We start from the raw sequence: 56,170 nt of genomic DNA on the forward strand, positions 1-56,170 counted from the left end.
AACTGGTGAACGGCTCGTTTGAGCTGTTCACGACCCGCACCGCGGAGGCGACCAACGACCTTGTCCGGCGGCTGACCTTCGTCACGGTGATGCTGGGTGTGATTGGGGCGGTGGCGGGCGTGTTCGGCATGAACTTCGAGACCCCCTACACCCAGACCGGCGTCATCGGCTTCTGGGTTGTCATCGGCGCCTTGGGGGCTTTCATCGGCATCGCGGCCGGTCTGGCCCGTCGCAGAGGATGGATCTGAAGGGGCACCTGAAAGTATCGCTCACGCCCCGGCCGGTGCTGCAGGTTCGAAGCGTCTCGCATGACACGCCTGAGAAGTGAGGCCGAGGGTAGCAATCCTCATGGAACCAAACGGTCCGAAGGGGCTACGAAGGTCCGAGATGCGGGCCGTACCGCCACACGCTGTCAGTGCCCGCGCGATCCGGGCTGGCATCGGGTTGGCTCATATGCTGCATAAACAGCAGACGAAGTCTGTCGGCAGGCAGCAGCTGTCGCTCGCGGAGCAGTTTCACCTGCTCGCCGCATGAGGGAATCACAGTGCGTCTGCGGCTTTCTCGCCCGTAGGCCGGATTTGCGGCAGAACCGACAAGGTTCATATGGTCGTCTGGCCTGCGCCGTCGCGTATCTTCGGTGTCACCCACGGGCGTATCGACGAATCCAATTCTCGGAACCGCGCAATGGCATCGGCTTGGCTGAGGGTGATATCGATATCATCCCAGCCGTTCAGAAGCTTCGTCCTCCAGACAGGATCGATGGCGAATGGAATCGAGATTTCTTTCGCGGAGATCGTCTGCGCCTCAAGATCCACGGTCAGTTCCGCATGAGTCTCCTGGAGAAGCCCGATCAGAGCCTCACCGTCTCTCTCGCCCACTTTGGCAGGAAGAAGGCCGTTGTTGACGGCATTGGACGCGAAGATGTCGCCGAAACTCGGCGCGATCACGCAACGGATTCCATAATCCACAAGGGCGTAGACAGCAGCCTCGCGTGAGGAACCCGCCCCGAAATTGCGTCTTGCCACGATGATCTGCGCATTGCGATGGGGCGTCTGGTTGAGGGGGAAGTCGGCGATCTCCGTACCGTTGCCCGAGAAGCGCATGTCGTGAAGCAGGTAGCCGCCATAGCCTTCGGCTCGTGAGCGCTTCATGAAGCGGGCCGGGATCAGCTGGTCGGTGTCGATATTGGCGTAGGGCAGGGGACACGCCGGGGCGGTGAGGCGCTGAAAGGGCTGCATCAGGATCGCTCCTCGATCAGGGGACGGACATCGGCGAGGGATCCGGTCACGGCGGCTGCCGCAACCATGGCCGGCGACATGAGATGGGTCCGTGCGCCGGGTCCCTGACGGCCCTTGAAGTTGCGGTTGGTTGTCGACGCGCAGCGCTCGCCGGACTGCACGATGTCGCCGTTCATCCCCACGCACATGGAGCAGCCTGACTCGACCCATTCAAGCCCGGCTTCCTTGAAGATCCGGTCGAGGCCTTCCGCTTCCGCCTGCTGCTTCACCAGGGATGAGCCGGGCGAGACGAGGCCTGGCACCATTGCCTTGCGGCCGGAGAGCACCTGGGCGGCCGCCCGCAGATCCTCGATGCGGCTGTTCGTGCACGAGCCGATGAAGACGCGATCGATGGGAACTTCGGTCAGTTTCTGTCCCGGCCTGAGATCCATATAGGCCAATGCGTCCCGAATCTGGGCAGCCTTGCCCGGATCCGAGATCGCCTCGGGATCCGGCACTGCCATCGTGATCGGCAGCGCATCCTCGGGGCTGACGCCCCAGGTCACGACCGGGGCGATCTCGGAACCATTGAGGGCGATCTCACGGTCGAACTCCGCATCCTCGTCGCTCTTCAGACGCAGCCAATCCTCCGCTGCACGCTCGAAGTCGTCGCCCGCAGGCGCAAAGGGACGGCCACGCAGGTAAGCGATCGTCGTCCTGTCGGGAGCGACCATGCCGCAGCGCGCACCGGCTTCGATCGAGAGATTGCACAGTGTGAGACGCCCCTCCATCGACAGCGCACGGATGGCGGAGCCCGCATATTCGACCGCATGTCCCTGCGCGCCGTCGGCACCAATGCGCGCAATGATCGAGAGGGCAATGTCCTTGGCGCCGATTCCGGGCGCCAGCGTTCCATCGACTGCGATGCGCATGCGCTTTGGCTTTCGCTGCCAGAGCGTCTGCGTCATCAGCACATGAGCGACCTCCGAGGCGCCGATGCCGAAACCCCATGCGCCGAAGGCGCCATGCGTGGAGGTGTGGCTGTCGCCGCAGACGATGAGCAGGCCCGGAAGCGTCAGGCCCTGCTCGGGACCCACGACGTGGACGATGCCTTGGCGCGGATCGTTGAGTCCGAACAGCAACACGCCGTTCTCCAACGTGTTGCGCTCCAGCTGATCGATCATGTTCTGGATGGTGGGATCGATGCTGCGTCCGGAACGGCGCGTCGGCACATAGTGATCGGCGACGCCGAAGGTGAGTTCCGGGTGCGCAACCCTGGCGCCGCGCTCCTTCAGCTTATTGAAGGCATGGAACGAACCCTCGTGCACGAAGTGGCGATCGACCCAGAGCAGGGTCTGTCCGTCCTCCCGCGTCACGATCGCGTGGCTATCCCATAGCTTGTCGAACAGGGTCCGCGGACCGGAGGGGCTTCCCGCCATATCGCTCTCCCGAATGCGCTCTCATGGTCATGTCAGAGCATCGCCAGTATTTCCAAAGCGGCGGCTTGACGCAAGGGAAATGTCTTATAAGGTAGACAGGTATCTGTCCTTTTCAGCAGTCAACACTGTTGCAGATTGGAGCGGACGGCCTTGGTGGACGCAGTCGAACCCCTCAAAGCGCGGCGCATCTATCTTCTTCTGCGCGAGCGCATTCTGAACGGAGGGCTGGAGCCTGGCTCCCGCCTGCCGGGAGAGCTTTCGATTGCAGCCGAGTACGGGGTGTCGCGCGTGACTGTGCGGCGTGCGCTCGATACCCTGGCCATCGACGGCCTCATCGACCGCCGCCCCGGTTCGGGAACCTTCGTTCAAGAGAACAGTTCGGTGCAACCGATCGTGGCGGATCTCTCGAACGTGCTGTCCCATCTGGTCGAGATGGGTCGCCGGACCAGCGTGCGACTTTTGTCCTTTGCCTATGTGAACCCGTCGGAGGGCGTTGCCGCGGCGCTCGGGCTTGGGCCGGGGGAGCGGGCGCAGCGCTCGATCCGCGTCCGTCTCATCGATGGGGCCCCCTTCTCCTATCTCGTCACCCATGTGCCGGAGCGCATCGGCGTCACCTATTCCGAGGCCGATCTCGCCTCGATGCCGCTCCTCGGGCTCCTGGAGCGATCGGGCATCGTGGTCGAGGAGGCGAGCCAGAGCATCGGCGCGACCTTGGCCGGACCGGACGTGGCCGAGGCTCTGGCGCTGGAGATCGGTTCGCCCCTTCTCTCGCTCACCCGTGTCGTGTGGGATCCGTCGGGCCAGGGTGTGGAGCACCTCCATGCCCTCTACAGACCGGATCGCTACTCCTTCCATATGGACCTTGTGCGGACCGGCGCCGTTGGCGCCCGCCGATGGAATCCGGTGGCAAGGCCTTCCACCGCAAAGCCCGAGCCGAAAAAGCGCAAAGCTGAGGGGCCGAAGAGCCTCAAGCCAAAGCCCCGCCCGGTGCGGGTGTCCAACCAGAGGAGAACATCGACATGAAGAACATCACGCGCCCGACGCGCCGTTCGATCCTGCGCGCAGGGGCCGCCTCGGCGGCTGTGCTTGCCATGCCGGCCTACCTGCGCGCGCAATCGCAATCCGTAAAGATCGGCATTCTGCAGCCTGTCACCGGCGCGCTCGCCCAGGATGGTGAGTTCGGCCGCATGGGCGCCGAAATGGCCATCAAGGAGATCAACGATTCCGGCGGCCTCAAGGGTCTCGGCGGGGCCAGGATCGAGATGGTGTTCGGCGATGCCCGCTCGAACCCCGAGGCGGGCACCCAGGAGGTCGAGAAGATGCAGGCGGATGGCGTTGCCGCCATCGTCGGTGGATTCGCAAGCCCCATCTGCCTGGCGGCCACCCAGGCCGCGGCGCGCTACGATCTGCCTTACATCGTCGATGTGGGCGTCAGCGACCCGATCGTGCAGCGTGGCCTCAAGAACACGTTCCGCTTCGCCCCCGGCTTCGGCATCGTCACCGGATTCGCGCTCGACAATCTGGTGAAGCTGAACGACAGTGCCGGCAAGCCCGCCAAGACGGTCGTGCTCGTGCATGAAGACGGCCTGTTCGGCTCGGGTCTCGCCAAGCTCATGCAGGCGGAACTGCCGAAGCGCGGCTTCGAGATCCTCGAGACCATCGCGCATCCGACACCCGCGCGCGACATGTCGAATGTTGCCCTGCGCATCCGCTCGCTCAATCCGGATCTCGTGATCCCCTCGAGCTATTTCGGTGAGTTTGTGCTGCTCGCACGTACGATGCAACAGCAGCGCATCCGGCCCAAGGGGGTCTATGCCGTCCTGAACGGCGCGGCCTCCAACTACCGTTTCGTGAAGGAATTCCCCGAAGCTGCCAACGGGATCATGGATTGCAATCACTGGTACGATCCGCGCAATCCGAAGGCTCTGGAGCTCAAGAAGCAGGTGGAGGCGCAGGGCAAGGTCTTCGCATACAACGTGCCGCTGAACTATTCCTGCGTGATGCTCCTGGCCGATGCAATCAACCGGGTGGGCTCGGCCGACCGCGCGAAGATTATCGAGGCGCTGAACACCTCGACTTTCAAGGACCACATCATGCCCTATGGCGAGACGAAGTTCGTCAACGGACAGAACATGGGCGCGGCGCCGGTCAATACGCAGGTTCAGGGCAAAGACATCAAAGTGATCTTCCCCGACACCTTCGCGGATGCAAAGCCGCATTTCCCGGTGACCGGCTGATCCTGAGCAATGGCCCTGGGGTGCATATTCGCCCCCAGGCCTCTGAGGAGTGATTTCGACGATGTATTCACCCGCCATCATAGCGGAGGCCGTCGTAAACGGGCTGATGACGGGTGCCGTCTATGCGCTCATCGCGCTTGGCCTTACCCTCGTTTACGGTGTTCTTCACATCATCAATTTCGCCCATGGCGCGCTTCTCACCGCGGCCATGTTCGCCGTCTGGATTGCGTATGACGCCTTCGGCCTCGATCCCTATCTCGCAATCCTGCCGCTGACGCCACTTTTCTTCGGGTTGGGCTATGCTGTTCAGCGTCTCGTCATCGGGCCGGCAAGCCATGGCAACGACAGCAACATCCTGCTTGTGACCCTCGGGCTTTCGATCACGATCGAGAACGCCTTGCTGGCCGGATTTCGCTCGGACACACGCACGCTCAACACCGATTACGGCTTTCAGGTCGTGGAATTCGGGCCGCTTCTACTCTCCAAGCCCCGTCTGATCGGTTTCGGAGCGGCGCTATTGGTCACCGTGCTCCTGTGGCTTCTGCTCGCGCGCACCGATACCGGCAAGGCGATCCGGGCCGTTGCCAAGGAAAAGTTCGGTGCGAGCCTCGTTGGCATCGATGTCGCCCATGTCTATGCCGTGACATTCGGGCTCGGCTGCGCCTGCCTCGCCGTGGCGGCCTGCCTGCTCATGCCCACCTTCTACGTCAATCCGCGCATCGGGCAAGCTTTCGTGCTGGTCGCTTTCACGATCGTCGTCTTGGGCGGCATGGGATCGATCCCAGGCGCTCTCCTCGGCGGATTGTTCATCGGGGTCGTCGAGAGCCTCTGCGGGCTTTTCCTCGGCGATTCTCTCGGGCAGATCGGCATTTTCCTCATCTTCATCCTGGTGCTGCTCGTACGGCCAACGGGAATGTTCGGAGCGAAGGCATGACATTCCGTGACATCGCCCCAATCGTCGTCCTGATCGCACTCCTGGCGTTCGTGCCCGCCTTCATCACGGCGAACACGGTTCTTAACTTCCTTGTATTCACCCTCATCATCGCCCTCGCCGCGCAGGGATGGAACATCCTTGGCGGATTCGGCGGGCAGTTCTCATTCGGCCATGCCGCCTTCTTCGGAACCGGCGCCTATGCGGCTGCGCTGCTCCAGGTTAGCCTCGGCATCAATCCCTGGATCGCCTTCGCCATCGGAACGGTGGCGGGCGCGGCCGTCGGCTGGGTGATCGGGTATCTGAGCTTCCGGTCGGGCCTTCGCGGCTCCTATTTCGCCCTGGTGACGCTCGCTTTCGCCGAGGTGCTGCGCATTCTCGCCAATGCGGCGACCTTCACGGGCGGAGCTGCGGGCGTTCTGATCAAGCTGGATGTGCGGCCTGGCAACTTCCAGTTCGAGAGCCGGGGCACCTTCTTCTGGATTGCGCTGGCTCTCGTCGGCTCAGTGCTCCTCCTGACCCGCTGGATCGAGCGCTCGCGCTTCGGCGCACAACTCGTGGCCGTGCGCGAGAACGAGGCGGCGGCCAAGGCGCTCGGCGTCGATACGCTGCGGGTGAAGCTCGGGGCGATCACTGTATCCGGGGCCGTGACGGCGGCGGCCGGCGGCCTCTATGCCCAGTATTTCCTCTATGTGGATGCCAATATCGCCTACGGCACTTGGATTTCGGTGGAGGCGATCCTCGCCCCCATCGTCGGCGGCCTTGGAACCGTGTTCGGGCCTCTGGTCGGCGCGGTGGCCCTGCACGGGCTGAGCGAGATCACCAAGCTCGCGGCCGGCAGCGTTCCGGGCATCGATCTCATGGTGTTCGGCGGACTTCTGGTTGCGGCCGTCGCGTTCGCTCCCGCGGGCATCCTCGGCCTCCTGCGCCGCTCTGCCCGATCGAGAGGAGCCGCTCGCCATGCTTGAGGTGCAGAATGCGACCAAGCGGTTCGGCGGCCTCGTGGCCGTCAACCGAGCGTCCCTCAAGGCGGAGGCAGGCTCCATCACCGGCCTGATCGGCCCGAACGGCGCCGGAAAGACGACCCTCTTCACCCTGATCTCCGGCTTCGAGAAGCTGAGCGAGGGGCGCGTGCTGTTCGAGGGGCAGGATATCAGCCGTGACGAGCCGCATGTGCGGGCCCGCCGCGGCATCGCCCGGACATTCCAGATCGTTCAGCCTTTCGCGGGCCTTTCCGTCCTCGAGAATATCGCCGTGGGCGCGCACTTGCGCCATGCAAAGCGCAGCGATGCGTTGGCCCGTGCCGAAAGGGTAGGCCAGCGTGTCGGTCTCGGTCCCGAACTCGATAAACCAGCCTCGAGCCTGACGGTGGCGGGCCGCAAGCGGCTCGAACTCGCCCGCGCCCTCGCAACGGAGCCGAAGCTGCTGCTGCTCGACGAAGTGCTGGCCGGGCTGAATCCTTCCGAGATCCGCGACATCATCCCCGTCATCCGGACGATCCGTGACGAGGGCGTCACGATCCTCATGATCGAGCACGTCATGCAGGCCGTGATGAACCTCTGCGAGCAGGTCTATGTGCTGGCGCAGGGCCGCATCATCGCCGAAGGACCTCCTGCCGATGTCTGCGACGACCCGAAGGTCATCGAAGCCTATCTCGGGGCCGGCGCGGCCGAGCGGCTGAAGCGGGAGAACGTCCATGCTTGAGGTCAGGGCTTTGAGAGCGGGCTATGGCGGCACGGAGGTGCTGCGGGGCCTCGACCTGTCCGTCGGCGCCGGCGAGATCGTCGCGGTGCTGGGCTCCAATGGCGTGGGCAAGACGACGCTGAACAAGGTTCTCTCCGGTGTCCTGCGCGCGAACGATGGCGAGATCCGCTTCGACGGAAAGCTCCTCACCAGCGCATCCTCGGCAAGCATCGTAGAGGCGGGCCTCATCCAGGTGCCGGAAGGCCGCAAGATCTTCCCGAACATGTCGGTGCGCGAGAATCTCGAGCTCGGCAGCTATCGGCGTGGACGCAAGCGCCGGTCCAGCAATCTGGAACGCGTCTTCGACACTTTCCCGCGCCTGCGGGAGCGCAGCGGCCAGGCGGCCGGCACCTTGTCCGGCGGCGAGCAGCAGATGCTGGCCATTGGGCGCGGGATGATGGCGGAACCGCGCCTGCTCATCCTCGATGAGCCCTCGCTCGGCCTGTCGCCGCTCCTCGTGGAGGAGATGTTCGCCCTGATCCGCCGCCTCAATGAGGAGGGCCTGCCGATCCTCCTCGTCGAGCAGAACGTGGTGCAATCGCTCGAATGCGCCTCGCGCGCCTACATCCTGGAGAACGGAACCATCGCCCTGTCGGGATCGGCCGAGCAGGTCCGCAACGATCCTGAGCTCAAGCGCGCCTATCTCGGCATGTGACGGAGAAGACCTCATGACGATCGTCACGCAGAATGTCATTCCCGCATCCGTCCTTCTGCAGGACGGGCAGCCCGAATGGCTCCGGCAATGGGGCGGCTTCGCGGCCCGGATCGAGTTCTCGGACCTGCCGGAGCCCGTGGTCGCGCGCACCAAGCTCGTGATCCTCGATTGCATCGGCGCCATCGCGGCCGGAATGCAGGAGCCCGAGATGCGGGACCTCGTCACGCGGCTCGGCGAGCGCGAGAGGACAGAGGGGCAGGTTCCGGTGATCGGAGCCGGGCGCCGCATGAGCGCGCTGCTCGCAAGCCTGCTCAACGGCACTGCGGGCACGATGCTGGAGCTGGACGAGGGCAATCAATATGCCCGCGGACATCCCGGAATCCACGTGGTCCCGGCGGCCTTGGCGGCGAGCGAGCGCCTTGCCCGTTCCGGCCCGGACCTGATCCTGGCGATCGCCCTCGGCTATGAAATCGGGTCCCGCGTCGGCATCGCGTCGAAACTGCGGGTGACCATGCATCCCCACGGCACCTGGGGGACGATCGGCGCTGCGCTGGCTGCAGCCCGGCTCGAAGGGGCCACGCCGGAGCAGATCATCGAGACCATCAATCTGGCCTCGAGCCTCGGCCTTTCCACGAGCCGGCGCACGATGCTAGAAGGCGGAACCGTGCGCAACACCTATGCGGGTTTCTCGAACCAGCTCGGTCTCGTGGCCTGGGAGTTGCAAGCTTCCGGCTTCATCGGGGAGACCGACGGCGTCGGGACCGTCTATGGCACCGTAATCGCTGAGAACTTCCAGCCGGACGAGATGGTACGGGAGCTGGGCGAGCGCTGGGAGATCGTCCGCAACTACTTCAAGCGGCATGCGGCCTGCCGCTACACGCACGGCGCCCTTGACGCGCTCGGTGAAATCACACGCCAGCTGGGTGGATCGATCGATCCGGCCTCCATCGAGGCGATCGAGGTGGATACCTATGTCTGGGCGGCGCAACTCGACTCGGCCGAACCCAAGAACATGCTCGCGGCAAAATTCTCCCTGCCGTTCGCGCTCGCCACCTACATCGTCAATGACGGCGCCAGCGTGCCGGCCTTCCGCGAAGCGGCCCAGGCGAATGCCGTCGCCCGCGATCTCGCACGCCGCGTCTCGGTGCGTGAGGATGCAGCGCTGACGGCGATGCTTCCGGGTCTTCGCCCGGCCCGGGTGCGGGTACGCCTGCGGGATGGCCGGGAATTGGCGGCCGAGGTGCTCACCAACAAGGGTGACACCGAAGATCCGTACTCGACCGAGGATGTGTGCGCCAAGTTCCGTGAGCTGGCGGAGCCCGTCTGGGGCGGCCCGCATGCGGAGTGCATCATGGCCGCGGTCGACGCCATCGATGGCGCATCCGACATCCGCGGGCTTTTGGACCTTCTTGCCCGCTCTCCCCAACACGGTTTTTCACAATGAGTTTCAGAGAACGGCTACTTCAGAACAAGATCGTCGTCGCCCCCGGCGTCTACGATCCGCTGACCGCATCGATCGCAACGGAGGCGGGTTTCGAGGCGCTCTACCTGTCCGGCGCGGCGATCGCCTATACCCGCCTCGGGCGCCCCGATATCGGCCTGGTGTCCATGAGCGAGGTCGCCGAGACCATTGCGCTGGTGCGTGACCGGGTGTCGACGCCGCTCGTGGTGGACGCGGATAACGGCTACGGCAATGCGCTCAACGTCCAGCGCACAGTGCGGATCTTCGAGCGGGCCGGCGCGTCGGCAATCCAGCTCGAGGATCAGAGCTTCCCCAAGCGCTGCGGCCATTTGCAGGACAAGTCGATTATTCCTGCCGATGAAATGGCCGGCAAGATCAAGGCAGCCGCGGATGCCCGCGCTTCCGAGGAGACCATCATTGTCGCCCGTACCGATGCGGTCGCCGTCGAGGGCTTCGAGCCGGCGATCGAGAGGGCTCGGCTTTATGCAGAGGCGGGGGCCGACGTGCTGTTCGTGGAGGCTCCCAAGTCTCGCGAGCAACTCGCCGCGGTCACATCCGCCCTCGGCTCGTTGCGCCCGCTCCTCGCCAATATGGTCGAGGGCGGCGAGACGCCTCTGTCATCGGCGCATGACCTCGCCACACTCGGCTTCCGGCTCGTGATCTTCCCGGGCGGCATCGTGCGTGCCCTGGCGCGAGCCGCGCAGGATTATTACCGCTCGCTTCACACCCACGGCACCAACGAACCTTTCCGCGATCGCATGTTCGACTTTACGGCGCTGAACCGTCTCATCGGCACCCCTGAAATGCTGGCGCTCGGCGAGCGCTATAAATCCTTCGACTGGGAGAATGGCCAATGAGTGCTGTCGATCCCGTCACCCTGGCCGTCCTGAAAGGCCGCCTCGAGCAGATCGCGGACGAGATGGACGCAACCCTCTATCGCTCCGCATTCAACCCGATCATTGCGGAAGCCCGCGACGCCTGCCATGGGCTTTACCATCCCGTCACCGGAGCGACCCTCGTGCAGGGGACGAACGGGCTGCCCATCTTCGTCGGTGCAATGGCGTTTGCCGTGAAGGCCGTGATCGACAAGGTCGAGCGGGAAGGGGGGCTGGAGCCCGGCGATACCTTCCTGTTCAACGATCCCTACGACGGCGGTACGCACCTGAATGATTTCCGCCTCGTGCGGCCGATCTTCCGGGGCGGCAAGCTCTATTGCTGGCTCGCTTCCGTTGGTCATTGGCTCGATATCGGCGGCAATGTGCCAGGTGGCTTCAACGCGCAGGCCACCGAAAGCTTCCAGGAGGGCGTGCGCTTTCCGCCCGTCAAGTTCGTCCGGGCAGGGGTGATGAACGAGGACATCCTGGCGATCCTCTCGGCAAATGCCCGCGTGCCGGTGTCGAATTTCGGCGATCTCAACGGACAGCTCAATGCTCTCGATCTCGGCGAGCGGCGCCTGACGGACCTTCTCGACGAATATGGCGATAAGACGATCGCTACGGCTTTCGACGCCTTTTCGGATCGCGCGGAGGCGATGATGCGCGCCGCCGTCAGTGCGTTGCCGGACGGCACCTATTCGTTCGAGGATTACCTCGACAACGACGGCATCACCGATGAACGGCTCACGATCGCCCTGGACCTGACCGTCTCCGGCGATTCCATGGTTCTGGACTTCTCACGCTCCTCCGCGCCCTGCGCCGGACCGCTCAACATCGCCTATTCCACGGCGGTCGCTTGTTGCTATGTGGCCCTCAAGCACGTCTTCACCGACGTTCCGGCCAATGCCGGCTGCCTGCGGCCGATCACCTTCGTCATTCCAAGCACGACGCTCCTCGGCGTCAAAGCGCCGAAGCCCGTTGGGGGATATACGGAGACGATCCTGCGCGTCATCGGCGTCGTCTTCGGCGCTCTGGCCCAAGCCGATCCGAGCCGGGCGACGGCCGGGCCGTTCGGCACGATCAATGCTCTGTCGCTGGCGGGGCACCGCGCCGACGGATCGCGCTGGGTGATGTTCTCGTTCTTCGGTGGAGGCCTCGGCGGCAATCCGGAGAGTGATGGCCTGAACCATGCCAACAATCCGATTTCGACGGCCACGATTCCGCCGGCGGAAATCTTGGAGGCCGCCTATCCGGTGATGTTCACCCAATGGGCGCTGCGGCCGGATTCCGCGGGAGCGGGAACCCATCGCGGCGGTGTCGGCGCGATTTACGAGATCGAGTCCTTGACGGACGCGGATGTATTCCTCCTCGGCGAGCGCGGAAGGTTCGCGCCGTTCGGCGTGGCTGGTGGGCTGCCCGCGTCCCTGAACCAGTTCTTCTGGCAGACGGATGAGGGCGAGCAATCGCCGCTGATGGCATCCAAGGTGGCGAACGTGAAGGTCCGCGCGGGACAGCGCGTGCGCCTGGAATCGCCCGGCGGAGGCGGGTGGGGTCATCCTCTGAAGCGTGACCCGCAGCGCGTCGCCCGTGACGTGCGGCTTGGCTATGTCAGTGCCGAGACGGCGGCGCGGGATTACGGCGTCGTGGTGACGGAGAATGGCGAAGTGAACGAGAGCGCGACCGCCGCTCTGAGAAAGGGAGCGGCCGCATGAACGCCGTCGTGGGAAAGATCGTCGGCGTGGACGTGGGCGGGACATTCACGGACCTGTTCTATTACGATGAGGATGCAGCCCGGTTCCGTACGGCAAAGGTTCCGTCGAACCGCGGCGACGAAGCCATCGGGTTCCTCGAAGGCCTGAAGTCTTTCGGACCTCTCGCAGAGCTCGGCTCCATCGTGCACGGCACGACGGTGGGCACCAATGCCCTGCTGGAGCGCAAGGGGGCTCGGATCGGCCTCATCACCACACGCGGCTTCCGGGACGTGCTCGAGATGCGCCGCCGCGACCGCCGGAACACTTGGGGGCTCTGGGGGGATTTCGTTCCGGTCGTCGACCGCGACCTGCGCCTCGAAGTGGGCGAGCGCACCATGGCGGACGGAACCATCCGGGAGGAGACCCATTCAGACGAGGTCAAGGAGATCGCCCGGACATTGCTGGCGCGCGGCGCTGAGGCCCTCGCCATCGTCTTCATCAACGCTTATGCCAATCCCTCGAACGAGCTGAAGGCCCTTGCCGCGGCCCGAGAGGTCTGGCCGAACGAGAACATCGAGTGCTCGGCTCAGATCCTGCCTGAAATCCGCGAGTTCGAGCGCACTTCGACGACGGCGCTCAACGCCTATCTTCAGCCGGTGGTCGGCAGCTATCTCGGCAAGCTGAATCAGGCCCTGGCAAAGGAGAATTTCTCGGGCAAGTTCCACATCGTTCAGTCGAACGGCGGTGTCATGTCCACCGCGACGGCCCGGCGCCTGCCTGTGCGCACGGCCCTGTCCGGCCCGGCGGCGGGCGTGATTGCAGCCGCCGCCATCGCGAAAGCCGCGGGCTTTCCGGACGTGATCACGGGGGATCTCGGCGGAACCTCCTTCGACGTATCGATCGTGGTCGACGGCGAGACGGCGCTCGCGGCGCAGACCACGATCGATTTCGGCCTCGTCATCCGGACGCCCATGATCGAGATCACCACGATCGGAGCGGGCGGAGGCTCGATCGCCCATGTGGATGCGGGCGGGCTGCTCCAGGTCGGGCCCGAGAGCGCGGGATCGCGCCCTGGGCCGGTGGCCTATGGGCAGGGCAACACGCGCCCGACGCTCACCGATGCCAACGTAGTGCTGGGGCGCATCAACGCCGAGCGCCCCATCGGTGGAAAGCTTTCTCGTCTGGATGTCGAGGCCGCGAAGGCCGCCATCGCCAAGCACGTGGCGGAGCCGCTCGGGCTCGATCCCATGCAGGCGGCAGAGGCCATCGTGCGGGTCGCCAACGGTAAGATGGCCGGCGCCATCCGCCTCGTGTCCATCGAGCGCGGACATGACCCCGGTCGCTTTGCCGCCGTGCCGTTCGGTGGCGGGGGAGCCCTGCATGTGGGAGCGCTGATCAAGGATGTGGGTCTGAAGGCTGCGCTCGTGCCGCGCTATCCGGGCGTGACCTCGGCGCTCGGCTGTGTCATCGCGGATATCCGGCACGATCAGGTGCAGACCGTGAACCTGCTTCTCGACCAGCTCGACGCCGAGGCTCTCGATCAGCGCATGGTCGAGGAGGCGGAAGCCTCCCGCGCGGTTGTAGAAGAGGCCGGCCTTTCGGTCGAGCGGATCGACATCCTGTTCGAGCTCGACATGCATTATGTAGGCCAGACCCACACGGTCAGCGTTCCGCTGCCCGTCTCGCTCCAGAACGGAACGACGGGAACGACTGCGTCCATCGTCCGGGAGGCGTTCGAGCACGCCTACCAGGCCTCGTTCAGCCGCCTCCTGCCGGGGGTGCCGGCCAAGATCGTCAACCTGCGCACAGCCGCCGTGGGACGCAGGCCTCATTTCGACCTCTCGGCGCTCGCGCCCGAGTCTTCGGCGAGCCTGGAGACGGCAAGGCTCGGCAGCCGGCCGGTCTGGTTCGACGGCGGCTGGCACGACACCGCCATCTATGCGCGCCTCGACCTGCCGGCCGGCGCGGTCGTGCATGGGCCGGCCATTCTCGAGCAGCCTGACGCGACCACCGTGATCGATCCGGATCTCGACGCGCGGGTGGACGATTTCGGCAACATCATCGTGGAGCGTGCCGTATGAGCAAAGCCGCCATCCCGGTGGAGCGCACGGCGCTCCTCATCGTCGATCTTCAGAACGACTTCCTCCATCCGGAGGGCGCCTACGGGCGGGCGGAGCAGAGAGCACCGGAAATCGCAGCGCTTCCGGAACGAGTGAAGCCACTGGCCGACCTGTTGCGCGCCAAGGGCGGCTATGTCGTCTCGACGCAGTTCACCCTGGTGCCGGCGAAAGGCGGTGAGCCGCTGATCTCGCCTCATCTCAAGCAGCTTCGGCCTTTCCTCACGAAGGGGGACTTCCAACCCGGCTCCTGGGGGCATCAGCTCGTGGATGCCCTGCAGCCAGCCGATCTGAGCGTCGAGAAGATCGCCTATTCGGCCTTCTACATGACCCGACTCGAATGGGTGCTGCGCAAGTGCGGCATTGAGCGGCTTCTCGTCTGCGGCATCGTCACCAACGGCGGCGTCGCATCGACCGTGCGTGATGCGCATGTGCGCGACTTCGACACCGTTGTGCTCGAAGATGCCTGCGCGGCTTTCTCGCCTACCGTGCATGCCACGGCCATCGATGCCTTGCGGCCAGTCTGCCGTGTCGCTTCCCTTTCCGAGGTCGTGAGAGAGATCGAAGGCGCATGAGCATTCTTTCAGCGCAGGGGATTGCCTTCGACTTGACGGTTCCGGTCGTCATCATCGGGGCCGGCGCGGCGGGCCTCGTCGCAGCCCTGTCGGCCCGTGAGGCCGGACAGGATGTTCTGGTTCTCGAACGGGATGCCGTGCCGTGCGGCTCGACGGCTCTCTCGGCCGGATTGATCCCCGCTCCCGGCACCCGGTGGCAGAGAGCGGCCGGCATCGTCGACAGCCCGGAGTTGTTCGCTCGCGATATCGCCGCCAAGGCGAGCGGCGAGCCGGATCCCCTGCTCCTGGAGACGGTGACCGAGGCGATCGGGCCGACACTCGAATGGCTTGCGGATCATCACGACCTGCCATTTTCCGTCATCGAGAATTTTCGCTATCCGGGACACTCCGTGTGCCGGATGCACGGCCTGCCGACCCGGTCCGGTACGGAATTGGTCGATCGTCTGCGCGAGGCGGCGGACCGGGCGGGCGTCGATCTTCTCTGCGATGCCCGTGTCACGTCGTTGTTCGCAGAGCTGGACGGCCGTGTTGCAGGAGTCGAGGTTGAGCGCCCTGACGGCACGAAGGAGAGGATCGGGTGCGTGATGCTCATCCTCGCCTGCAATGGTTATGGCGGCAACAAGGATCTCGTGCAGCGCCACATTCCGGAACTCGGCAACGCGCTTTACTTCGGCCACGAGGGCAATCAGGGTGATGCCCTGCTCTGGGGGCAGGTGCTGCGGGGCGCCACGCGGCACCTGTCGGGTCACCAGGGGCATGGGTCGGTCGCGCATCCCCATGGCATTCTCATCACATGGGCGACGATCACGGAAGGCGGGTTTCAGGTGAATCTGCGCGGCGAGCGCTTCTCCGACGAAAGCCACGGTTATTCGGAGCAGGCGGCTGTCGTGCTGCGGCAACCGGAGGGACTTGCCTGGACAATTTTCGATGCGCGCATCGCCGGCATTGCCCGCCAGTTCGAGGATTTCCGTCAAGCAGAAGCGCTCGGCGCCATTCTGACAGCGGAAACCGTCGAGGATCTCGCGAGGCAGACGAACCTCCCTGTTGATAGCCTCAAGGTCACTTTCGAGGATGTTGATGGGCTGAAGCTGGCTGACGGGTTGGACCACTTCGGACGCAACTTCGCCGGCGCGCCACCTCTGCAGTCCCCGTTTCATGCCGTGAGAGTCACCGGAGCGCTGTTCCACACCCAAGGGGGGCTTGTGGTCGATGGCAACGCCCGCGTCATGCGCGAGGACGGAACGGCCCTGCCCAATCTCTTCGCTGCCGGCGGAGCGGCCTGCGGTGTCTCAGGTTCCAAGGCGGAAGGCTACCTATCCGGAAACGGACTTCTTTCAGCCGTCGCCTTGGGTCGAGTGGCTGGCCTCGCAACTGCCCGAGCAGGAACGATGTTGGATAGAATCAATTGAAAGGCCTCACACATATGAGGTGAGAGCATTTTTCGGCGAAGTGGATCCGGTTCGCCGTCAACAATGCGGCACGGCCAAGACGAGAGGTGATTCCACGCCAGTGGAAACAGCTCTATGTCTTCGCAGCCTTCGAGTTCCTGGTGTTCTCCTACGGCATGGGCGCCGACAGCCGGTTCCTGGAGCGGTGCATGCGCCTCGGGCACGACCAGCGCATCCTTGTGACAACACCCTCCCCACGTCATGGCCGGCCGGTCATCGCTCGCCTCTTGCCGGCCATCCCGATGCGGAGAAGCGCGGCGCTCTTCCGACCGGGATCACCGGGACGAGCCCGGTGATGACGTGGGAGGGTTGTGTGAGCGGGTGGTGATAGCCTCCCCACGTCATGGCATCCTCCGCCCTTCCTGCCACCCTCACCACGTCATGGCCGGCCTTGTGCCGGCCATCCCGATGCGGTGAAGCTCGGCGCCTCTCGTATCGGGATCACCGGGACAGGCCCGGTGATGACGGGGAGAGGGACGCGGCTCTCCCGTGCCAGGGCGTGGCCGGCGCGAAGCCGGAGACTCGAGCATTTTTCGGCGAAGTGGATCCGGTCCGCCGTCAACAATGCGGCACAGCCAAGGCGAGAGGTGATTCCACGCCAGTGGAAACAGGTCTAGCGCTGCGTCCGCGGTGTTGGGGTCATCGTATTGAGTCGGTGTAACTCAGATGCCTATGGGGGAATGCAGGCGGGACACTTTCTATCTCCCTGTCGGCTTGCGAGAGGTGCGGCTCTCGTCGGTGCCAGAGATGTTCACTCGTCCTGTCTCGCTGCTCTGATGTCGTGGCCAAGACGATGGCGGAGACGTTGGTTCTCGGCGCGCAGGCTCTCGATCTCCGCACGCACCGGGATAAGCGCCCCTTCTAATTCCTCCTGCGTGAAGCGAGGGGTGATGTGCTGAGGGCAGTTCCAGTCGAAAGCCTCAACCCGGATGAGGGCTGCGCGCTCGGAACGAGCTGCGTAGTCCGGCACGGCAAGGGTTGCGACCAGTTCGGGATCCGCGCTCGCATCGATCATCCGCAAGTGCCCGAAGATCTTGAGCCGCCGCTGATGAGCGTAGTCCATCAGGAACAACGAGACTTGGTCGTTCGCCGCGACGTTGCCGGTCGTCACATATTGCCGATTGCCCCGAAAATCCGCGAAACCAAGCGTGCGATCGTCCAGGACTCGCAGAAATCCCGCCGGGCCACCCCGGTACTGCACGTAAGGCCAGCCGGCTTCGGAGACGGAGGCGAGATAGAACCCGTCGCGCCCCGAGATGAAATCAGACTCTGCTTGACCGAGCCGGTCGTTGCGGACCGGACCAGTCCCGCCCAGCGTGCCATCCAGGCGCGCATACTGGGCGGCACTTCCGTAGCGCTCACGCGCGGCCTTCACGGAAGGGGTCGACGCGATCTCGAGCCATTTGTGTCGCATGGTCAACCTCGTGGAAAGCAGGAAGATCGCGGCATCAGTCCTGGTAGGCCCAGTCCGCGGCATGCCAACGCAGACGGCCTTGGTCGGACACGATCCGGCCGAGACCAGGGAAAGGCATGTGCGTTGCTGCAATGAGCGCACCCTCCTCGGCTGCGCGGGGAAAGAAGCGGGCCCGCATGGCTTGTGCAGCCGGCCGATCTGCCTCCATCAGGAAGTTCACATCGGTTCCCATAGCCGGGTGCACCACCGGGAAGAGCATGTCGGAGACCATGATCAGGCTTTGTCCCCCATCTTCGATCCGCACGCCGATGTGGCCTGGAGTATGTCCCGCAAGGTCAACAAGGGACACGCCGCGTGTGATCTGGTGGTCGCCCTGGGTGGCCTGGAGCTTCGGATACAGGCGAACGAGGTCGGACGAGAGCTGGAAGCTGGCTTGGAGATAGTCGGGCGCGGCGGCCTGCTTGCCCGGATCAGTCCAATGCGCGATGTCGCGCCGGTCGACATACACCTCCGCCTGCGGGAAGACACGGCGCCCTCCCACGACAAGGCCGCCCAGGTGATCCTGGTGCATATGGGTGACGATCACGGCATCGATGTGATCCGGGCTCAGCCCGCACGCGGCGAGCGCTTGGGGAAGGCGCCCGGTCTGGCCCAGCGTGCCGGCGGGTCCGGCATCAATCAGGATGCGGCTCGATCCATCCTCGACGAGATATTGATTGAACAGAAAGCGCACACCGCTCGGCCGTGCCGTGAACTGGGCCTTGGCCGCGGTTTCGACCTGCTCGGGCGTGCGGCCCGGGAAGTAGCCATAGGGCATATCCGCGTAGCCGTCCGACAGGGCCGTCACGGTGAAGCGGCCCACCTTGAGTTGCGCAAGCGGCGTGACCTGGGAGGCGGCCTGACTGCTTGCGGCTCGCACAGGGGATGTCCGGGCACCGGCCATGAAACCGGCAGTCGGAAGGCCGAAAGTGAAAGCGCGACGGGAGAGCGACAGGGGCATGGGATCAGGCTCCAGATCTGGGTCAGCCGGGCTATTGAACCTGATTGGTGTCGATGCCCGAGGCTGAGCTGACAATAGACCCTTCCTTTTCCCAGCGATATCCTGCCAGTATGAGACCTTCCCTCTCATTTTTTGGAAGGCGCTATGGACCGCTTGGACTCCATGACCGTTCTGATCGCCGTCGTGGAGGAGGGGAGCCTGTCGGCCGCCTCGCGCCGCCTGCGCGCTCCCCTCGCTACGGTGAGCCGCAAGGTTGCGGATCTCGAGCGCCACCTGAACGCTCAGCTTCTGGTGCGCACAAGCCGACGGGTCGAGCTGACCGACGCGGGCCGCGCCTATGTGGAGGCGGCCAAGCGCATCCTGGAGCAAGTCGGGGAAGCAGAGCGCGAGGCGGCGGGCGAGTACACTGCGCTCAGGGGTGAGCTTCACGTGACGGCGCCGACGATGTTCGGTCGACTTCATGTCTTGCCGATCGCCCTCGACTTCCTGAAGGAGCACCCTGATATCGACCTGCGGCTCCTGCTCAATGACCGCCAAGTGGACCTGGTCGAGGAACACATCGATGTTGCCGTTCGCATTGGCCATTTGGTCGATGGCGGCTTACGGGCGACGAAGGTTGGCGCAATCCGCCGTATTGCTTGCGCCAGCCCTGCCTACCTGGCCCGACGCGGAGTCCCCAGGACGCCAGGTGAGCTCGCGGCGCATGAGGGCATTACGTTCCAGGGGTTCGAGCGCGCGCCCGAGTGGCGCTATCGCGGCGACAGCCCGGCTTGGACGGCCGAGCCACGGACGCGCCTCGCTGTGAACTCGACCGAGGCTGCCGTGGCCGCTGCAGTCGCGGGTTTGGGGATTGTGCGTCTCCTGTCATACCAAATCGAGCAGGAGTTGCGCTCGGGTGCCCTGCTTGCAATTCTCGGAGACTTCGCCCCCGAGCCCATGCCGGTGAGCCTTGTCTATCCCGAAGGAGGTCGGCTCGCACCCAAGGCTCGGGCCTTCATCGATTGGGCGGCGCCGCGGCTCCGAGTTCGACTGTCATGACGTTGGGCCCTGCAATTCACCCCCGGTCCGGTCAGCCTTCCTCTCACCTTGCAATGGCGGCCTCCAATCGGAGCGCTCCTGGCGTCAAAGGAGCTTGGGAATGTCTCGTCTGACCGAGTCTCGCCGGATCACGCCTGCTGCGTTCGCGAGCACGTCGAGGCGCTCGAGTCCGGCCAGAAGATCCTTGATGGCAGAGCCGTCGCGCGCATCCAAGCTCGCGAAGTCTATTCCGACCGACGCATGGGCCTCGGCGGCCGTTCTTCTCTCGACCTCGGTGGCTCCAGGGGCAATGACCTGCGCCGACTTACCGAAACGCCTGCGCTGCGCCATGACCGATGCCGCTCGTGCCGCCGAGGACGAGCACCCTGCGGCCCTGAAAAAGCCCCGGCGCGAATGTGCTCATCAGAGCTGTCATCGGACCGACCCTTTCACAGGCGACAGAATTCTTCGATGGGCGCGGATCTCTCCTGTCGTCACAGCGCGTGCTCCTGCGGCCGGGGCCGGATCCGTTTCCACAGCCAGATGAAGGCGGGCCAGAGCAAAGCGGAAATGGTCATCGCAGCAAGAACGGCCGAAACAGGACGCTCGAAGAATGGCAGCAGGCTTCCGTCAGACTTGATCAACGAGGTAACGAAGCTCTGCTCGACCATCGTGCCCATCACGATGCCGAGCACCATCGCGGCGACGGGATAGCCGTTGTTCTCCATCACGTAACCAATCACGCCGAATACCGCGACGAGAACGATCGCGAACAGGTTGTTCCCGGTCGCGAAGGCTCCAACGGCGCAGCAGACGAGAATGACCGGCATGACCGTAGCCCGCGGCGCTCGCAGAACCTGGCTCGCCAAACGGATCATGATGATCCCCAGGGGGATCATCAGGATGTTGGCCAGAATAAAGATGATGTAGAGCGCGTACATGCTCGACGCCCTCTCGGTAAAGAGCGTCGGGCCCGGATTGAGGCCCTTCATGTACAGGACTCCGATGGCAATCGCGGTGATCGTGTCGCCGGGGATGCCGAACAGCAGCGACGGAACCCAGCCGCTCGCAAGGCTCGCGTTGTTGCTCGCGCCAGCTTCCACAAGCCCTTCCGGATGGCCGGTGCCGAATTTATGCTGCTCCTTGGAAAATCGCTTCGACATGGCATAGCTGACCCACGCCGCCATGTCGGCGCCGGCTCCCGGCAGAACGCCGATGATGATGCCCACGATGTTGCCCCGGGTCATTTGGCGCCAGTATTTGCGAGTCAGGGCGAGCTGGCCTGCCATGATGCTGCCAAACCTGCGGCGGGGCAGGGGGGGCGGCTCGGGCGAGACCAAGGCGCGGATCACCTCGGATACGGCGAAGACGCCAACCAGGACCGGAATGGCCTCGACGCCGCCCAACAGATCAGACAGGCCGAAGGTGAAGCGCGGGACGCCGCCCGGGTTCTCCATGCCGATGCAGGCCACGAGCAGCCCGAGCAGCATGCTGGCGATTGCCTTCACGGGCGACGACCGCGCCACCAATGTCGCGCACATCAGTCCGAGGAAGGCGAGCCAGAAGTATTCGAACGTCGAAAAGTTCAGGGCCAACTCGGCAAGGAGCGGGGCCATGACCACGAGGGAGATCGTTCCTGCGATTCCGCCGAGGGCACTGAACCAGAGACCGGCCCCAAGGGCGATTTCAGGCTGCCCCTTGCGGGTCAAGGCATAGGCCTCGTCCGTGTAGGCGGCGGAAGCAGGAGTTCCGGGGATGCGCAGCAGGCAGCCTGGAATATCGCCGGAGAAGATTGCCATGGCCGAGGCCGCGATGATCGTGGCCACCGCCGCGATCGGCGAGAGATAGAAGGTGACCGGTACGAGCAGCGCCGTCGCCATCGTGGCCGACAGGCCGGGGAGCGATCCGATCACTAGGCCGTAAATCGACGACAGCAGGATCGCGATCAGCACATCGGGGGCAACGACGAGGCGGAAGGCTTCAATGAGTTCGCTCATGATCACCAAGGCATCGGGAGAAGGCCGGGAGGCAGCGGGACACGCAGGAGCTTGTAGAATACGAGATGAATGGCAACCGGCGCGAGGATGGCCAGAGAAAGAGCAACGCGCAGCCGGGCACCGAAAGCGACCGAGGCGGCGAAGATCATGATGGCCGCCGTGGGTACGAATCCGAGACGGTCGGCTGCATAGACGTAGAAGAGAAGCAGACCGGGCGGCAGCAGCGCGCGCAGCTTATGGATCGGAGGGTCCACAGGCTGCGCCCGCTGCGGAGGCCCCTCGACTGCGGCAAGGTCGGCCTCGGCTTCCTCCTCGAAGCTATGCCCGATTCCGAGAGCGATCATGGCCCCGCAGAGGACGAGGCCGATGCCAATCACGATCGGGAACGCGCTGGGCCCGACGTCCTGACCGGGGACGGGGGGAAGCTGGGAGCCGCCATAGGTCGCCAACACGCCTAAAACCGCGACAAACGAACCGGTGATGCGATCCGACAGACGCATGGACGGGCCCTCCTCGGCTGGTTGAATGGGAACGATCCGGGTGCCTTGACCGAAGCAGGAGACCGGACAAGCCACGTGCAGATCTCGCTGTCACGGGTCGGCGGGATGGCGGCCGGGCAGTTCGGAACTGCTCCGGCGCTGGACGGTCCAGCGCACCGTGCGAAAAAGTGGACCCGGTTTTTCGCGCCGAACGGTGCGCCGCTCAAAGGCTTGAGCATCGGATCCGATCCCAAGAGTGGGTCCACTTGTCACGTCCGATGCTCTAGGCCTTCGCCAACCCCGCGGCCTTCATGGCCTCGCCCATTTGCCGATCGGACTCATCCATGAATTGACCGAATTCGGCTTTTTCGGCCCATTGGATCCCGAAGCCCCGCCCGCTCATGAATTCCTTGTACTCCTTGGAAGCGTAAACGTCCTTGAGGACGGAAACCAACTTGTCTTGAACCTCGGGCGGAAGGGCTTTGGGGCCGGCAATGCCGCGCCACACACCGACCGATTTATGGGAGCCCATCTGCTCGTTGAGCGTCGGCACGCTGGGGAATTGCGGATTCCGTTCCGCTGCCAGGATGGCGAGGCTCTTGGCCCGGCCCGCATCGATCATCGGACGGGCTTCAGGCAGCGAGCAAGGCACGATATCGATTCCGCCGGCCGCCAGGTCCTGCATCCCCGGCGCGGCGCCGTTCGAGGGCACCCAGGCCACGTGATTGGGTTGAAGACCCAACGATTGCAGCCATCCCACGAGGGCCAAGTGCCAGATCCCGCCTTGGCCGGTCCCCGAAGCCTTCAACTTGCCGGGAGGCGCCGCCTTGATGGCGTCGGCGAGCTCCTTGATATCCTTGTAGGGACTGTCGGCCTTCACCTGGATGGCGGGGGCGTCAACATTCATCAGCGCAAGGGGCGCGTAGTTTCTGGGCGTCAGCTCCGTCAGTCCCTGCCAATGCATCATGGCAATCTCAACGGTGAGAAGTCCGATTGTGTAGCCATCCGGTGGTGCAGCCGAAATCGCCGAGTGTCCGACCACGCCGTTCCCGCCCGTACGGTTCACCACGTTGACCGGCTGGCCGAGTTTCTGCTCCATCACCTGCGCGATGATGCGCGCGGTCGCATCGGTGCCGCCACCCGCGCCCCAGGGGCAAATGAGGGTGATGGGACGACTGGGATAATTCGATTGTGAGAAGCTTGGTCTTAGTCCAAGTCCTGAACTTGCAAATACAGTGGACGCCGACGCGACAAAACCGCGTCTCGTGAACGAAGTCATGCATTTCCTCCGGGCGATTATCCAGCCATGGCCTCGCCTGTTCCCGACGCTTGACCTTGGGTCATTCTAGGTAGCCTTTCCGACGCTGCAACCGCTTTCTCCGAGATTCTTTGGTATTGCTCGGCGCGCGGCGGCTGCGGTTTGCCGGGATTGCTCGTGATCTTCGTCTGGCCGGCCGCCCTGCTGGTGCGTCAAAGGTCGGGCTTCGGGCCGGGACTCCCGCAGCCTTACGGGGCAGCTTCCGAAGGATTGGCCAACTGCGATTGACATCTGGAACATCACGAATTTAGATCGATCTAAATTCCGGGGAAGGAATCCCAGATGGCGGGAAGACCAGATCGCTTGACGCTTGCGGACGTTGCGGAGCGTGCCGGCGTTTCTCGTGCGACCGTGTCCCTCGTTCTGCGCAGCAGTCCTCTCGTCGCGGAGAGTACGCGCATCAAGGTGCAGAGGATCCTTGACGAACTCGGCTACGTTTACAACCGAAGCGCCGCGAGCATGCGAGCGTCTCGGAGCCGAACCGTCGGCCTGCTGGTTCCCGGGCTCAGCAATCCTTTCTTCGCCGAGCTGGCGGCGGGCGTCGACCAGATCCTGGACGAGGCGGGCCTTGCTCTGTTTCTTGCCGACAGCAACGAATCCGTCGCCAAGCAGGAGCGGGTCATTCTTCGCATGCGGGAGCATGGAGCCGACGGGATCATCATCTGCCCGGCGGTCGGCACGACCAAGGACCTGATTTCCCGGCTCGATGCCTGGAAATTTCCATTCGTGCAGGCGCTTCGGCATATATCGCCGCAGGGCGATTACGCGGGGGCGGATTATGAAATCGGGATGGATCGGGCGACGGAGCATCTCATCAGGCTTGGGCATCGGCGCATTGCCTTCGTCGGCGGCGAGCACATGCATTCGGCCTATCGAGAGCGGCGGGACGGCTTTGTCGCCTGCATGCGCCGCCATGGCCTCTCGCCCGATTTCATTCTCAAGACGCCGCTGACGCGTCAGGCCGGCATGGATGCCGTTGCCGCGGTTCTGGAGCAGGATGAGGCCGCAACGGCAGCGATCTGCTTCAATGACGTGGTCGCCTTCGGCATGCTCCTGGGCCTCAGCGATCGGGGCCTGGAGCCCGGCGTCGACCTCGCCGTCGTCGGCTTCGACGATGTGGCGGAGGCGAGCCTGAGCCGCCCGCCGCTCACCACCGTTGCAACCCTGCCGAACCAGATCGGGCAGGACGCCGCTCGGTTGCTCCTGCGCCGGATCGCCGACCCGCACGGGCTGCCGGAGCGCGTGATCCTCCCGACCCGTCTGGTGGTGCGCGCATCCTGCGGGGCGCTGCGATCCCAGAGGGTCGCCTGAGAGAAGCTGCCTTTTGACAACGGATTCGAACGGAGAACATGATGGCTCATGCCCAGATGAGTTTGGCCCTGGACAGCCTGATGGCCGCCCGCCGAGGCGGACCGCGGCCGGTGCGGCTCAAGCCCGAAGCGACCCCCGACACCCTCGCCCAGGCTTATGGATGGCAGGATGCCCTTCTGGCGCGGCTCGGGGCCGTCACGGGATGGAAGGTGGGCGCGGACAGTCCGGCATCCGAGCCGTTCCGCGCCGGCCTGACCGCGTCGACGATCCACCTTTCGCCGGCCCAACTGGGCAGGAGAGGATTCAATGTGATCGGCGTGGAGGCTGAAATCGCCTACACCCTCGCGCATCCCCTGCCGGTCCGGGCGGAGCCCTATACCCGAGCCGAGGTGCTCGCGGCCATCGGTTCGGTTCATGCCGCAATCGAAATCGTCGATACGCGCTTTGCCGCCTGGGGCATCGTCGAGCGGCCGAGCCAGATCGTCGACCAGTTCAATCATGGAGCGCTTATCATCGGTGAAGGGCAGGCACACGGGTTTGAGGTCGATCCGCAGAAGCAGATGGTCCAGCTGGACCTGAACGGAGAGCCTGCCGTGCGCAAGGCTGGCGGAAACTCGGCCGGAGATGCGGTCAATCTCCTGATCTGGCTCGCCAATGGCGGAGCGGCAAGCCAGGGCGGACTGGCGGCAGACGCAACCATCACGACGGGATCCTGGACAGGTACCCTGTTCGTGGGGCCGGGCACCCAAGTGCGTGCGTCCTTCGACGGGATCGGCGAGGCGGTTCTGGAAATCGTTTGAGCAATGGCTCTTTTGGTCCTTGCGTCATTTAGATCGATCTAATAGCGTTTGGTCCAAAGAGCGATGACCGACATCGCGGACGACAATCCGCTCGAGGATTGCGCGTCGTCGTTGGCCTTTGCTGCGGGGAGGAGATGTTGACCTACACCTTCCGGTTCGGCCCGGTGCTGGAATCCTATCGAGAGCTTCTGGCCGGTGCTTGGCTGACGATCCAGCTGTCGGCCGGAGCGATGCTGCTCGGTCTCGTCGTTGCGATCATCTGCGCCTGGATCAAAACCTCGGGGCCCAAGTCCCTTCGGCTGATCGTCAACGGCTATATCGAGATCATCCGCAACACACCGTTTCTGGTTCAGATTTTTTTCATTTTCTTCGGCCTGCCGACGCTCGGGTTGCGACTGTCGCCCAATGCCGCCGCGCTCCTCGCCATGGTGGTGAATGTCGGCGCCTACGCAACCGAGATCATCCGCGCAGGCATCGAGTCGATCCATAGGGGTCAGGTCGAGGCCGGTCTCGCGCTCGGGCTGAAACCCCTGCAGGTGTTTCGCTACGTCATCCTGAAGCCGGCGCTCCGGACGGTGTATCCGGCTCTGACCAGCCAGTTCATTCTGCTGATGCTGACGTCGAGCGTCGTCTCGGCCATCTCGGCCGATGATCTGACATCGATAGCCAACAACATCCAGTCCCTGACGTTCACGAGCTTCGAAGTCTATCTCGTGGTGACGCTCATGTACCTGGTCATGTCACTGGCATTCTCGGGCCTGTTCTCCATGATCTACCGCATGACGTTCTCCTATCCTGACCGGCGCTGAGGAGTAACCGATATGCTTCGCCAGTTCGGCACCAACGAGTTCCTGTTCATTCTGGCGGCAGCACGGTGGACGGTGCTGCTGTCCCTGATTGCCTTCGCCGGCGGGATCGTCGGCGGCTTGGCCATCGCTCTCATGCGGGTCTCGCCCCTGAAGATCCTGTCCGCGACGGCCGGGGGATTCATCCAGGTCTTCCAAGGCACGCCTCTCCTGATGCAATTGTTCCTCGTGTTCTTCGGCGCGAACACCTTGGGGCTCGACCTCAATCCCTGGGTTGCGGCGGCGATTGCGCTGACCCTGAACGCCAGCGCATTCCTGGGCGAGATCTGGCGCGGCTGCATCCAGGCCGTGCCGAGGGGGCAGTGGGAGGCCGCCGGCGCGCTCGGTCTGCATTACCCGAGTCTGATGCGCTACATCATCCTGCCTCAAGCGTTCAAGATTGCTCTGCCGCCGACGGTGGGGTTCCTGGTGCAACTCATCAAGGCCACATCGCTCGCCGCCATCATCGGCTTCACCGAGGTCACGCGGGCTGGGCAGATCATCAACAACGCAACCTTCAAACCGTTTCTCGTATTCGGCACCGTGGCAGCCATTTATTTTGCCCTGTGCTGGCCGTTGTCGCACATCAGCATGCGACTGGAACGCCGCTTCGCCGCAGCCAGTGCAAGGTAGCGGAGCGACGGGGCATCGCGCCCCGATCCAACAAGCACTTCAGCATAGGGAGTTTCTCATGAACTGGTCATCCCACCTCGGAAAATTCCGCAGGGCTCTCGCCCTCGGTGCGGTCCTCGCGGTATCCGTCGGCGCCACGATGGCCGCGAAGGCTCAAACGGTCGATGAGATCAAGAAAAAGGGACAGGTCACCGTCGGCATGCTGGTGGATTTTCCACCCTTCGGAATTACGAACCTTGAAGGCCAGCCGGACGGCTTCGACGCGGACATCGCCAAGGCCCTTGCCAAGCACCTGGGCGTAAAAGCCAACATCGTGCCGGTTACGGGGCCGAACCGCATTCCTTTCCTGCTCACCGGCAAGGTCGACATGCTGGTCGCGTCCCTGGCCATCACGCCGGAACGGGCGAAGCAAGTGGCGTTCTCGGATCCTTATGCGGGCATCCGCATCGTCGTATATGGGAAGAAGAGTGCAGTCGTTAAGGAGCCGTCCGATCTCAAGACGGTGACGGTGGGCGTGGCCCGCGCCAGCACGCAGGATGTGTCGCTTACGGCCATCGCGCCGGAAGGCACCCAAATCCGCCGCTTCGACGACGACGCTTCCGCGGTTCAGGCATTGCTGTCCGGTCAGGTGGATGTGATCGGGGCAGCCACTCCCGTGGTCGGCGAGATCGAAAAGGTGGCGCCGGGTCAGTTCGACACCAAGCTGACGCTTCGCGAGCAAGTGCACGGCATTGCCCTGCGTCCAGGCCAGGATGAGCTCCTCAAGGCCGTCAATGATTTCGTTGCCGAGCAGCAGAAGAGCGGTGCTTTGGCCGCGACCTATAAAAAGTGGGTTGGGGCGGATCTGCCTGAAATGAAGAAGCCCTGAGCCGGAGATCGCCGATGTCGACGATGAGCGAAGCGTCTCGCCTCCAGGATGAAATCATCATCCGCATGGAGGACGTACAGAAGTGGTATGGCACCTTCCAGGTCCTGAAAGACATCAACCTGAAGGTCAGAACCGGCGAACGCATCGTGATCTGCGGCCCATCAGGATCAGGCAAGTCGACGTTGATCCGCTGCATCAACCGGCTTGAGCATGCTCAGAAGGGTCGCATCATCGTCGACAACATCGACGTCGGCGCCAGCAGCCGCGATCTCGATGCCGTCCGCCGCGAGGTGGGCATGGTGTTCCAGCAGTTCAACCTCTTCCCGCACATGACCGTGCTGGAGAATTGCATGCTGGCGCCCATGAAGGTGCGCGGCACATCCAAGGCCCAAGCCGAGGCGACCGCGCGCAAATATCTGACGCGCGTGCGCATTCCGGATCAGGCAGACAAGTACCCGGCCCAGCTCTCGGGCGGCCAGCAGCAGCGCGTGGCGATTGCCCGCGCGCTGTGCATGAGCCCGAAGATCATGCTGTTCGACGAGCCGACCTCGGCACTTGATCCCGAGATGGTCAAGGAGGTGCTCGACACCATGGTGAGCCTGGCGGAGGAGGGCATGACCATGCTCTGCGTGACCCACGAGATGGGCTTCGCCCGCAGCGTCGCTGACCGCATCATCTTCATGGACCGGGGCGAGATCGTGGAGGAGGGGGCGCCGGACACCTTTTTCAGCAACCCGCAGCACGAACGGACCCGCAACTTCCTGGGCCAGATCCTCTCTCACTGAGAGTTCCTCTGCCCGAACGACACAGGCGTCGCTGCGACGCCGGGATATCGACATGAAGCCAGACATCATCCTCGTCGAGCCTATGATGGCTCCCATCGAAGCTGCGCTCGACGCCGATTACCACGTTCATCGCCTGTCCCGAGCAGAGGATCCCGCGGCACTTCTGGCAGAGATCGGCCCCAGTGTTCGCGCCGTGGTGACAGGGGGAGGAACGGGTGTCAGCCCGGCTCTTTTTGATGCCTTGCCGCAGCTCGGCCTCATTGCCATCAACGGCATCGGGACGGACGCGGTGGATCTCGACAAGGCCCGCCGCCAAGGAGTGCGGGTCACCACCACGCCTGGCGTTCTCACGGACGATGTCGCCGACCTAGCCATCGCGCTCATGCTGGCGAGCTGCCGGCGCATAGCCGAGGGCGACCGCCTGGTGCGGGCGGGAGCGTGGGCGCAAGGAAAGCGGCTCGCGCTCGGCCGGAGCATCAGCGGCAAGCGCGTCGGGCTCTTTGGGCTTGGACGGATTGGCCAGGCTATCGCCAGGAGGGTTGAGGCCTTTTCGACGCAGGTCAGCTACTTCAACCGATCCGATGTGCCCAATGCGCCATGGCCGCGCGCCGAGTCGCTGGAGGCATTGGCCCGGGATAGCGACATCCTTGTGGTCAGCGTCGCCGGCGGCGCTCAGACCCGAGGCTTGGTCGATCGTGCGGTGCTGGATGCTCTCGGGCCGGAGGGCTTTCTGGTCAATGTGGCGCGGGGCAGCGTGCTCGATGAGCTGGAACTCGTGAGCGCGCTCAAAGAGGGTCGGATCGCGGGCGCGGGCCTCGATGTGTTCGCACACGAGCCGCATGTGCCAGCGGAGCTGTTCGACCTCGATAATGTGGTCCTGATGCCGCACCAGGGCAGCGCCACGATTGAAACTCGTCTTGCAATGGGCGAGCTCGTGCTCAGGAATGTCGCGGCTTATTTCGCAGGCCAGGAGTTGCCGTCCCCGGTGACTTGAGCGCGGCGCGGCTCATGGGTGCGGAACCGAGAAAGCCCAACCCGGTGTCGTCCGCAGCAGCCGCGCGCCAACACAGTGACGCGAGGAAAGCGGTCGACGATCAGCTCAAGGCCGTTCGGGCGGAATTCCTGGTGAGGCTGTCCATCAAGCAACATGGCCTGAAGGGGGCCTGCCCGATGCCCTCCGCCAGCCGCCGATTCAAGGCAACCCGATAGGCGGGCTTGCCCGGACCATGACCTCTACGGTCGCCGGGCCGATTCACAACAGGACTGAGGCTGCGATCCAGTAGAAGAACGCCGAGATGATCGCGGAGGCCGGGATCGTCACAACCCAGGCCATCACGATGCCCTTGGCGACGCCCCACCTGACGGCCGAGGTCCTCCGCGCGGCTCCGACCCCGATGATCGCCCCTGTGATCGTGTGGGTCGTCGAGACCGGAATGCCGAGCCAGGTTGCCATGAAGAGCGTCATGGCTCCTCCCGTCTCGGCACAGAAGCCCTGCATGGGGGTGAGGCGGGTGATCTTCGATCCCATCGTATGCACGATCCGCCAGCCGCCCATCAGGGTGCCCAGGCCCATGGCGGCCTGACAGGAGATGACAACCCAGAAGGGTACGTAGAACTCGCTGCCGAGATGGCCCTGCGAGAACAGCAGCACGGCAATGATGCCCATGGTCTTCTGGGCGTCATTGCCGCCGTGCCCGAGGGAATAGAGGGCGGCCGACAGAAACTGTAGGCCGCGAAAGGCCTGGTCCGCAGCGAAGGGGGACGAGCGGGAAGCCGACCAGGTGGTTATGAAAACCAGGAGAAGTGCGAGCCCGAACCCGATCAGGGGCGACAGGACGATGGCCAGAAGAGTGGGCCCGAGTCCGCCCCACACGACGGCTCCCAGGCCTGCCTTGGCAACGCCTGCGCCCACGAGGCCGCCGACCAGGGCATGGGAGCTGCTGGAGGGAATGCCGCCCGCCCAGGTTATGATGTTCCAGATGATCGCCCCCATGAGGGCGCCGAAGATGACGGCGGCATCGATGATGGAGGCCGAAACGATGCCGCTGCCGACGGTATTCGCCACATGGAGCCCGAAGAACAGGAAGGCGATGAAGTTGAAGAACGCAGCCCAGATCACCGCGAGTTGCGGCCTCAGAACCCGGGTTGAGACGATGGTTGCGATGGAATTGGCGGCGTCGTGAAGGCCGTTGATGAAGTCGAACAGCAAGGCCACCGTGATGAGACCGACCAGCAGTGGCAGCGAGATGGAGGCGGCATCCATTGTCCGGCGCTCCTCAGACGTGCTCGATCACGATGCTGTGGACCTCGTGGACCACATCCTCCAGACGGTCCATCACCCGTTCGAGATGGTCAAGCACTTCGGACGCGACCCAGAAGTCGAGAGCGTGAGCCGATCCCATCGCCTGGAACATGCGGCTGCGGGCAGCATCGTGAAGATCGTCCGTCTGTCCTTCGATCTGCGTGATGCGCTCCGACAGGGTGCTGATCCGGCCCGCATTCGTGCCGACGGAGCGCAGCATCGGAATGACCTCCTGGACAATTCGGGCGCCCTGGACGATGCAATCCGCCATCTCGACCATCTCAGGTTCGAACCGGCTCACCTTGAAGAGGGCCACCGATTTGACGGTCTTGCGCATCTGGTCGATTGCATCGTCCATGGACGTGATGAGGTCCTTGATGTCGCCCCGATCGAACGGCGTGATGAAGGATCGCCGGATGGCAGCGAGCACTTCTCCGGTGATCTTGTCCGCGTCGTCCTCGCGGTTCATCACGGTTGCGATGTTCTGCTCGATCCCGGGGCCACCCGCCAAGGTCGCCCGAAGGGCTTCCGCGCCGGCCAGAACGATCCTCGAATGCTCCTCGAATAGATCGAAGAACTGATCTTCCTTGGGCATCAGCGCACGGAACCATCGAAGCATGGGTCATCTCCTTGTAAGAGCAGGGCACGCATGTCGGCCGTCATGAGCGATCTCGCCCGTGCCACCCGAAGGAATGTCGCGGCAAGGCGCGGCACGGGGACGATCGGCATCGCGACAATCAAACCGGCGGGAGCGATCCGGTGCATAGGACTTTCGGGGTCCATGCCGATCGAGCTCGGCATTCGGAGGGGTGCTGCCGCGGTCACGCCACAGACGTTCCCTCGCGCCGCAAGGGTGGGCATTCCAAGCTGACGCGGCGGATATCGCGATCCTTCGAACCACTCCGATCCCGTCGTCGGGGCTCTTCCCGGGGTCATGGGTGAACCATGCGCCGGCTGGATGAGCCGGAGCCGGGAAGACGATATCAACTCCTGCTTCCATCGCCGACATGGGCAGATCCCACCCTCGAGAGAAGTGACTTCGCCTTCTGAATGACGTCCCTGAGTTCCGGTTCATCGACCGCTTCGGCGGCTTGCGCCGGGTCGAACCATCGCAGGCTGCGTTGCCCCTTCTCCGGCCAGCGCTTGCGCTGACTTCTCACCTTGAGCGGAAAGACATCGACCTGACAGGGGACCACCTCTCCGCTCTTGAGACGCTTACCGTAGCCATACGAGCCGATCGGCACCTTGCCGACTTCGCCAACCAAACCAGCCTCTTCCAGAGCCTCGCGCGCGGCCGAGGCATGCGGTTTGCGCCCTTTCATCGGCCAGCCCTTCGGGATGACCCAGCGGCGCGTGCCACGGGAGGTGATAAGCATGACCTCGATGCTGCCATCGGCCCGCTCCCGAAAGGGCAGGCAGGCGTACTGGGTGACGGACGGCTGGTCCAAACCGGGTTGACTCCTGTGACCTCCGCGAACAAACGCACGGGGGGCGGTGTAGGCTGCAACGCCAATGAGGGCTCCCGCTGACAACGTCCCGAGCCATCCCATAGCTTGCGTTGCTGAACACGTGTGCATAGACTTTTGACGTGAGCTTGACGGCAAATCCATCCCTGATCGCAGAATGCCTGTCGCCCTCACGCAGAGCATCGATTGACCGGAGCAAGCCCTCATGGAGGCGTCTTCAGACCGTGAAGACCAGCTGAAGCGCGACCGCGCGCCGCGTAATTTCGTTACGGCGGAAGACGTCGCCCGTCACGCCGGCGTCTCCCGGTCGGCCGTGTCCCGCACGTTCACGCCGGGAGCCAGTGTCTCGGCCGATGTGAGGCAACGGGTCCAGGAGGCCGCGAAGACCTTAGGGTACCGGGTCAATCGCCTGGCTCGGAGCCTGATCAGCGATCAGTCCAATCTCATCGGCGTCGTCGGCGCCAACCTGTCCTTGCCCTTCATGGCGCGCCAGCTCGACGAGCTGAGCCGGGCGCTTCTGAGGCGCGGCATGCAGTGCCTGCTCCTGAACGCCGCCGAGGCGGAGCAGGGGATCACGCCGCTGATCGGACTCATCCTGGAGTTCCGCGTGCGGGCCATCGTGGTGATGTCCGGCTCGCCGCCCTCGTCGATCATCGATGAGTGCATGGCCAACGGCGTTCGAGTGATCCTGGTCAACCGGCAGGCCGATGACGCCGAAGCGGATACGATCATCAGCGACGATCTGGGCGGTGCCCACATTGCGGCCGAGCGTCTGCTCAGGGCCGGATGCCGGCGGATCGGCGTCGTCGGCAGCGGGGCACGGACGCCAACCCAGATCCGCCGACGCGTCGCCTTTGCCGAGTGCATCGAGGAAGCCGGGTTCAAGCCGGTCGTCTGGTCGTCGGGCGAGACCACCTACGAAACCGGCATGGAGGCCGCCGAGGGCCTGCTTGGCTCCCATGACCTGGATGGCGTTTTCTGTGTCACCGATCTCCTCGCGCTCGGCTTCCTCGATGGTGCCCGTGGCATGGGACGGCGCATCCCCGAGGATCTCTCGGTCGTCGGCTTCGACGACATCCCGCAATCCGCATGGGCTCCCTATCGCCTGACGACCGTCAGGCAGTCGATGAGCGATCTCACGGGATCCGTGCTGACGGCCATCGAGCGGGAGATGCACGGAGAGGGCATGGCGCTCGTGCATGAAGTCCTTCCGGTTGAACTCGTCGAGCGGGCGACCGTCCGTCCCTCCATCCGATCCTAGTCCGTTCCTCATTCAGAAGGCCTGGTGTTGCTTCCCCTCATGGGGAATCATCTCTCTTCTTGGCCGAGCGCATCGTGCGGATGAAAGCGGGCAACGCTCGTGACCCTCCGAGTCCGCCCTGTCATGGCTGTCATGGCCACCCTCCGCCCGTTGGGTCACTCCGCACGTCATGGCCGGGCCTGTCCCGGCCATCCCGATCGGAAGGGCGCGGCGCCTCTCGCATCGGGATCACCGGCCCAAGGCCGGTGATGACGTGGAGAGGTGGTCTGGGCCTGTGACAACACCCTCCCAGGTCATGGTACCCTCCGCCCTTCCCACCCCCTCTCACGTCATGGCCGGCCTTGTGCCGGCCATCCCGGTTGCTTCGGGCGCCGCGCTTCACCGTATCGGGATCACCGGGACAAGCCCGGTGATGACAGCGGGAGGATGATCGTTCGGTTCGCGCTCCACCCTCCGCACGTCATGGCCGGCCTTGTGCCGGCCATCCCGATTGTTTGAAGCGCCACGCCCTTCCGACCGGGATCACCGGGACGAGCCCGGTGATGACGTGGGAGGATGAGATCGGATCGGATCCCAAACCCGGATCCACTTCGCCGAAAAATGCTTGCTTGCAAGGTTTGCACACGTGTGCAAAGCTCCTCTGGCTTCATCCTGTGATCCTCGAGCGGCCGAGCCGTGCCGCAACGGGACGCACAGGACAATCGCGAGCTGACCGCCCTCCGGCCCGACCGGACGAGAGCACCAGAAGTCGGCCGCCCATGGGAAACGCTTGTGAGCCTGCACCCGGCTCCGGGAAGGACGTGACGGAATGACGAGTTCGGCGGCGCCAGCACACACCCCATCGAGCCGATCGTCCGCACGCGCCATCGTGGGGTACCTGCGGCACGTCTTCACCCAGCCCGAACGCCTTCTCGGCATCCTGCTCGCGGTTGTGCTGGGGGCGCTGGTCCTCGTGCCGCTGTTCGAGCTGGTCCGGGAGACCCTCACCGTTCAGCCCTATGACCGCGCCTATCTGCCCAAGGCTCAGCCGGGCGAGTTCACGCTCTTCCATTATGAGCGCGTCTTCGCCGGTCGCCTCTCCTGGGCGATCTTCTACAAACCCTTCTTCAACTCGCTGGTCACGGCCTGTGCCGCCACCGCCATCTGCCTGGCCTTCGGCGCCGGTCTCGCCTGGCTGATCGTGCGCACGAACATTCCGTTCCGGAATTTTCTGCACACGCTGGTGATGATCCCGTACATGCTCCCGTCCTGGGTGATGGCGCTGGCCTGGATCACGTTCTTCAAGAACGACCGCATCGGCGGAGCGTCAGGCGCCTTTGCATACTTCTTCGGCGTGCAGCCGCCGGACTGGATCGCCTATGGCCCGATCCCGATCGTCATCTGTCTGTCGCTCCACTATTACGTCTACTCCTATCTCTCGGTGTCGAGCTCGATCACAAGCGTCGACAGCCAGCTCGAGGAGGCCGGGGCCATGGCGGGCCTCTCGCGCCTCAAGCAGTTCCTGTGGATCACCGCGCCGCTCCTGTTGCCCGCTATCGGATCCGCGATCGTGATGACCTTCATCCGTGTGGTCGGATCGTTCGGCACGCCCGCGGTGCTCGGCATGCCGGTGCGCTATTTCGTGCTGCCGACGCAGATCTATGCCGCCATGGGGACGCGCAACGCGGGCGACGGCTTCCTGCTTGCGCTCGTGCTCGTGGTCCTCGCCTGTCTGTTCATCTTCATCAACCAGCGTCTCATCGGTGTCCGCAAGAGCTTCGTGACCCTCTCCGGCAAGGGCTTCCGCAGCAAGGAGATCGATCTCGGGCGCTGGCGCTGGCCGCTCTTCATCCTTGTCATGCTGCTCATGACGGCAGCCGTCGCCTTCCCGCTTGTCCTGCTGGTCCTTCAGTCGCTGATCAAGACGGCAGGCAACTACAGCCTCGGCAACCTGACCCTGCATTACTGGACCGGCCAGGGAGGCGAGGGCGTCGACCAACTCCAGGCTGCCCTGGTCGACAACGGCAACATCCTCGATGCGACCTGGAATAGCCTCAAGCTGGCGTTCCTCACCGCCATGACGACCGGCGTCTTCGGGTTCCTCATCGGCTATGTCGTCGTCAGGACCCGCGGCTCGCTGACCTCGCGCGCCCTGGAGACGGTGGCCTTCCTGCCGTATATCTTCCCGGCCTTGGCCTTCGGGGCGATCTATATCGGCATGTTCGCCCGTCCGTTCGGGCCGATCCCGGCCCTCTACGGCACCTTCGCGCTGCTCGTCCTGATCTGCTCGGTCAAGACGCTGCCGTTTACGTCCCGCACGGGCATCGCGGCGCTCCTGCAGATCGACAAGTCGCTGGAGGAGGCGGCCCGCGTCCAGGGCATCGGCTGGTTCCGCCGCATGGTGCGGATCATCGTGCCCATCGCCGCCGGCGGGCTTCTCTCCGGCATGCTGCTGAGCTTCATCAGCATCATGCGCGAGCTGTCGCTCATCATCCTGCTCGTCACGCCGTCGACCAACGTGCTCGCCGGCGTCATCTACAACTACCAGAACCAGGACATGCCCCAACTCGTCGGCGTCGCCACCGTGCTGCTCGTCGCCATCGTGATTGCGGTCAACCTGGCCGTCCGCGCCTTGTCGACGAAGGCGAGGATCGGGGCGGCCTGACCAATCCATCCAGGTCGACACAACGAGAAACGAAGGAGGAAGCCCATCATGACACCGACTTTCCGCAGTGCCAAAGCCTGGCTCGCGGCCGGAGCCCTGACCTTTGCCCTCGCAGCGCCGGCCATGGCGCAGCAGCCCGACCCCAAGTGGGACGCCTGGCTCCAGAAAAGCCAGCTCGGCCCCTATCAGAAGAACGAGAACTGGGACGAGGTGATTGCCAGCGCGAAGAAGGAGGGCGAGGTCGTCGTCTATTCCTCATCGGGCACGATGTTGAAGGTGGCGGAGGACTTCGCGAAGCTCTATCCAGAGATCAAGGTCAAGGCCTATGACCTCGGTTCCGAGAAGACCATTGAGAAGGTCGTGCGCGAGCACCAGGCCGGCGTGTACGCGGCCGACGTGATCTACTCGGGCGGCACCGAACAGATGGTGTTCGACCTGCTTCCCAACCAACGCATCGTCAATTACGTGCCGTCGTACCTGGTCGACAGGATTCCCGCCGAACACCGGGAGCCGCTGCTGACGCATGTGATCGAAGCCTACGGCGTTCTGTACAACTCAGAGACCTACCCGGAGCCGCCGATCAAGAGCATCTGGCAACTCACCGAACCGCAATGGAAGGGCCGCTTCTCCATGAAGTCGCCGGCCGGTTCGCTCACCACCCTGATGATGCTCGCTGCCATCGTCGAGCACTCCGACGAGATGCAGAAGGCGTACGAGAAGCACTATGGCAAGAAGCTCGAGCTCTCGCCCGGCATCGAGAACGCAGGCTACGAGTTCCTGCACCGGCTGATCGGCAACGACATCGTCATCTCCGACAACAGCTCGAAGATCGCGACAGCCGTCGGGCTGCGCGGCCAGGCCAAGCCCCCGATGGCGTTCTCGGTGATCCACTACCTGACCAAGAACCAGTCCGACAACTACGCGAATGCGATCCCCTACGACCTGCAGCCCGCGGCGTTGTTCTCGTATCCGACCTATGTGGCGGTTGCCGGACAGGCGCCGCATCCGAATGCCGCGAAGCTCTTCGTGTCGTTCCTCATGGGCAGCAAGGAGCTGAACAGCAGTTCGGAGCTGAAGGCGCCGTTCCGGTCCGGAAAGTCCCTGGACCTGCTGCAGGGCATGGCCGCCTTTTACCAGGTCGGCACCTTCTCACCGCGCACGGACGTGCCGCCGCCGCCTTACAGCGAGATGTGGCCGAAGGCCAACAAGCTCACCGCGTCGCCCGCGTTCGTGAAGGACAACATCGCGAAGATCAGCGACTTCTGGATGGCCGAGACGAGCCGGTAACCTGACCTGAATGGCTTCCGCACGAGAGAGTGCCCATGTCTGAAATCACCCTCAGAAACATCACCAAGTCGTACGGAAGCCATCTGGCCCTTCCGAGCCTCGACATCGACATCCCGAAGGGCAGCTTCGTGACCCTGCTCGGGCCATCGGGCTGCGGCAAGACCACGACCCTGCGCGTCATCGCCGGCCTGGAGCAGGCGACCACGGGCGAGGTCGTGCTCGGCGGGAAGACGGTCTACTCCAGCCGGACCGGAATCTTCGTTCCGCCCGAGCGGCGCGGCCTCGGCTTCATCTTCCAGAGCTACGCTCTGTGGCCCAACATGAAGGTCGACCGCAACATCACCCTGGCTTTGTCGGAGGCCAGGCAGCCCGCGCGGGTGGTCAAGGAGCGCCTTGCGGAGGCGCTCGCGAAGGTCCAGCTGACCGGGCTTGCGGACCGCTATCCGTCCGAGCTGTCGGGCGGTCAGCAGCAGCGGGTGGCCGTGGCCCGCCTGATTGCGGCCCGCAACGCGATCCTGCTCATGGACGAGCCGCTGTCCAACCTTGACGCAAAACTCCGGACGGAGATGCGCACGGAGCTGAAGCGCCTGCACCGCGAGTTGCAGGCGACCACGGTCTACGTCACGCACGATCAGGTCGAGGCACTGACCATGTCGGACAGCATCGTGGTGATGAAGGACGGCGTCATCCAGCAGCAGGGCTCGCCCTACGAGATCTATCACAACCCCGCCAACCTCTTCGTCGCCGAGTTCATCGGCGATCCCAGGATCAACCTCCTGGACGGAACCTTGGCGACCGCCGGGGGCGAGCGGGCCGTGCGCTTCCAGGATGCGGCCATTCCCGCGCCGACCGGCCTGCGGGGCCCGGATGGCCCGGTGACGTTCGCGATCCGCCCGGAGAACATCACGATCGTCGAGCGGCAGGGCCCGTTCAGCCTGCAGGCCGAGGTCGACATCGTCCAGCCCACCGGATCGCAGACGATCATCTCGCTCACGGTCAAAGGCCACCGGGTCACGGCGCTCATTCCCCGCTTCGAGACCTCGCTCCCGAAGAAAACCATCTGGGTCGAGTTCCCGCCCGACCAGATCATATTCTTCGATAAGGGCAGCGGAAATCGGCTCCCGTCGGCCCCACCCGCTGTCGGAGCCTCCCACGCGGCCTGAAGGCGACGGTCGGCTGCCGGTCGAACAGGCAGAACGCTCAACCCTGTGGCACGCCATTCCCGATGAGCGTGCCGCAACAGCCATACCACGAAGATCAGGATCAAAGTTTCGATGGTGACCCAGTTCAACTTTCCACGCCCTCCGATGAGCCTCATCGTCGAGGATCTCCCGCCGTTCGGGGTGAAGCTTTTCGTCGGGGACGCCAATGCGGCGTCGGACAAGGCCTTGCTCGAGAGCAACGACATCGCCATCGTGGTGAACTGCGCCGTCAACCTCGATATCGACTATACGGCCGGGGTCGGAGCCTCCGACATCGCGTCGCCGCACGGGCCGGTCCGAAACTACAAGCTGGGTCTCATCGACGATGCAGGCAACCCGGACACGATGCTGCTGGCCGGCTACTACCTGCTCGATGGCGCCCTGCATCAGCAGCTGCCCGACCGCCGCACCTATCCTCACCGTCGCCGTGGCAACGTGCTGCTGCACTGCCGCGGCGGGCGCAGCCGGTCCGTGATCCTGGCGGCCCTGTACATCCACATCCAGATGCCTGACCGGTTCCTGACCCTCGAGGCCGCCATCGATCACCTGCGCGTCACGCGCGAGCTTCATCCTGATGAATGGATGGAGACACCAAAGCCGATGCTGATCGAAGCCGCCCGCCATGCCGCTGCGTGGATCCGGCGGATCGAGCGCGAGAAGCATCCGGCACGAGAGCCCGTTTCCTCCAGCCAGTAAGCAGGACAAACCTTCATGCCCGTCTCCACCATAGCCAGGGTCGCGGATCCCGTCTCGTTGTCCGCAGCGGAGAAATCCGACCTCAGATTGTCTGTCGCGTCCGCTGTGGCGCGGGAGGCCGGGGCCCTGGCCCGCCGCCGGTTCAACGGACGCCCCGGAACGACCGGCATCAACCTCAAGGGACATCAGGACTATCTCTCGGCGGTGGATGCCGAGGTCGAGAGCTTGGTGCGCAGCCGGCTGCTGGAGAGCTTTCCCGAGGATTCCTTCTTCGGCGAAGAGGGCGGGGGATCGTTCGATCACAATGTCTGGGTGGTCGATCCGATCGATGGCACGGCGAACTTCGTGCGCGGGATCTCGCAATTCTGCATCTCCATCGCCTATGTCCGCGATGGCCAGACCCGGATCGGGATCATTTATGATCCCATGCACGATGAACTGTTCGCGGCCGAGCGGGGCCGGGGTGCGACGCTGAACGGCGAGCCGATCCGTGTCAGCGGGCTAGGCGACATGCAGTCCGCCACCATCGAGGCCGGCTGGTCGACCCGGCTTCCGCTCAGCCAGTACGTCGATCTCGTCGGCCGGATCCTGGCGGCCGGGGCGGGCGTTCGTCGCGGAGGGTCGGGCGCCCTGGCCCTGGCCTCCGTGGCGGCGGGCCGGATCGACGGCTATTGCGAGTTGCACATGAACTCGTGGGATGCCCTGGCCGGGATGCTGTTGATCGAGGAGGCGGGCGGCTGGGTGAATGACTTTCTCACCGGTTCAGGACTGCGCGACGGCAACATCGTGCTCGGCTGCACGTCCGGTCTGAGGGACCCGCTCGTCCGGCTGATGGGAATGGCCTGACCGCGCTCAAGTGTTCGATCCTGGAGCGCGACGGATCCTGATCCCGGGTTGTCGCGGCGGGGCTTGCGCTCCCGGGAATTCTGAAAGCGATTGCCCATGCTGTTCTCAACCCATCATGCCGGCCTCGTGGAGCAGCTGCTCCGCGCAGCGGCCCGGTCGGAGATCATGCCCCGCTTCCGGAACCTGTCGGCCCATGAGGTTCGGCAGAAGTCGTCGGCCATGGATCTTGTGACGGATGCCGATGTGGCTGCCGAGCGGATGATCGCCAGAGAGTTGGGGCGGGCCTTTCCGCATGCTGTCCTGATTGGCGAAGAGGCCACGGAGTGCGACCCGTCTCTGCTGAACAGGCTGGCGGACGCGGACCTTGCCTTCCTGATCGATCCGGTGGACGGCACCAAGAATTTCGCCTCGGGTCTCCCGTTGTTCGGGGTGATGGCGGCGGCCGTTGTGCGAGGGGAGGTCGTTGCCGGTTGGATCCATGACCCGGTTGGGAACGACACGGCGATGGCCATCCGCGGGGAGGGGGCCTGGATCGAGCATCCCGATGGCAGACGAACCGATCTTCGGGTTGCGTCTTCGGTCGCGATCCAAGAAATGTCAGGGTGCGCCTCCTGGCACCATATGCCGGAGCCCATGCGGTCCGCCGTGGCGGCGAACCTCCCGGGTTTCGGGGCCGTTGCCTGTTATCGCTGCGCGGCGCACGAGTATCGGATGGCCGCCGCCGGACATTGCCACTTCCTTCTCCACGCGAAGCTGATGCCGTGGGATCATGCGGCAGGCTGGCTGCTCCATCGGGAGGCCGGCGGCTACGCCGCGCGGTTTGACGGAGCGCCTTATCGCCCCACCCTCCATGATGGGGGCATCCTATGCGCTCCCGATGCAGAGAGCTGGCGGACGATTCACGAGAGGCTCTTTGGCCTCTCTGCAATGTCGCTCGCGAGCCCTTTCGGGGCTGGGCGGTAAGCGCGCGTGAGCTATTTACTCCTGTGCGCCACTGCCCGCACGCGGGCCGTCGGCAGCACGGGAGGACAATCATGAGACGACTCGTCAGTGTTGCGGCCTTGCTGGCCGCTTCAGGGAGCATTGCGTACGCTCAGAACACCCTGCCTCAAACCAACGACGCCTACTTCCGCGCAGCTCAGTCCGCGCTCCAGGAGCGCTTGCGCGTGACGCCGAACACCAATCGCGCCAAGAACGTGATCCTGTTCGTGGGCGACGGTATGGGCATCTCCACGGTTACCGCGGGCCGCATCTACGAGGGGCAGAAGCGCGGTGTCGATGGCGAGTCGAACTCGCTGACCATGGAAAAGCTGCCTTTTGCGGCTCTCTCGAAGACCTACACCCATGACGCGCAGGTGGCCGATTCCGCCCCGACCGCCGTGGCCATGGTAACGGGCGTGAAAACGCGCAACGACGTGATCGGCGTGAACAGCGAGGTCGAGGTCGGCGACTGTGCCGGGTCCAAGGGCAAGGAGGTGCTGAGCCTAGCGGCCATGGCCGAGCGGGCCGGGCAGGCGACCGGCGTCATCTCCACCGCCCGCATCACCCATGCCACGCCGGCCTCCATGTACGCCCATACACCTCACCGCGACTGGGAAGGTGACGCCAACATGACGCCGGAGGCCATGGCGGCCGGATGCAAGGACATCGCCCAGCAGCTTGCCGCCTGGTCCCAAGGCGACGGCTTCGAGGTGATCTTCGGCGGCGGACGCGACCGCTTCCTCCCGGAGACCGTGAACGACCCCGAGGACGCGGACAAGAAGGGCTCGCGCAAGGATGGGCGCAACCTCGTCCAGGAATGGCAGAACCGTTACTCCAACAGCGGCGTGTTTCTTTGGAACAAGGAGCAGTTCGACAAGCTCGATGGAAAGACCCCTCATGTGATGGGCCTCTTCGAGCGCTCGCACATGCGCTACGAGGCGGACCGTCTCAAGGACAATGGCGGCGAGCCGTCCCTGGCGGAACTCACGGTGAAGGGCATCGACATCCTGAGCCAGAACCCGAGCGGGTTCTTCCTCATGGTCGAGGGCGGGCGCATCGATCACGCGCACCATGACGGCAATGCGTACCGCTCGCTCGAGGACATGGTCGCCTTCGACAATGCCATCAAGGCAGCGCTGCAAAAGGTGAACCTCGATGAGACGCTCGTGATCGTGACGGCAGACCACAGCCATACGCTGACGATCAGTGGATATCCGAAGCGCGGCAACCCGATCCTGGAGACCATCGTCGAGCCGGACGGCAAGCCGAAGCTCGGCAAGGATGGCAAGCCGTTCACGACACTCGGCTACGCCAACGGCCCCGGCGCCGTGAAAGCGAATGAACCACGTCCGACGCCAGCTGACACCACCGCGCCGGATTACAAGCAGCAGTCCCTGGTCCCGCTCGACAGCGAGACCCACGGCGGCGAGGACGTCGTGATCTTTGCCGGCGGCCCCTGGGCTCACCTCTTCGCCGGCGTGGTGGAACAGAACTACATCTACCACGTGATCGATCATGCCACGAAGTTGGGTGAACGCTCAGGCCTGCGTGCAGCCGCTCAGTAGAAGCTCTCGCGGGTGGGCCGGACCCGGCCCATCCGCCCCGCAGATCCATATGTCCTTGGGCCGACCGATATGCCCTGGAACGAATGCCGGATTTCCGCCGGCATCGGAATGGACTAAACCGCTGCCGCGGTAGGATGTGCCGGCTCTGTCGGCGTCTGGAACGATCATAGAGGTCACGCCGGGACGTGTCCGGCTTGAGAATGGAGAGGTTTCCTCCACCCTCAGGACAGGAGCCTCCCATGACCCACGCGTCCGTCAGCCCTCTCCGTCAGCGCCTGATCGACGACATGACGATCCGCCATTTCGCCCCGCGCACCCAGGACGCTTACATCCGCGCCATCCGCCGCTTCAGCGCCTTCCTCGGCGCCTCGCCTGACCAAGCCGGCTTCGAGGATGTGCGTCGCTACCAGCTCTTCCTGATCGAGACCGGCGCCAGCCCGCCCACCATCAACCACGCCGTTACGGCCCTGCGCTTCCTCTTCCAGGTCACCCTGCACCGGCCCGAGGTCATGCAGCCAATCCCGTTCGTGCCCGAGCCGCGCAAGCTGCCGGTGGTCCTCAGCCCCGACGAGGTTGCCCGCCTGCTCGAGGCGGCGCCGAACCTCAAAGCCAAGGCGGCGCTGAGCGTCGCCTATGGGGCGGGCCTGCGCGCCTCCGAGGTGGTCACCCTCAAGGTCAGCGACATCGACTCCACCCGCATGGTCATCCGCGTCGAGCAGGGCAAGGGCCGCAAGGACCGCTATGTCATGCTCTCGCCGCAGCTTCTGGAGCTGCTGCGCGCCTGGTGGCGGGCGGCCCGACCGCAGGGCTGGCTCTTTCCCGGTCAGAACCGGATCAACCCGCTCACCCCGCGTCAGCTCAACCGCGTCTGTCATGCCGCCGCCCGTCTGGCCGAGATCGACAAGCCCGTCAGCCTGCACACCCTGCGCCACAGCTTCGCCACCCACCTGCTCGAGCAGCATGTCGACATCCGCGTCATCCAGGTGCTGCTCGGGCACACCAAGCTCGACACCACCGCCCGCTACACCCGCGTGGCGACCCAGCTCATCCGCACCGTGATGAGCCCGCTCGATCATCTGCCTCTTTCGGATCCGTCCGCCTGAGAGCTGGCCCATGCCCCGCCCGGCTCTCGAGGTGGCGGACATCTTCCGCGCCCACGGGGCGGCTTGGCGCGCCGCCCATGCGGGCCACATCAGCCTCGGCCAGCTCAAGGTGATGAGTGCGATCGAGGCCTGCCGCACGGCCGCGCTCGGCGGGCATGTGGAGCGCTGCGAGCGCTGTGCCCACACACAGATCGCCTACAACTCGTGCCGCAACCGGCACTGCCCGAAGTGCCAGGGCGCGGCGGCCCGGGATTGGCTCGCGGAGCGCGAAGCCGAGTTGCTGCCGGTCCCCTACTTCCACGTGGTGTTCACGCTGCCGGCAGCGATCGCGGATCTGGCCTGGTCCAACAAGGCCGTGATCTACGATCTGCTGTTCAAGGCCGCGGCCGAGACCATCCTGACCATCGCGGCCGATCCCAAGCATCTGGGCGCCCGCATCGGCTTGACCGCCGTGCTGCACACCTGGGGCTCGGCCTTGACGCACCATCCGCATGTGCACATGATCGTGCCCGGCGGCGGGCTATCCCCTGACGGAACGCAATGGATGGCGTGTCGGCCCAACTTCTTCCTGCCCGTGCGGGTGCTCTCGCGGCTGTTCCGGCGCCTGTTCCTGGATGGGCTATCTCGCGCCCAGGCGGTCGGGCGCCTGGGCTTCTTCGGAGCTCAGGCGCATCTGGCCGAGCCGGAGGCGTTCAGCGCCCTTCTGGCGGCGCTGCGGCGGATCGAGTGGGTGGTCTACTGCAAGCGCCCGTTCAGCGGGCCCGAAGCGGTGCTGGCGTACCTGGCGCGCTACACCCATCGGGTGGCGATCTCGAACTCTCGGCTGCTTGCCTGCAATGCGGATGGGGTCCGCTTCCGCTGGAAGGATTATCGGGCCAAGGAACGTCAGCGCACCAAGGTTATGCGGCTGAGCGTCGATGAGTTCATCCGTCGCTTTCTGCTGCACGTGCTGCCCGACGGCTTTCACCGCATCCGCCACTATGGCTTGTTCGGCAATGGCGTGCGTCAGGCGAACCTCGCTCGTGCGCGTGCGCTGCTGGCCGTGGCTGAGAAGCCCCTGGCCGATGCTCCTGCACCCGACGCACCGATCGCGCCGTCGCGGTGTTGCCCGTGCTGCGGCGGGCGCATGATCCTCATCGAGCGGTTCGCCCGCGGATGTGCACCGCGTTCTGCGCCCTCTCACCCGATCCGGATCGACACCTCATGACCTCCTGCTGGCCCGCTCGTGCCCTTTATGCGGCTGATGACGGGTGCTGCATTCAGCGCACCGGCGCTCGCTGTGTCTCTCTCTGCGGTGATCCCTATGCGGTGTCTTGCGGGCCGCTGGCGCTTCGATGGTCTCCTTCGCTGGGTTGGCGGTGCTCTTCACGGCGCCCTCACCCACACCGGATCTCGTCAGTAATGGTGGCTCAGCACCCGATGCCGACGCCACAATCCCCATAACACCCGCAGCGCCTGCGCGGTGTTCCGCGGTTTCCTCCTTTGAGGCTTGTCGAACGCCTGCCGCTCGTGCCGCGGCTCCGTTCCGCCGCGGCAGGCATCCAACAAGCCTTAACATCAACTGACCTTCGTGAGGCCATGCCCGAAGGCTCGTTCAACCCAGAGCCGCCCCCAAAGCAAGGATGCATTCGAACACAGTAACAAGCCAAGAGAGGTTCGCCCGCTCAATATGTCACAGGACCATCAAGCCTGCTTCGTGCCTGAATATATACCTTGACTCGACATGCCGCAGCAGTAAGCCTCGTTGACCATTCAACACGGCAGTGAATCCAGGCGAGAAGACCTGGGTCGGCTCAAACTCCAGCTTATGCGAGCAGGGCAGCTATGGCGACAGGCACCTTCCAGGGCGGCGAAGCCGCGCACATTGCGTTCGTCTTCGACAATGTCGCTGATTTCGAATCTCTGGCCCGCGCGGGCGATCAGGCGCGCTATCGCTTCAGGAACGGCGGCTGGATCAGCCGCATCGGCTTGAACGTCCGCTTCTGACCACGCCTGCTTTGGCGCAGGTCCAGTCCGTGACCAATGGCCGGCCACGTGTCCGATCCTGTTTGCGTTTCGACCTAGTCTGGCCGCGCGAATCTGTGCCGATTGCGCTTGGATCCGCTGCTGTTTTGCAGCGATCCTATGGCTCCGATGCTCTCGTCCAGTCTAGAGCTGCTTCCACTCACGTGGAATCATCTCTTGTCTTTGCCGAGCCGCATTTTTTAACGGTGAACCGGATCCACTTCACCGAAAAATGCTCTAACAGGGACCGCCCTACGACGGCGCCGGCGGCTCGTTCCTGCGGCCGTCAATGTCATGTCCTTGCACCATGCGGAAGTCGGCGGAATATCCGCAAGCATGCGGAGCAGCAGATTCCGGCGCGGTCGATCCCTCCCAATCGGCTTGTTCCGAGCCGGGCGTTGACCAGTTCCAAGGCGATTGTTACATTGAAGACATGATCACGTTCGCCCGCACTCTGCGACTTCGCCTCCCGGTCGTTCCGACGGCCGGGTCTTTCGTCGTGTTCGCGAAGTAATCTGGGCGACGCTCCTCTCGCGCGTTCGCCCGAACGCAGAGAGTTGAGCCATGGAAGCCGACTTCTACTGTGCCGTGATGTTCCCGTATCCGTCAGCGGCAGGGCTGCATCTGGGGCACTACTACAACTACGCCGTCATCGATTCCTACTGCCGCTGGCTGAGACACTGCGGCACGACCGTCTTCCAGCCCTTCGGCTACGACGCTTTCGGGCTGCCGGCCGAGAACTACGCCCGCAAGGTCGGACGCGATCCGGCCGACGTGACGTTCGAGAACATCGCGCAGTTCAGGCGGCAGATGGCCCGCATGAACACCTGCTTCGAGGAGCGCCTGGTGACCTGTGATCCCTCCTACGTGAAGTGGACGCAGTGGATCTTCACCCGCCTGCGCGAGCGCGGGCTGGCTTACAAGGCCTGGGGCGAGGTGAACTGGTGCCCGTCCTGCGAGACCGTGCTGGCGAACGAGCAGGTGATCGATGGGCACTGCGAACGGTGCGGCAGCGCGGTCGAGCGCCGGACCATGAACCAGTGGTCCTTCCGGATTACGGACTACCGGGACCGTCTGATCACTGGCCTGGACAGGATCGACATGCCTGATTCCACCAAGCGGATGCAGCGGGCGTGGCTGGCCGATCTGAGGGACTGGTGCGTCTCGCGGCAGCGAACATGGGGGTGCCCAATCCCGGTCGAGGGTGAGACGGACACCCTGGACACGTTCGTCGACTCCTCATTCTACTACCTGCGCTACCTGACCGACAGCGACACCGAGTTCCTGCCGGAAGGCTGCTACCAGCCCGTCGATCTGTATGTCGGCGGGGCCGAGCACGCCTGCATGCACCTGATCTACACCCGGTTCATCCACATGGTGCTGTTCGACTTAGGTGTCGTCCCACGGGAGGAGCCATTCAGGAAGGTGATCCATCAGGGCGTCATCAGGAAGGACGGAGCGAAGATGTCGAAGTCCAAGGGGAATGCCGTCAGCCCTGACGACTACGATCCCGACGAGCTGCGGCTGTACCTGATGTTCATCGGTCCCTATTTCGAGGGTGGGGAGTGGTCGGACGAGCACATCACCGGGCAGCGCCGGTTCCTGTCCCGGATGCGGCGGTGGCTGGAAAGCCGGGGCTCCGACCGGATCGATCTGTCGGCCTTCAAGGATCAGGTCGACCATGACATACGGGCCTTCAAGTTCAACAAGGTCGTGAGCGGGTTCATGGAGTTCTACAACCGCCACAAGCACCTGCGACCGGACGAGGACACGGCCCGACGGATCGAGGAGGTGCTGCGCGTCTTCGCGCCGGGATTCCGGTCATGCACACACTAGAGCCTCGGACGTGACCCAGAGGGCCGCGTCAGCGACCCGAAGGGCCACGCCAGTGAAAAGTGGATACCACATTTGGGATCCATCCGAGGCTCCCTCTCTTGACCGGCGCATCGGAAGAGGCGGACCCGAAGGGCCGCACGATGCGCTCGGCGGGCTTCCGACCGGGATCACCGGGACAAGCCCGGTGATGACGTGGCGGTTGATCGTTCGGTTCGCGTCACCCTCCTCACGTCATGGCCGGCCTTGTGCCGGCCATCCCGATGGGAAGAGCGCCGCGCCTCACCGTATCGGGATCACCGGAAACGAGCCCGGTGATGACATGGAGGGTGACCATGGCGGTGGCGCGACCTGGGCGGTGCTGGAGGCCCCTGACATTTTGGGTTTGACAGCAAATCGGGTAGATGCTCTTCATGCGAGCATCCGCTCAAGGTTGTTGCTGTCCCATGCCCGTCCAGAGATCGCCCTTCGACCTCGTCATCCTCGATTGCGACGGCGTGCTCGTCGACAGTGAGGTCATCAGCTGCCGGACTCTGGTCGATATTCTCTCCCCTCTCGACCCGGGCTACGATCTGCAGACGGTGATGCGCCGCTATCTCGGGCGCCCCTCGAGTGTCGTCGTCGAGGATTACGAGAGAATGACAGGCCGCCTGGCCTCGGGCGACTTCACGGAGGGCTGGCGGGCCCGCCTGTTTGCCGCATTCGCGCGCGAGCTTCAGCCGGTGGAAGGAGTGCGCGGCGCGGTCGAGGCCTTCGCGAGCGACTATTGCGTAGCCTCGTCAAGCGACGAGGAGCGCATCGAGATCTGCCTCCGGAAAGTTGGGTTATGGGATCTCTTCGAGGGGCGGATCTTCAGCACGACCCGCGTGCCGCGCGGCAAGCCGGCGCCCGACCTGTTCCTGCTAGCCGCCAGGGAGCGCGGCGTGGCGCCGGAGCGCTGCCTTGTGATCGAGGACAGCGTCAGCGGCGTCATGGCGGCGAAGGCGGCTGGTATGACAGCCTATGGCCTCGCCGCAGGCAGCCATTTCGCAGTTCTGGACCAGAGACAGGCGCTCCTGGACGCCGGAGCCGACAAGGTGCTCGAATCCTGGCGGGAACTGGCACCGATGCCTGCAACCGGTTGAGCGTCCGATGGCCGAGAACGACAGCACCCGCCTCGACGACGCCGCCCGGGCCGGCTGGCTCTACTATATTGCCGGCCGCACGCAGGACGACATCGCCCAGATCCTGAACATCTCGCGCCCGGCGGCGCAGCGCCTCGTCTCGCTCTGCCGCAGCGAGGGGCTGATCAGCTTCCGCATGAACCACCCGATCAGCACCTGCATGGAGCTCGCAGCGCGGCTGCGCGACCGCTTCGAGCTGCTGCATTGCGACGTTGCCCCGTCCGACGGCTCGGCGGAGACCGGCGCGGCCGGCGTCGCCGCGCTCGGCGGCGTGCTGATCGAGCGCTGGCTGCGCTCACGCCAATCGCTGGTCATGGCCTTGGGCACCGGCCGTTCCATGCGGGCCAGCATCGAGCGCGTTCCGCCCATGTCCTGCCCGCTGCATCGGCTCGTCTCGCTGGTCGGGACCATCTCGCCCGATGGCTCGGCCAGCCCCTTCGACACGCTGGTCAAGCTCGCCGAAATTACCCGGGCGCAGTATTTTCCAATGCCGCTGCCCCTTTATGTGTCGAGCCCCGAAGAGCGCGCTCAGCTCATCCAGATCGAGTCGATCAGGCGCATCCGCGCCATCGCCAGCGAGGCCGATCTCTGGGTGATGGGCATCAGCCAGATCGGCGAGGATGCAGTGCTATATCGGGACGGATTCATGACGCGCGGCGAGCTGCTCGACATGGTTCGCCACGGCGCCGTCGGTGAGGTGACCGGCTGGGTCTTCGATGCCGAAGGCCGATTCCTCGACCGCGGCACCAACCTGCGCGTGACCAGCGTGCCGCCCGAGTCCGGAAGCGCCCGGCGGCGCATCTGCATCGGCCAGGGCCGGGCCAAGGTCGCGCCCCTGCGCGCCGCGCTGAGAGGGAGAATCGTCAACGGCCTCGTCACCGACGAGGACACGGCCCGGGCCCTCCTGGCGGACTAGCGCACCGTGCGGACCCAGCGGGCCACGCTAGCAACCCGAAGGGCCGCGTCAGCGACCCGAAGGGCCACGTCAGTGAAAAGTGGACCCGGCTTTTCGCGCCGAACGGTGCGCCACTGAGGGAATTGAGCATCCGCTCACACCACCCTTGACGTCATCACCGGGCTCGTCCCGGTGATCCCGGTCGGAAGAGCGCCGCGCTTCAAACCATCGGGATGGCCGGGACAGGCCCGGCCATCACGTGGGGAGGGTGGCAGGAAGGGCGGAGGGTGCCATGACGTGAGAGGGTGTTCGCACCGCCTCACACATACACCACGTCATCACCGGGCTTGTCCCGGTGATCCCGCTTCCGAGAGGCGCCGCGCCTCACCGGATCGGGATGGCCGGCGAGAGGCGGGTAATGACTGGCCGGCCATGACGTGGGAGGGTGGCAGGACCGGACCACACACGCACCACGTCGTCACCAGGTTCGTCCCGGTGAACGCGATCGCAAGACCGCCGCGCGCATCGTGCGGACGAAAAGCGGGCCGCCCCGATCGATGCGCTGCTTCAGGATGCTCCAACGCGCTGATCCGCCTTGCCCCATTGCCCTCCAGGCCCAAGCCGGCCCGGCCGTCATCGACCCGTCATCAACGGTTGACATAACAAGCCAGTGTGCGAGCATATGCTTCAATAAAGAGCATATGCTCACACAACATAATGAGGGAGGGCTTTATATGCGATCTTTCTACGGTGCTTTGGCGGGTGCGGGCGCAATGCTGCTAGCGGGGCTTTCTCCCGCGCGGGCGGCGACTGAAATCGAGTTCTGGCACGCCATGAGCGGCGCGCTCGGCGAGCGTGTCGAGGAACTCGTCAAGAAGTTCAACGACTCCCAGAAGGAATACGTCGTCAAGGCGATCGGCAAGGGCACCTATGACGAGGTGCTGAACGGCACGATTGCGGCTTATCGCGCCAAGCGCCAGCCCGAGATCGTGCAGTCGAACGAGCGCTCTTTCCTGACGATGGTCAATTCCGGCGCCATCGTTCCCACGAGCGATCTGATGGCACAGGAGGGACACCCGATCGACGCCTCGCAGTTCATCGCTCCGGTCGTCAGTTACTACGCGATCGACGGCAAGCTCCAGGCGATGCCGTTCAACTCCTCGACTCCGATCCTGTTCTACAATCGCGACCACTTCAAAGCCGCCGGATTCGACAAGCCCGGCGCGACCTGGCAGGAGCTCGAGCCGCAGCTCGACGCGATCAAGGCCAAGGGGGTGTCGAAATGCGCGATGGTGCTCCCCGGCGACTACGAGTGGAGCTTCCTCGAGAATTACAGCGCGGTGAACGACATCCCGTATGCGACCAAGCGCAACGGCATGGATGGTCTGGACACCAGCTACGTTTTCAACAAGGGCAAGCTCGTCGATCAGGTCGAGCGCATGAAGCGGCTGGTCTCGTCCGGTGTGATGCAGCTCGCCGGCCAGGGCATCATTCCAATCCAGCTCTTCACCTCGGGCGAATGCTCGACGATCATCGCCTCCACCGCCTCGCACGCCGCGGTCGTCGCCGCCGCGAAATTCGACTGGAGCGCGGCCGAGCTGCCCTATGAGCAGGGTGTCACCCCGAAGAACAGCGTCATCGGCGGCGCGGCGCTCTGGACACTGAAGGGGCATTCGCCGGAGAAGTACAAGGCGATCGCGGCCTTCTACGATTTCCTCGCCAAAACCGACACGCAGGTCTGGTGGCATCAGGCAACGGGTTATGTGCCGGTCACGACCGCAGCGTATGAAGCGGCCAAGGCGCAAGGCTACTACCAGAAGAACCCGACGCGCGAGATCGCCGTGCTGCAGCTGATGCGCGGCACGCCCAGCGACAACTCGCTCGGCTTCCGCATCGGCAACAGTAACCAGATCAACGTCGCGATCATGGAAGAGGTCTCGGCCGCCTTCCTCGGCAAGAAGCCGGTGCAGCAGGCGCTTGACGACGCCGTGGCTCGCGGCAACGAGGCGCTACGCCGCTACGAGCAGCTCAATGCCGGCAAGAAATAGCACGGCTGCTCTCCCCGGGACGGCCGGCGGCGGCGCTTTGCGCCTCCGCTGGCCACTGAGGCGCCTTTTCCTCAGGAGCGCCGACGATGCACAGTCCGAAAGCGGGCTGAAGCGTGCGCACTTCCGGGAATGGCGCCTGCCCATCTGGCTGCTGGCGCCGCAGCTCTTCATCCTGCTGCTGTTCTTCTTCATCCCGTCGGTCCGGGCTCTGATCCAGGCCTTCCAGCTGACCGACCCTTTCGGCGCCACGACGCAATGGGTCGGGTTCGAGAATTTCGAACGACTGTTCCGCAGCGGAGTCTACTGGTCCTCGGCGCAGGTCACGCTGATCTTCACCATCGCCCAGAACGTGCTGACGCTGTCGATCGCGCTGCTGCTCGCTTTCGCCTCGAACCATATCCTGCGGGGCCGCAGCGCCTACCGGACCGTGCTGCTGCTGCCCTACGCGATCGCCCCCGCTATCGCGGGCATCATGCTCGCCTTCCTGTTCAACCCCCGCGTCGGCCCCGTTGCCCACACCCTGCAGGGGCTCGGGCTGGATTGGGATCCGAACCGCAATTCCTGGCATGCGCTCGCCCTGATCGTCATGGCGGCCTCCTGGAAGCACATCTGCTACAACTACATCTTCCTCGTCGCGGCGCTGCTCTCGGTGCCCCAGTCGATCCTCGAATCCGCCTATCTCGACGGCGCGGGGCCGATCCAGCGCTTCTTGCGCATCTCGTTGCCGATGGTCACGCCGACCCTGTTCTTCTTGATCGTGATCAACTTCGTCTACGGGCTGTTCGAGACCTTCGCCATCGTCGACGCCACCACCCGTGGCGGCCCGGCCGGCGCGACCTCCATCCTGGTCTACAAGGTCTATCTGGACGGATTCGTCACGCTCGACCTCGGTTCCTCCGCCGCGCAATCCGTCGTGCTGATGGTGCTCGCGCTGCTTCTGACCTTCGCCCAGTTCCGCTACGTGGAACGCCGCGTCAATTACAGCGTCTAGGCCGACGATGAACGAACATACGCCGATCCTCGATGCCGTCTGCCACCTCATCCTGCTGGTCGGCGCGGCGCTCGTCTGCCTGCCGATCTATTTCGTCTTCGTCACCGGCTCGCTCTCGCAGGCGGAGATCATGCGCGTGCCGATGTCCTGGCTCCCCGGCAGCCAGTTCTTCGCCAATATGCAGACCGTGTTGAGCAATGCCGATTTCGGGCGGCTGCTCCTCAACTCCTTCATCATCGCCACGGGCATCACGGTCGGAAAGCTGGCCGTTTCGGTGATCGCGGCCTTCGCCGTCACCTATTTCCGCTTTCCCTTCCGGATGACGGCCTTCTGGCTGATCTTCATGTCGCTGATGCTACCGATCGAGGTGCGCATCGTGCCAACCTACGAGTCGGCGGCGAACGTCGCTCTGCCGCTCAACATCCTCGGCTCCTGGCTCGGCATTCAGGCATTGATCGATCTCGACTGGAATCTGGTCAACACCTATTCAGGGCTGATCCTGCCGCTGATCGCCTCCGCCACGGCGACCTTCCTCTTCCGCCAGTTTTTCCTCACCGTTCCCGACGAGCTCTGCGAGGCGGCGCGCATCGACGGAGCAAGCCCGTGGCAGTTCTTTCGATTGATCCTCCTGCCCCTGTCGCGATCGAACGTCGTGGCGCTGGCGATCATCCTCTTCCTGATGGGCTGGAACCAGTATCTCTGGCCGCTGTTGCTCACCACCGATCCGGCGATGGCCAATGCGGTGATCGGGCTGAAGAAGCTGATGCCGCGGCCGGATTCGCTGCCGACATGGCATTTGCTGATGAATGCGGCTTTCCTCACCATGCTGCCGCCCACCATCGTCATCCTTCTCCTTCAGCGCTGGTTCGTGAAGGGACTGGTCGACAGCGGCAAGTAGTGACCAACAGACCGAAGCGGGGCACCCTTCCATGCGAATCATCGGACATCGCGGCGCGCGCAATATCTGGGCGGAGAACAGCCTCGGCGGCTTCCGCAATGTCTGCGGCCTGAAGGTCGATGCGGTCGAGCTCGACGTGCATCTGTCGAGCGACGGCGAGATCATGGTGATCCACGACCCGCTGCTCGACCGTACGACGGACCACAAGGGACCTGTCGGTCACCTGTCGCGGGACGCCCTCGCCAAGGTGAGGCTCGACGACACCCTGGGGGAGACGATCCCGACGCTGCCGGAGGTCCTCGACGTCTTCGGCCCCACCGGAATCGAGCTTGAGATCGAGATGAAGATGGATGCCTTCGGCAATCCCTATCCGGGCCTGCTCGAAAAGGTCATCGCGCTCGTCGAAGCCCGCGGCTTGTCGTCTCGCGTGGTCCTGACCTGCTTCGTCCCGGAGGTCATCGAGGAGATCCGCGCCAAGGCGCCGGGCATGCGCCGGCTCGCTTCGGTCGACCGCCGCTCCTGCGAAGCCTTCGGCGGCGTCGACCGGACCCTGCGGCGATTCGTCGATCTCGGGTGCATCGTCGCCGTCGAGCAATCGCTGCTTCGGCTGGCGATCGACCGCGCGGTCGAGATCGTCGGGCGGGACAAGCTTGGCGCCTGGGTCCCGAACACGGTCCGCGAGCTCGATTACTGGTTCAGTCAGCCGATCTCGCAGATCACGAGCGATCGCCCCGATCTTGCACTGCAGGTGCGCACACAGCACGGGTGAGGCACGGGCCGCTCGGGTCAGCCATGGTCAAAGATCTCTCGGGGATCGGAATGCCTCTCCTGCGAGTGCTTTCCCTGTCAGGCGAGGCCGGCCTTCAAAAGCTTGAAGCATCGGACGTGAAACATGGACCCAGGTTTGGGATCGGATTCGATGCTCACATCCTGAAGCGGCTCTTCGTTCGGGGCGGACCCGAAGGGTCACGTCGGCGACCCGGAGGGTCCGCACGATGCGCTCTGCGTTGTTCCGATCGCGTTCACCGGGACAAGCCCGGTGATGACACCCTCGCACGTCATGGCCGGCCGATCATCACTCGCCTTGTGCCGGCCATCCCGGTCGGATTAGCGCCGCGCCTCTCGTATCGGGATCACCGGGACGAGCCCGGTGATGACGTGGAGAGGTGGTCTGGGCCTGTGACAACACCCTCCCAGGTCATGGTACCCTCGGCCCTTCCCACCCCCCTCTCACGTCATGGCCGGCCTTGTGCCGGCCATCCCGATTGTTTGAAGCGCTGCCGGTGCCGACATCGATTCCGGGGAAATGGATTGCCATGGCCGTTCAATCGTCCAGACAGGGGTCTGAGGGGCGACGCCCTGCGCCGGCGCGCATCACAGGTCGTTGCTCTGCGGCAGGATGACGAGATCGCGAATGGTGACATTCCGAGGCCTCGTCAGCATGAACAGGACGGCTTCGGCCACTTCAACCGGCTGCATCAGGCCGCCTGCCGCCAGCTCCGACTCGAGCTTCTCCTTCGGCCAGTCCTTGATGAGGGCCGTGACCACGGGTCCGGGTGCGACGGCGCCGACGCGCAGGCCGTGCGGGGCAACCTGCCGCCGGACCGTGTGCACGAAGGCCTGTACGGCATGCTTGGAGGCGGTGTAGATCGGCTCCCAGACGACGGGAACGAGCCCGGCGATGGAGCTCGTCACGATGATGTCGCCGGTCTTGCGCTCCACCATGTGCGGAAGCACCGCATGGATGGAGCGGAAAGCGGCATTGATGTTGAGGCTCAGCATGCGATCCCAGGCATCCGGATCACCCTTGAGAATCTCCCCGCCGATATAGGAGCCGGCATTGGCGTGAAAGATGTCGAGCTGGCCCGCCTGCTCGAGGATCTGCGGCATCATGCGCGAGACGCTCGCTGGATCGGTCAGGTCGACGCGCAGGGGGAGGGCCTGCGGGCCCAGTTCGGCGCAGACGGTCTTCAACGCTTCCTCGTCGCGGTCGACCAGCACGACCCGCGCGCCTTCGGAGAGGAGGATCCGGGCACATTCGAGGCCGATGCCGGAGGCCGCTCCGGTGATGGCGGCAACTTTGCCGGAGAGTTTCTCACCCATGGTTTTTCCTTCGTCTTGGTTTCAG

At 64.4% G+C, this 56,170-nt stretch carries 54 protein-coding genes and 1 pseudogene (1 of these 55 cut by a window edge); 41 read left to right on the forward strand and 14 right to left on the reverse strand.

Annotated features, from left to right (window positions below; all coding sequences use genetic code 11):
• Both NF876_RS15180 and NF876_RS15185 read left to right on the forward strand, forming a co-directional pair.
• Positions 1-248 (forward strand): CorA family divalent cation transporter (locus tag NF876_RS15180; protein WP_315975044.1); only part of this gene is annotated, 248 nt, incomplete at its 5' end.
• Positions 249-408: 160 nt separating this feature from the next.
• Positions 409-534, forward strand: a pseudogene (locus NF876_RS15185) (IS6 family transposase); the annotation flags it as partial.
• A 65-nt stretch (positions 535-599) separates the two neighbouring features.
• Here the strand turns inward: NF876_RS15185 and leuD are convergent.
• Both leuD and leuC read right to left on the reverse strand, forming a co-directional pair.
• Positions 600-1,238, reverse strand: a complete 639-nt coding sequence (gene leuD, locus NF876_RS15190) for a 3-isopropylmalate dehydratase small subunit (RefSeq protein WP_262269631.1) — start codon at positions 1,236-1,238, stop codon at positions 600-602.
• Positions 1,238-2,656 carry a 3-isopropylmalate dehydratase large subunit gene (leuC, locus tag NF876_RS15195; RefSeq protein ID WP_262269632.1) on the reverse strand — a complete coding sequence of 473 codons (1,419 nt, stop codon included), beginning with the start codon at positions 2,654-2,656 and terminating at the stop codon, positions 1,238-1,240. The genes leuD and leuC overlap by 1 nt, the downstream gene beginning before the upstream one ends.
• 150 nt (positions 2,657-2,806) lie before the next feature.
• Between leuC and NF876_RS15200 the strand changes: the two genes are divergently transcribed.
• The 13 genes from NF876_RS15200 to NF876_RS15260 all read left to right on the forward strand — a co-directional run bounded on the left by NF876_RS15200 (position 2,807) and on the right by NF876_RS15260 (position 16,686).
• Entirely contained in the window at positions 2,807-3,679 is an 873-nt protein-coding gene (locus NF876_RS15200) for a GntR family transcriptional regulator (protein WP_373371399.1), read from the forward strand.
• A complete protein-coding gene (locus NF876_RS15205; RefSeq protein WP_262269634.1) occupies positions 3,676-4,893 on the forward strand; it encodes an ABC transporter substrate-binding protein in 1,218 nt (405 codons plus the stop codon). Before NF876_RS15200 ends, NF876_RS15205 begins: the two co-directional genes overlap by 4 nt.
• Before the next feature lie 61 nt (positions 4,894-4,954).
• Positions 4,955-5,827, forward strand: a complete 873-nt coding sequence (locus NF876_RS15210; protein ID WP_262269635.1) for a branched-chain amino acid ABC transporter permease — start codon at positions 4,955-4,957, stop codon at positions 5,825-5,827.
• Positions 5,824-6,792, forward strand: coding sequence for a branched-chain amino acid ABC transporter permease (locus NF876_RS15215; protein ID WP_262269636.1), 969 nt, complete (start codon positions 5,824-5,826; stop codon positions 6,790-6,792). Before NF876_RS15210 ends, NF876_RS15215 begins: the two co-directional genes overlap by 4 nt.
• A complete protein-coding gene (locus NF876_RS15220) occupies positions 6,785-7,528 on the forward strand; it encodes an ABC transporter ATP-binding protein (protein WP_262269637.1) in 744 nt (247 codons plus the stop codon). Before NF876_RS15215 ends, NF876_RS15220 begins: the two co-directional genes overlap by 8 nt.
• Positions 7,521-8,222: an ABC transporter ATP-binding protein gene (locus tag NF876_RS15225; protein ID WP_262269638.1), complete on the forward strand. Its 702-nt coding sequence runs from the start codon at positions 7,521-7,523 to the stop codon at positions 8,220-8,222. The genes NF876_RS15220 and NF876_RS15225 overlap by 8 nt, the downstream gene beginning before the upstream one ends.
• A gap of 13 nt (positions 8,223-8,235) precedes the next feature.
• Positions 8,236-9,666: an MmgE/PrpD family protein gene (locus NF876_RS15230; RefSeq protein WP_262269639.1), complete on the forward strand. Its 1,431-nt coding sequence runs from the start codon at positions 8,236-8,238 to the stop codon at positions 9,664-9,666.
• Positions 9,663-10,541, forward strand: coding sequence for an isocitrate lyase/PEP mutase family protein (locus NF876_RS15235; protein ID WP_262269640.1), 879 nt, complete (start codon positions 9,663-9,665; stop codon positions 10,539-10,541). The genes NF876_RS15230 and NF876_RS15235 overlap by 4 nt, the downstream gene beginning before the upstream one ends.
• Complete coding sequence (locus tag NF876_RS15240; RefSeq protein ID WP_262269641.1) at positions 10,538-12,271, forward strand: hydantoinase B/oxoprolinase family protein; 1,734 nt, start codon at positions 10,538-10,540, stop codon at positions 12,269-12,271. Before NF876_RS15235 ends, NF876_RS15240 begins: the two co-directional genes overlap by 4 nt.
• Positions 12,268-14,331, forward strand: coding sequence for a hydantoinase/oxoprolinase family protein (locus NF876_RS15245; RefSeq protein ID WP_262269642.1), 2,064 nt, complete (start codon positions 12,268-12,270; stop codon positions 14,329-14,331). The genes NF876_RS15240 and NF876_RS15245 overlap by 4 nt, the downstream gene beginning before the upstream one ends.
• On the forward strand, positions 14,328-14,942 hold the full coding sequence (locus NF876_RS15250) for a cysteine hydrolase family protein (protein ID WP_262269643.1): 615 nt from the start codon (positions 14,328-14,330) through the stop codon (positions 14,940-14,942). Before NF876_RS15245 ends, NF876_RS15250 begins: the two co-directional genes overlap by 4 nt.
• Positions 14,939-16,351 (forward strand): FAD-dependent oxidoreductase, encoded by a 1,413-nt coding sequence (locus tag NF876_RS15255; protein ID WP_262269644.1) that lies wholly within the window; start codon positions 14,939-14,941, stop codon positions 16,349-16,351. The genes NF876_RS15250 and NF876_RS15255 overlap by 4 nt, the downstream gene beginning before the upstream one ends.
• A gap of 86 nt (positions 16,352-16,437) precedes the next feature.
• Positions 16,438-16,686 carry a hypothetical protein gene (locus tag NF876_RS15260; protein ID WP_262269645.1) on the forward strand — a complete coding sequence of 83 codons (249 nt, stop codon included), beginning with the start codon at positions 16,438-16,440 and terminating at the stop codon, positions 16,684-16,686.
• A 455-nt stretch (positions 16,687-17,141) separates the two neighbouring features.
• Here the strand turns inward: NF876_RS15260 and NF876_RS15265 are convergent, their stop codons facing one another.
• Together NF876_RS15265 and NF876_RS15270 are read right to left on the reverse strand one after the other, a co-directional pair.
• The gene (locus tag NF876_RS15265) at positions 17,142-17,804 is read right to left on the reverse strand and encodes a pyridoxamine 5'-phosphate oxidase family protein (protein WP_262269646.1); all 663 of its coding nucleotides are present in this window, start codon (positions 17,802-17,804) and stop codon (positions 17,142-17,144) included.
• A 34-nt stretch (positions 17,805-17,838) separates the two neighbouring features.
• Positions 17,839-18,804, reverse strand: a complete 966-nt coding sequence (locus NF876_RS15270; RefSeq protein WP_373371400.1) for an MBL fold metallo-hydrolase — start codon at positions 18,802-18,804, stop codon at positions 17,839-17,841.
• A gap of 144 nt (positions 18,805-18,948) precedes the next feature.
• Here NF876_RS15270 and NF876_RS15275 point away from each other — a divergent pair, with 144 nt between their 5' ends.
• Complete coding sequence (locus NF876_RS15275; protein WP_262269647.1) at positions 18,949-19,842, forward strand: LysR family transcriptional regulator; 894 nt, start codon at positions 18,949-18,951, stop codon at positions 19,840-19,842.
• Positions 19,843-19,926: 84 nt separating this feature from the next.
• On the opposite strand, the gene NF876_RS15280 is transcribed toward NF876_RS15275, so the two are convergent.
• The 4 genes from NF876_RS15280 to NF876_RS15295 form a co-directional block, all read right to left on the reverse strand.
• Complete coding sequence (locus NF876_RS15280; protein WP_262269648.1) at positions 19,927-20,172, reverse strand: Rossmann-fold NAD(P)-binding domain-containing protein; 246 nt, start codon at positions 20,170-20,172, stop codon at positions 19,927-19,929.
• Between the two features lie 143 nt (positions 20,173-20,315).
• A complete protein-coding gene (locus NF876_RS15285) occupies positions 20,316-21,821 on the reverse strand; it encodes a tripartite tricarboxylate transporter permease (RefSeq protein WP_262269700.1) in 1,506 nt (501 codons plus the stop codon).
• Positions 21,821-22,318 carry a tripartite tricarboxylate transporter TctB family protein gene (locus NF876_RS15290; protein ID WP_262269649.1) on the reverse strand — a complete coding sequence of 166 codons (498 nt, stop codon included), beginning with the start codon at positions 22,316-22,318 and terminating at the stop codon, positions 21,821-21,823. The genes NF876_RS15285 and NF876_RS15290 overlap by 1 nt, the downstream gene beginning before the upstream one ends.
• A 262-nt stretch (positions 22,319-22,580) precedes the next feature.
• Complete coding sequence (locus NF876_RS15295; RefSeq protein ID WP_262269650.1) at positions 22,581-23,576, reverse strand: tripartite tricarboxylate transporter substrate binding protein; 996 nt, start codon at positions 23,574-23,576, stop codon at positions 22,581-22,583.
• A gap of 321 nt (positions 23,577-23,897) precedes the next feature.
• Between NF876_RS15295 and NF876_RS15300 the strand changes: the two genes are divergently transcribed.
• The 7 genes from NF876_RS15300 (at position 23,898) to NF876_RS15330 (ending at position 29,851) form a co-directional block, all read left to right on the forward strand.
• Positions 23,898-24,926 (forward strand): LacI family DNA-binding transcriptional regulator, encoded by a 1,029-nt coding sequence (locus tag NF876_RS15300; protein ID WP_262269651.1) that lies wholly within the window; start codon positions 23,898-23,900, stop codon positions 24,924-24,926.
• A gap of 41 nt (positions 24,927-24,967) precedes the next feature.
• The gene (locus NF876_RS15305; protein WP_262269652.1) at positions 24,968-25,726 is read left to right on the forward strand and encodes a 2-keto-4-pentenoate hydratase; all 759 of its coding nucleotides are present in this window, start codon (positions 24,968-24,970) and stop codon (positions 25,724-25,726) included.
• A gap of 134 nt (positions 25,727-25,860) precedes the next feature.
• Entirely contained in the window at positions 25,861-26,535 is a 675-nt protein-coding gene (locus NF876_RS15310; protein WP_262269653.1) for an amino acid ABC transporter permease, read from the forward strand.
• A 12-nt stretch (positions 26,536-26,547) separates the two neighbouring features.
• The gene (locus NF876_RS15315) at positions 26,548-27,204 is read left to right on the forward strand and encodes an amino acid ABC transporter permease (RefSeq protein WP_262269654.1); all 657 of its coding nucleotides are present in this window, start codon (positions 26,548-26,550) and stop codon (positions 27,202-27,204) included.
• A gap of 139 nt (positions 27,205-27,343) precedes the next feature.
• Complete coding sequence (locus NF876_RS15320; protein ID WP_262269655.1) at positions 27,344-28,072, forward strand: transporter substrate-binding domain-containing protein; 729 nt, start codon at positions 27,344-27,346, stop codon at positions 28,070-28,072.
• Positions 28,073-28,095: 23 nt separating this feature from the next.
• Positions 28,096-28,857: an amino acid ABC transporter ATP-binding protein gene (locus NF876_RS15325; protein WP_315974430.1), complete on the forward strand. Its 762-nt coding sequence runs from the start codon at positions 28,096-28,098 to the stop codon at positions 28,855-28,857.
• A 52-nt stretch (positions 28,858-28,909) separates the two neighbouring features.
• Positions 28,910-29,851, forward strand: coding sequence for a 2-hydroxyacid dehydrogenase (locus NF876_RS15330; protein WP_262269656.1), 942 nt, complete (start codon positions 28,910-28,912; stop codon positions 29,849-29,851).
• 258 nt (positions 29,852-30,109) lie between these two features.
• Here NF876_RS15330 and NF876_RS15335 read toward each other — a convergent pair whose 3' ends face one another.
• From NF876_RS15335 to NF876_RS15345, 3 genes are all read right to left on the reverse strand, one after another.
• Positions 30,110-31,120, reverse strand: a complete 1,011-nt coding sequence (locus NF876_RS15335) for an inorganic phosphate transporter (protein WP_262269657.1) — start codon at positions 31,118-31,120, stop codon at positions 30,110-30,112.
• Between the two features lie 13 nt (positions 31,121-31,133).
• Entirely contained in the window at positions 31,134-31,778 is a 645-nt protein-coding gene (locus NF876_RS15340; RefSeq protein ID WP_262269658.1) for a DUF47 domain-containing protein, read from the reverse strand.
• A gap of 364 nt (positions 31,779-32,142) precedes the next feature.
• Positions 32,143-32,535: an NUDIX hydrolase gene (locus NF876_RS15345; protein WP_262269702.1), complete on the reverse strand. Its 393-nt coding sequence runs from the start codon at positions 32,533-32,535 to the stop codon at positions 32,143-32,145.
• 295 nt (positions 32,536-32,830) lie between these two features.
• Here NF876_RS15345 and NF876_RS15350 point away from each other — a divergent pair, with 295 nt between their 5' ends.
• The 12 genes from NF876_RS15350 (at position 32,831) to NF876_RS15405 (ending at position 48,050) form a co-directional block, all read left to right on the forward strand.
• Entirely contained in the window at positions 32,831-33,886 is a 1,056-nt protein-coding gene (locus NF876_RS15350) for a LacI family DNA-binding transcriptional regulator (RefSeq protein WP_262269659.1), read from the forward strand.
• 808 nt (positions 33,887-34,694) lie between these two features.
• Complete coding sequence (locus tag NF876_RS15355; protein WP_262269660.1) at positions 34,695-36,530, forward strand: ABC transporter permease; 1,836 nt, start codon at positions 34,695-34,697, stop codon at positions 36,528-36,530.
• 48 nt (positions 36,531-36,578) lie between these two features.
• A complete protein-coding gene (locus tag NF876_RS15360; RefSeq protein ID WP_262269661.1) occupies positions 36,579-37,817 on the forward strand; it encodes an ABC transporter substrate-binding protein in 1,239 nt (412 codons plus the stop codon).
• A 35-nt stretch (positions 37,818-37,852) separates the two neighbouring features.
• Complete coding sequence (locus tag NF876_RS15365) at positions 37,853-38,980, forward strand: ABC transporter ATP-binding protein (protein WP_262269662.1); 1,128 nt, start codon at positions 37,853-37,855, stop codon at positions 38,978-38,980.
• Positions 38,981-39,091: 111 nt separating this feature from the next.
• Positions 39,092-39,715 carry a protein-tyrosine phosphatase family protein gene (locus NF876_RS15370; protein ID WP_262269663.1) on the forward strand — a complete coding sequence of 208 codons (624 nt, stop codon included), beginning with the start codon at positions 39,092-39,094 and terminating at the stop codon, positions 39,713-39,715.
• Positions 39,716-39,730: 15 nt separating this feature from the next.
• On the forward strand, positions 39,731-40,561 hold the full coding sequence (locus NF876_RS15375; RefSeq protein WP_262269664.1) for an inositol monophosphatase family protein: 831 nt from the start codon (positions 39,731-39,733) through the stop codon (positions 40,559-40,561).
• A gap of 96 nt (positions 40,562-40,657) precedes the next feature.
• Positions 40,658-41,524 carry an inositol monophosphatase family protein gene (locus NF876_RS15380; RefSeq protein WP_262269665.1) on the forward strand — a complete coding sequence of 289 codons (867 nt, stop codon included), beginning with the start codon at positions 40,658-40,660 and terminating at the stop codon, positions 41,522-41,524.
• A 71-nt stretch (positions 41,525-41,595) separates the two neighbouring features.
• A complete protein-coding gene (locus NF876_RS15385; RefSeq protein WP_262269666.1) occupies positions 41,596-43,107 on the forward strand; it encodes an alkaline phosphatase in 1,512 nt (503 codons plus the stop codon).
• 239 nt (positions 43,108-43,346) lie between these two features.
• Positions 43,347-44,210, forward strand: a complete 864-nt coding sequence (locus NF876_RS15390; RefSeq protein WP_262269667.1) for a tyrosine-type recombinase/integrase — start codon at positions 43,347-43,349, stop codon at positions 44,208-44,210.
• A 10-nt stretch (positions 44,211-44,220) separates the two neighbouring features.
• The gene (locus tag NF876_RS15395) at positions 44,221-45,417 is read left to right on the forward strand and encodes an IS91 family transposase (protein WP_262269668.1); all 1,197 of its coding nucleotides are present in this window, start codon (positions 44,221-44,223) and stop codon (positions 45,415-45,417) included.
• Positions 45,418-46,034: 617 nt separating this feature from the next.
• Positions 46,035-46,196 (forward strand): hypothetical protein, encoded by a 162-nt coding sequence (locus NF876_RS15400; protein ID WP_262269669.1) that lies wholly within the window; start codon positions 46,035-46,037, stop codon positions 46,194-46,196.
• Between the two features lie 582 nt (positions 46,197-46,778).
• Positions 46,779-48,050 (forward strand): class I tRNA ligase family protein, encoded by a 1,272-nt coding sequence (locus NF876_RS15405; protein ID WP_262269670.1) that lies wholly within the window; start codon positions 46,779-46,781, stop codon positions 48,048-48,050.
• Positions 48,051-48,276: 226 nt separating this feature from the next.
• Here the strand turns inward: NF876_RS15405 and NF876_RS15410 are convergent, their stop codons facing one another.
• The gene (locus tag NF876_RS15410) at positions 48,277-48,462 is read right to left on the reverse strand and encodes a hypothetical protein (protein ID WP_262269671.1); all 186 of its coding nucleotides are present in this window, start codon (positions 48,460-48,462) and stop codon (positions 48,277-48,279) included.
• A gap of 31 nt (positions 48,463-48,493) precedes the next feature.
• Between NF876_RS15410 and NF876_RS15415 the strand changes: the two genes are divergently transcribed.
• The 6 genes from NF876_RS15415 (at position 48,494) to NF876_RS15440 (ending at position 54,811) form a co-directional block, all read left to right on the forward strand.
• A complete protein-coding gene (locus tag NF876_RS15415; protein WP_262269672.1) occupies positions 48,494-49,171 on the forward strand; it encodes an HAD family hydrolase in 678 nt (225 codons plus the stop codon).
• 7 nt (positions 49,172-49,178) lie between these two features.
• Complete coding sequence (locus NF876_RS15420) at positions 49,179-50,126, forward strand: sugar-binding transcriptional regulator (RefSeq protein ID WP_262269673.1); 948 nt, start codon at positions 49,179-49,181, stop codon at positions 50,124-50,126.
• 680 nt (positions 50,127-50,806) lie between these two features.
• A complete protein-coding gene (locus tag NF876_RS15425) occupies positions 50,807-52,153 on the forward strand; it encodes an extracellular solute-binding protein (protein WP_373696670.1) in 1,347 nt (448 codons plus the stop codon).
• A complete protein-coding gene (locus NF876_RS15430; RefSeq protein ID WP_262269675.1) occupies positions 52,137-53,144 on the forward strand; it encodes an ABC transporter permease subunit in 1,008 nt (335 codons plus the stop codon). The genes NF876_RS15425 and NF876_RS15430 overlap by 17 nt, the downstream gene beginning before the upstream one ends.
• A 7-nt stretch (positions 53,145-53,151) precedes the next feature.
• Positions 53,152-54,042, forward strand: coding sequence for an ABC transporter permease subunit (locus NF876_RS15435; protein WP_262269676.1), 891 nt, complete (start codon positions 53,152-53,154; stop codon positions 54,040-54,042).
• Between the two features lie 31 nt (positions 54,043-54,073).
• On the forward strand, positions 54,074-54,811 hold the full coding sequence (locus NF876_RS15440) for a glycerophosphodiester phosphodiesterase family protein (RefSeq protein ID WP_262269677.1): 738 nt from the start codon (positions 54,074-54,076) through the stop codon (positions 54,809-54,811).
• A 605-nt stretch (positions 54,812-55,416) separates the two neighbouring features.
• Here NF876_RS15440 and NF876_RS15445 read toward each other — a convergent pair.
• The gene (locus tag NF876_RS15445; protein WP_262269678.1) at positions 55,417-56,145 is read right to left on the reverse strand and encodes an SDR family oxidoreductase; all 729 of its coding nucleotides are present in this window, start codon (positions 56,143-56,145) and stop codon (positions 55,417-55,419) included.
• A 21-nt stretch (positions 56,146-56,166) separates the two neighbouring features.
• Positions 56,167-56,170, reverse strand: the end of a protein-coding gene (locus NF876_RS15450) for a sugar ABC transporter permease (protein WP_262269679.1). Its footprint extends 1,256 nt past the window's final position; the window shows 4 of its 1,260 coding nt (coding positions 1,257-1,260); the start codon falls outside the window, past its right edge; its stop codon occupies positions 56,167-56,169.

This window comes from Microvirga yunnanensis, from assembly GCF_025460875.1.

Excerpts from the sequence above, each read along its gene's own strand:
- NF876_RS15365 (WP_262269662.1), top strand. The coding sequence starts at position 37,853 with ATGTCTGAAATCACCCTCAGAAACATCACCAAGTCGTACGGAAGCCAT.
- NF876_RS15225 (WP_262269638.1), top strand. The coding sequence starts at position 7,521 with ATGCTTGAGGTCAGGGCTTTGAGAGCGGGCTATGGCGGCACGGAGGTG.
- NF876_RS15415 (WP_262269672.1), top strand. The coding sequence starts at position 48,494 with ATGCCCGTCCAGAGATCGCCCTTCGACCTCGTCATCCTCGATTGCGAC.
- NF876_RS15330 (WP_262269656.1), top strand. The coding sequence starts at position 28,910 with ATGAAGCCAGACATCATCCTCGTCGAGCCTATGATGGCTCCCATCGAA.
- NF876_RS15265 (WP_262269646.1), bottom strand. The coding sequence starts at position 17,804 with ATGCGACACAAATGGCTCGAGATCGCGTCGACCCCTTCCGTGAAGGCC.
- NF876_RS15255 (WP_262269644.1), top strand. The coding sequence starts at position 14,939 with ATGAGCATTCTTTCAGCGCAGGGGATTGCCTTCGACTTGACGGTTCCG.
- NF876_RS15380 (WP_262269665.1), top strand. The coding sequence starts at position 40,658 with ATGCTGTTCTCAACCCATCATGCCGGCCTCGTGGAGCAGCTGCTCCGC.
- leuD (WP_262269631.1), bottom strand. The coding sequence starts at position 1,238 with ATGCAGCCCTTTCAGCGCCTCACCGCCCCGGCGTGTCCCCTGCCCTAC.
- NF876_RS15435 (WP_262269676.1), top strand. The coding sequence starts at position 53,152 with ATGAACGAACATACGCCGATCCTCGATGCCGTCTGCCACCTCATCCTG.
- NF876_RS15245 (WP_262269642.1), top strand. The coding sequence starts at position 12,268 with ATGAACGCCGTCGTGGGAAAGATCGTCGGCGTGGACGTGGGCGGGACA.
- NF876_RS15305 (WP_262269652.1), top strand. The coding sequence starts at position 24,968 with ATGGCTCATGCCCAGATGAGTTTGGCCCTGGACAGCCTGATGGCCGCC.
- NF876_RS15430 (WP_262269675.1), top strand. The coding sequence starts at position 52,137 with ATGCCGGCAAGAAATAGCACGGCTGCTCTCCCCGGGACGGCCGGCGGC.
- NF876_RS15275 (WP_262269647.1), top strand. The coding sequence starts at position 18,949 with ATGGACCGCTTGGACTCCATGACCGTTCTGATCGCCGTCGTGGAGGAG.
- NF876_RS15405 (WP_262269670.1), top strand. The coding sequence starts at position 46,779 with ATGGAAGCCGACTTCTACTGTGCCGTGATGTTCCCGTATCCGTCAGCG.
- NF876_RS15300 (WP_262269651.1), top strand. The coding sequence starts at position 23,898 with ATGGCGGGAAGACCAGATCGCTTGACGCTTGCGGACGTTGCGGAGCGT.
- NF876_RS15310 (WP_262269653.1), top strand. The coding sequence starts at position 25,861 with ATGTTGACCTACACCTTCCGGTTCGGCCCGGTGCTGGAATCCTATCGA.
- NF876_RS15355 (WP_262269660.1), top strand. The coding sequence starts at position 34,695 with ATGACGAGTTCGGCGGCGCCAGCACACACCCCATCGAGCCGATCGTCC.
- NF876_RS15440 (WP_262269677.1), top strand. The coding sequence starts at position 54,074 with ATGCGAATCATCGGACATCGCGGCGCGCGCAATATCTGGGCGGAGAAC.
- NF876_RS15290 (WP_262269649.1), bottom strand. The coding sequence starts at position 22,318 with ATGCGTCTGTCGGATCGCATCACCGGTTCGTTTGTCGCGGTTTTAGGC.
- NF876_RS15335 (WP_262269657.1), bottom strand. The coding sequence starts at position 31,120 with ATGGATGCCGCCTCCATCTCGCTGCCACTGCTGGTCGGTCTCATCACG.
- NF876_RS15235 (WP_262269640.1), top strand. The coding sequence starts at position 9,663 with ATGAGTTTCAGAGAACGGCTACTTCAGAACAAGATCGTCGTCGCCCCC.
- NF876_RS15205 (WP_262269634.1), top strand. The coding sequence starts at position 3,676 with ATGAAGAACATCACGCGCCCGACGCGCCGTTCGATCCTGCGCGCAGGG.
- NF876_RS15220 (WP_262269637.1), top strand. The coding sequence starts at position 6,785 with ATGCTTGAGGTGCAGAATGCGACCAAGCGGTTCGGCGGCCTCGTGGCC.
- NF876_RS15350 (WP_262269659.1), top strand. The coding sequence starts at position 32,831 with ATGGAGGCGTCTTCAGACCGTGAAGACCAGCTGAAGCGCGACCGCGCG.
- NF876_RS15230 (WP_262269639.1), top strand. The coding sequence starts at position 8,236 with ATGACGATCGTCACGCAGAATGTCATTCCCGCATCCGTCCTTCTGCAG.
- NF876_RS15240 (WP_262269641.1), top strand. The coding sequence starts at position 10,538 with ATGAGTGCTGTCGATCCCGTCACCCTGGCCGTCCTGAAAGGCCGCCTC.
- NF876_RS15210 (WP_262269635.1), top strand. The coding sequence starts at position 4,955 with ATGTATTCACCCGCCATCATAGCGGAGGCCGTCGTAAACGGGCTGATG.
- NF876_RS15320 (WP_262269655.1), top strand. The coding sequence starts at position 27,344 with ATGGCCGCGAAGGCTCAAACGGTCGATGAGATCAAGAAAAAGGGACAG.
- NF876_RS15370 (WP_262269663.1), top strand. The coding sequence starts at position 39,092 with ATGGTGACCCAGTTCAACTTTCCACGCCCTCCGATGAGCCTCATCGTC.
- NF876_RS15390 (WP_262269667.1), top strand. The coding sequence starts at position 43,347 with ATGACCCACGCGTCCGTCAGCCCTCTCCGTCAGCGCCTGATCGACGAC.
- NF876_RS15385 (WP_262269666.1), top strand. The coding sequence starts at position 41,596 with ATGAGACGACTCGTCAGTGTTGCGGCCTTGCTGGCCGCTTCAGGGAGC.
- leuC (WP_262269632.1), bottom strand. The coding sequence starts at position 2,656 with ATGGCGGGAAGCCCCTCCGGTCCGCGGACCCTGTTCGACAAGCTATGG.
- NF876_RS15215 (WP_262269636.1), top strand. The coding sequence starts at position 5,824 with ATGACATTCCGTGACATCGCCCCAATCGTCGTCCTGATCGCACTCCTG.
- NF876_RS15395 (WP_262269668.1), top strand. The coding sequence starts at position 44,221 with ATGCCCCGCCCGGCTCTCGAGGTGGCGGACATCTTCCGCGCCCACGGG.
- NF876_RS15340 (WP_262269658.1), bottom strand. The coding sequence starts at position 31,778 with ATGCTTCGATGGTTCCGTGCGCTGATGCCCAAGGAAGATCAGTTCTTC.
- NF876_RS15315 (WP_262269654.1), top strand. The coding sequence starts at position 26,548 with ATGCTTCGCCAGTTCGGCACCAACGAGTTCCTGTTCATTCTGGCGGCA.
- NF876_RS15410 (WP_262269671.1), bottom strand. The coding sequence starts at position 48,462 with ATGAAGAGCATCTACCCGATTTGCTGTCAAACCCAAAATGTCAGGGGC.
- NF876_RS15425 (WP_373696670.1), top strand. The coding sequence starts at position 50,807 with ATGCTCACACAACATAATGAGGGAGGGCTTTATATGCGATCTTTCTAC.
- NF876_RS15375 (WP_262269664.1), top strand. The coding sequence starts at position 39,731 with ATGCCCGTCTCCACCATAGCCAGGGTCGCGGATCCCGTCTCGTTGTCC.
- NF876_RS15270 (WP_373371400.1), bottom strand. The coding sequence starts at position 18,804 with ATGCCCCTGTCGCTCTCCCGTCGCGCTTTCACTTTCGGCCTTCCGACT.
- NF876_RS15280 (WP_262269648.1), bottom strand. The coding sequence starts at position 20,172 with ATGGCGCAGCGCAGGCGTTTCGGTAAGTCGGCGCAGGTCATTGCCCCT.
- NF876_RS15420 (WP_262269673.1), top strand. The coding sequence starts at position 49,179 with ATGGCCGAGAACGACAGCACCCGCCTCGACGACGCCGCCCGGGCCGGC.
- NF876_RS15445 (WP_262269678.1), bottom strand. The coding sequence starts at position 56,145 with ATGGGTGAGAAACTCTCCGGCAAAGTTGCCGCCATCACCGGAGCGGCC.
- NF876_RS15345 (WP_262269702.1), bottom strand. The coding sequence starts at position 32,535 with ATGCTTATCACCTCCCGTGGCACGCGCCGCTGGGTCATCCCGAAGGGC.
- NF876_RS15360 (WP_262269661.1), top strand. The coding sequence starts at position 36,579 with ATGACACCGACTTTCCGCAGTGCCAAAGCCTGGCTCGCGGCCGGAGCC.
- NF876_RS15250 (WP_262269643.1), top strand. The coding sequence starts at position 14,328 with ATGAGCAAAGCCGCCATCCCGGTGGAGCGCACGGCGCTCCTCATCGTC.
- NF876_RS15400 (WP_262269669.1), top strand. The coding sequence starts at position 46,035 with ATGGCGACAGGCACCTTCCAGGGCGGCGAAGCCGCGCACATTGCGTTC.
- NF876_RS15325 (WP_315974430.1), top strand. The coding sequence starts at position 28,096 with ATGAGCGAAGCGTCTCGCCTCCAGGATGAAATCATCATCCGCATGGAG.
- NF876_RS15295 (WP_262269650.1), bottom strand. The coding sequence starts at position 23,576 with ATGACTTCGTTCACGAGACGCGGTTTTGTCGCGTCGGCGTCCACTGTA.